The following is a 56844-nucleotide window of genomic DNA, read 5'->3' on the forward strand; positions in this document are numbered from 1 at the left end:
GCGCGACCGCGGTCAGTTCGCGGACCGGCCACAGCTCGCCGGTGACGTTCGACGCGCCGGTGACGCAGAACAGCTTCGGCCCGTCGGCCGCGCCGAGCAGCGCCTCCTCCAGCGCGGCCACCGCCTCGGTGTGCGAACGCGGGGCCCGCAGGTAACGCACCGTCAGGCCCTCGCGGCGCCAGGGCAGCAGCGACGCGTGGTGCTCGGTCTCGAACGCGAACACCTCGGTCCCGGCCGGCACCGCCCCGGCCAGCAGGTTCAGCGAGTCGGTGGTCGCCCGGGTGAACACCACCTGGTCGCCGTCCCGCAGGTCCAGGAACTCGGCGACGGTCCGCCGGCTCTGCTCGAACAGGTCGGTCGACAGCTGCGACAGGTACCCGGCGCCCCGGTGCACGGACCCGTAGTACGGCGCGTACGCCGCCACGTCCTCCCACACCCGGGCCAGCGCCGGCGCGCTCGCCGCGTAGTCCAGCGCCGCGTAGCCGACCTTCTCCCCCGACGCCAGCGGAACCTCGACGTCCTGGCCCAGCACGGCCAGCGGCTCACAGATTTCGGTGGTCACGGACATGGGTGCACTCCTCCACGGGACAAGGACCCCGGGGGTGCAAACGACCGGAAGTCCGCGCTTGCCGCGCGGACGGATCGCCACGCAGCCCGGTCCTCACCCAGGGCACCCCGCCACGGACGGAGGGTTGCCGGACAGCAAGCTGGGGCTTGTCGCTGCCACTCATGACCTGCGCAGCACGATACACGAGCGGCCCGTCGACTCAAGCCCCGTCCACTCCGTGGACTGCCCGCCCGACGCCCCGTCACTCCCGCGCCCGCGAACGGCAAGGTCCGCCCGGCGGGAGCAACTCCCCTCGCCGGGCGGACCTTTGACGCTCACTGGGTCGCTTCGGCCCACCGCTTCAGCAGCTCCCCCGCCGCCCCGGAGTCGATCGCCGCCGCCGTCCGCGCCATCCCCGCCGCGAGCTGCTCGCCGAGCGGCGCGTCCGTCAGCTCCAGCGCGACCAGCGCGGCGGCGCTGTTGAGCAGCACCGCGTCCCGCACCGGCCCGCGCTCGCCGTTCAGGACGCGCCGCGCGACGGCCGCGTTGAACTCCGCGTCCGCGCCCCGCAGCGCCTCGATCCCGACCAGCTCGATGCCGACCTCCCGCGGGTCGAACCGGGTCTCCGTCACCTCGCCGTCCCGGATCACCCAGACGTGGGACGTGGTGGTGATGGTCAGCTCGTCGAGCCCGTCGTCGCCCCGGAAGACCAGCCCCTGCCCGCCGCGCCGGGCGAGGACGCCGGCGATCAGCCCGGCCAGCCGGGTGTCGAAGCAGCCGACGGCGTGGGCGCCGACCTTGGCCGGGTTGGTGAGCGGGCCGAGGATGTTGAACACGGTGGGGACGGCGAGTTCGGCGCGGGCCTGCGCCGTGTACCGCATCGAGGGGTGGAACTTGGCGGCGAAGCAGAAGGTCAGCCCGACCTCCTCGGCCACCGCCGCGACCCGCTCGGCGGACAGGTCGAGATTGATGCCGAGCCGCCCGAGCACGTCCGAGGAGCCGGACGCCGAGGAGGAGGCCCGGTTGCCGTGCTTGACCACCTTCGCGCCGGCCGCCGCGGCGGCCACCGCCGACATGGTGGAGATGTTGACGGTCTTGGCCCGGTCGCCGCCGGTGCCGACGATGTCGACGGCCGGCCCGGGGATCTCCAGCGGCACGGCGTGCGCGTACATCGTCTCGACCAGGCCGGCGATCTCCTCGACCGTCTCGCCCTTGCCGCGCAGCGCGATCAGGAAGCCGGCCACCTGCACGGGGCTGGCCTCGCCGCTCATGATCCGGTCCATCGCCCAGGCGGTGTCCGCCTGGGCGAGGTCCTCGCCGCGGAGCAGGGCGCTCAGGACGTCGGGCCAGGTGCGGACCACCTGCGCGGGGTCGCTACCGCCGTTCGCAGAGTGCACGTTCACCATGGCCGTCTCCAGCTCTCGTCTTGTCGCAGAGGAATGGAGTCAGCCTATCGAGCGAGCGGGGACGGCCGCCCTGACTTGCCGTCCCCTTCTCTCCAGTTGAGACGCCGGGTGAGACGCGCGGCCGGCCGCACGGCCGGAGCGGCCGCCTCAGTGCGCGGCCGGCGCCCGCCGGGCGAGCCGGGCCCGCAGCAGCGTGGTCGCGGCGTCGGCGAGCGCGACCGGGTCGACGGGGTGGGAGATCGCGGCGTCGGCCCGGCTCCAGGCGGCCAGCCAGGAGTCCTGCGGGCGGCCGATCAGCACCAGCACCGGCGGGCAGCCGTAGATCTCGTCCTTCAGTTGCCGGGTGAGGCCGAGTCCGCCGGCGGGCACCGCCTCGCCGTCCAGGACGCACAGGTCGACGCCGCCCTTCTCCAGTGCCCGCAGCACCGCGGCGGAGGTGGCGCACTCCAGGTACTCCACCGCGGGGACGTCCCCGGCGGGGTGCCGGCCGAGGGCGAGGGTCACCTGCTCACGGGTGTTGCGGTCGTCGCTGTAGACGAGAACGGTGAGCGTCTCGTCGGAGTGCTGCGCCATGTCCCCTGCTTCCTGGTGCTCGTCCTCTTATATGTGTCCGCGCGGACCGCGACGGCGCGCGGGCCCCGACCGAACGGCCCAGTGTGACCCGGACCACGTCCTGGGACGGATGCTACTCCGGCGGGCCCGTCCTGAAGAGACCCCGACGCGATCTCGCTCAAGCCGCCGCGCCACGGGCTCACCCCCGCGGCCCACTTCCCTCACCCGATCCGAACAACCGTCAGAAAACGGGCGAGGTGCGAGGCGGGCATACCTCACGCACCGGACACTCCGAGGGAGACCCCCCGGCGTGAAGACGGAATAAGGGACCGACATAATGTCCGTCGTGGCGACAGCAACAGCAACAGAAACCGGACACGCGCACGGAGCGGTCAACAGGCCGAACCTGGTCAGCGTGGGAACCATTGTCTGGCTGAGCTCGGAGCTGATGTTCTTCGCGGCCCTGTTCGCGATGTACTTCACCCTCCGCTCGGTCAAGGGCGCCGAGTTCTGGCACGAGAAGGCCCATGCCCTCAACGTGCCCTTCTCCTCGGTCAACACCACGATCCTGGTGCTCTCCTCACTCACCTGCCAGCTCGGCGTGTTCGCCGCCGAGCGCGGTGACGTGAAGAAGCTGCGCTCCTGGTTCGTGATCACCTTCGTGATGGGCGCCATCTTCATCGGCGGCCAGATCTTCGAGTACACCGACCTGGTCAAGAAGGACGGCCTGTCGCTGTCCTCCGACCCGTACGGCACGGTGTTCTACCTGACCACCGGCTTCCACGGACTCCACGTGACGGGTGGTCTGATCGCCTTCCTGCTGGTCCTCGGCCGGACCTACGCGGCGCGGCGCTTCACCCACGAGCAGGCCACTGCGGCGATCGTGGTGTCGTACTACTGGCACTTCGTCGACGTTGTGTGGATCGGCCTGTTCGCGACCATCTACCTGATCAAGTAACAGCCGCCCCGCCCCTGACCCGGCGTCACCTCGACGCATGGGAGTCGGGGGCAGGCTGCTGCCGACCAGATCCTGACACCGGGGTTATTCCGTGAAAAAGCTCTCCGCACGACGGCGCCACCCACTGGCGGCGGTCGTCGTTCTACTTCTCGCCCTGGCGGCCACCGGGGGGCTGTACGCCGCTTTCGCGCCCGCCGAGAAGGCGCAGGCCGACAGCTCCTCGCAGTCGCTCGCCATCGACGAGGGCAAGAAGCTCTTCGCCGTCGGCTGCTCCTCCTGCCACGGCCTGAACGGCCAGGGCACTTCTGACGGTCCGTCGCTGGTCGGCGTCGGCTCTGCTGCTGTCGACTTCCAGGTCGGCACCGGCCGCATGCCGGCCCAGCAGCCGGGCGCGCAGGTGCCGCGCAAGAAGACCGTCTACTCCCAGTCCGAGATCGACCAGCTGGCCGCCTACGTGGCCTCGCTCGGCCCGGGCCCGGTCGTCCCGACCCCGGACCAGTACCAGCCGTCCGAGGACAAGCTCACCAACGCCGAGCAGGTCGCCAAGGGTGGCGAGCTGTTCCGCACCAACTGCGCCCAGTGCCACAACTTCGCCGGCAAGGGCGGCGCGCTGACCGACGGCAAGTACGCCCCGTCCCTCGAGGGCGTGGACGCCAAGCACATCTACGAGGCCATGCAGACCGGCCCGCAGAACATGCCGTCGTTCCCCGACACCACCATGCCGGAGGAGCAGAAGCGCGAGATCGTGGCCTTCGTCCGTAACACGAACGACGAGCCCAACCCCGGTGGTCTTGCGCTGGGCAGCCTCGGTCCGTTCACCGAGGGCCTGTTCAGCTGGATCTTCGGTCTCGGCACGCTGATCGCGATCGCGATCTGGGTCGCCGCCCACACCACCAAGGCCAAGAAGTCATGAGCCACGACATGTCAGAGAACCTGCCGGAGGCGCACGGCGCCTCCCACGGCACTGAGGTCGTCACCCACGACGACCCGTTCGCCGACCCGGGCCTGCCGGCCCACGAGCCGCGTCGGACCGACATCGACGAGCGGGCCGCCAAGCGGGCCGAGCGCCAGGTGTCGCTGATGTTCGTGGTGTCGATGCTGGCGACCGTCGGCTTCATCGCGTCCTACGCGTCGATCGACGCCGACAAGCTGGTCTACATCTTCCCGCTGGGCAAGGTCAGCGCCCTCAACTTCGCCCTGGGCATGACCCTCGGCGTGGCGCTGTTCTGCATCGGCGCGGGCGCGGTCCACTGGGCCCGCACCCTGATGTCGGACCACGAGCTGCCGGCCGAGCGTCACCCGATCGAGGCCTCGGACGAGGTCCGCAACGACGTCATCGAGCAGTTCAAGACCGGTGCCGCGGAGTCCGGCTTCGGCCGCCGCAAGATGATCCGCAACACCCTGATCGGCTCGATGGCCCTGGTGCCGCTGTCCGGTGTGGTGCTGCTGCGCGACCTGGGCCCGCTGCCCGAGGACAAGCTCATGCACACCGGCTGGGCCGAGGCCAAGCCGGCCGAGCCGATCCGCCTGGTCAACATGAACACCGACCAGCCGATGAAGCCCGAGGACATCATTCAGGGCTCGCTGACCTTCGCCAAGCCGCACGGCCTGGAGGAGTCGGACGAGGACTTCCAGCAGCAGATCGCCAAGGACGCCCTGATGCTCGTCCGGATCGCTCCGGAGGACATCAAGGACGCCAAGTCCCGGGACAAGGGCTTCGAGGGCATCCTCGCCTACTCGAAGATCTGCACCCACGTCGGCTGCCCGATCTCGCTGTACGAGCAGCAGACCCACCACGCGCTCTGCCCCTGCCACCAGTCGACCTTCGACCTGGCGGACGGCGCTCGCGTCATCTTCGGCCCGGCCGGCCACCCGCTGCCCCAGCTGAAGATCACCACCGATGAGCAGGGCTTCCTGGTCGCCACCGGCGACTTCGACGAGCCCGTCGGCCCGAGTTACTGGGAGCGCAAGCGATGAGCACCGCGAGCGGCACCAACAGCGGTGCCTCCAAGCCGGCCAGCACGCGCGCCAAGCCCGCCAACAAGGCCGAGGCGGCTGCGGACTGGGTCGACGGCCGGCTGGGGATCTACTCCCTGGCCAAGGCCAACCTGCGCAAGATCTTCCCGGACCACTGGTCCTTCATGCTCGGTGAGATCTGCCTCTACAGCTTCATCATCATCATCCTCACGGGTGTGTACCTGACGCTGTTCTTCAAGCCGAGCATGGCGGAGACCGTCTACCACGGCAGCTACCTGCCGCTGAACGGCATCCGCATGTCGGAGGCGTACGCCTCGACGGTGAACATCAGCTTCGAGGTCCGCGGCGGTCTGCTGATCCGTCAGATCCACCACTGGGCCGCGCTGGTCTTCGTCGCCGCGATGTTCGTGCACATGATGCGCGTCTTCTTCACCGGCGCGTTCCGCAAGCCGCGCGAGATCAACTGGCTGTTCGGCTTCCTGCTGCTGTGCCTGGGCTTCTTCGACGGCTTCTTCGGCTACTCGCTGCCGGACGACCTGCTGTCGGGTACCGGTATCCGCTTCATGGAGGGCGCGATCCTGGCGGTGCCGATCGTCGGCACCTACATCCAGATGTTCCTGTTCGGCGGCGAGTTCCCGGGCACCGACATCATCCCGCGCTTCTTCACCATCCACGTGCTGCTCATCCCGGGCATCATGCTGGGCCTGCTGGTCGCGCACCTGATCCTGGTCTTCTACCACAAGCACACCCAGTGGGCGGGCCCGGGCAAGACCGAGAAGAACGTCGTCGGCATGCCGCTGATGCCGGTCTACATGGCCAAGGCCGGTGGCTTCTTCTTCCTGGTGTTCGGCATCATCGCGGCGATGTCCGCGATCGCCACCATCAACCCGGTGTGGGCGTACGGCCCGTACCGTCCGGACCAGGTGTCCACCGACGCCCAGCCCGACTGGTACATGGGCTTCGCCGAAGGCCTGATCCGCTTCATGCCGGGCTGGGAGATCTCCGTCTGGGGCGGCCACACCCTGAACCTGGGCGTGTTCATCCCGCTGATGATCTTCCCGCTGGTCCTGGTCGCGATCGCGGTCTACCCGTTCATCGAGTCCTGGGTCACCGGCGACAAGCGCGAGCACCACATCCTGGACCGCCCGCGCAACGCCCCGGTCCGCACCGCGCTCGGCGCGGCCTGGATCTCGCTGTACCTGGTCCTGCTGGCCGGTGGTGGCAACGACCTGATCGCCACCCACCTGCACATGTCGATCAACACGATCACGTACTTCGTCCGGGTCGGCTTCTTCGTGGTGCCGGTCATCACCTTCTTCGTCACCAAGCGCTGGTGCCTCGGCCTGCAGCGCCGTGACAAGGACAAGGTGCTGCACGGCCGCGAGTCGGGCATCATCAAGCGCCTGCCGCACGGTGAGTTCGTCGAGGTCCACACCCCGCTGTCGCAGGCGGACCTGCACACCCTCACCTCGCACGAGCAGCCCGAGCCCCTGGAGCTGCCGGCCGAGACCGACGAGAACGGCGTGGCCCGCAAGGCCGGCGTGGTCGCCAAGACCCGGACGAAGCTCTCCGAGGGCTTCTACGGCGAGGGCAACCAGATCGCCAAGCCCACCTCCGAGGAGTACCTGGAGATCACCAGCGGCCACGGCCACCACTGATCCCTAGCTGTCACGCCACGTCAGAACCCCCATCGGCCCCGGCCGGTGGGGGTTCTGGCATATCTGTCCGGCACCGGCCTGACGCCCTGTTATGTTGGCCGGGTGCACGTGGCGATCGACCCCCACTCCTCCACGCCGCCCTACGAGCAGGTGCGCTCGCAGATCGCGGCCCAGGCCCGCACGGGTGAACTCCCGATCGGCCTGAAGCTCCCCACCGTCCGCGCGCTGGCCGAGCAACTCGGCCTGGCCGCCAACACGGTGGCCCGCGCCTACCGCGAACTCGAGGCGGACGGCGTGGTCGAGACCCGCGGCCGGGCCGGCACCACCATCGCCCCCACCGGCGACACCTCGCACCGCCTGGCCGCCGACGCCGCCACCGAGTACGCCGCCCGCACCGCCCGCCTCGGTCTGAGCCGCGACGAGGCCCTGGCCGCGGTCGTCACCGCCCTGGACGCGATCCACCGCTGACCGGGAGCGACCCGCTCGCCGCCGCGGAACCGCCGGCAGGCCGGACCGGAACGAACAGAACGACGGTGCGACCGGCTCCCCGCCGAGGGGAATCCGGTCGCACCGTCGTCGTGTCCGGCCGCCGTCCTCACACCGCCCGGTGCGTGACCTCGCCGTCCGACACCGTCAACAGCACCGGCACGTCGGCCAGTTCGGTGTCGGGCACGGTCAGCGGGTCCTGCCCGAGCACCGTCAGGTCCGCGCGGTGGCCGATCGCCGGCCGGCCGGCCCGGTCCTCCTCGCCCGCCACCCAGGCGGGGGCGAGGGTGTAGCCGGCCAGCGCCTGGAGCGGCGTCAGCGCCTGCCCGGGCAGGTGCGGCGGCTGCCGCAGGTCGCGGCCGGGCCGCCGGTGCCGGGCGCCGGCCATCACGCCCAGCGGTTCGAACGGCGCGATCGGCCAGTCCGAGCCGAGCACCACCCGGGCGCCGGCCGCGGCCAGGTCGCGGCAGCGGAAGGCCCGGTTGGCCCGTTCCTCGCCGAGCCGGCGGGACCAGTTGTCGGTGTGGTCGGCCCGGGTGTACTCGGTGCAGTGGGTGGGCTGCATCGAGGCGGCCACGCCCAGCGCGGCGAACCGGGCGACGGTGTCGTCGGGCACCGTCTCGATGTGCTCCACCCGGTGCCGCACGGCGCCCTTCCCGTGCGCGGCCACCGCCTCCTCCACCGCGTCCAGCACGTGCCGGACCGCCGCGTCCCCGATCGCGTGCGTCGCGGTCGGCACGCCGGCCCGGTGGAGCTCGCCGATCACCCGGGTGTACTCGGCGGGGTCGGGCCAGAAAGCGCCGGTCGACTCGCCGTGGCAGTCCGGGCGTTCCAGCCACGCGGTGCCGTTGTCGATGGTGCCGTCCATGAAGAGCTTCGCCCCGGCGATCCGCCAGCGCCGGCCGCCCTCGCCCTGGCGCCGGACCAGCTCGGCCAGGTCCGCCGGGCTCGTTCCGGGCTGCACCCAGGGGGCGATCCGCAGCCGCAGCGGGAGCTGTCCGCGCTCCTCGAGGGCCGCGTAGACGGCCAGGCTCTCGCCGTTGGCGTCCATCGCGTGGCCGCCGGTGAGGCCGGCCGCCGCCATCCGCCGGAGCACCTCGGCGGTGGCCCGGCAGAGCTCCTCGAAGTCCGGCCGGGGTGCGACCGCCTCGACCAGTTCGCAGGCGGCGTCCTCCAGCAGCAGGCCGGTCGGGCGGCCCGCCGGGTCGCAGACCACCTCGGCGGAGCCCTGCTCGAAGCGGCGCGGCCCGTCGATCCCGGCCAGTTCCAGCGCCCGGCGGCTGGCCAGCATGGAGTGCGCGTCGAACAGGTCGATCGCGGCGGGAACGCCGTCCAGCACCGGGCCGACGCTGTCGGCGGAGACCGGCCGGTCGCCGAAGACGTTCGGGTCCAGGCCCCAGCCGCGCAGCCACTGGCCGGCCGGCAGTTCCCGCACCGCTGCGGCCAGCACGGCCCGGACGCCCTCCAGGTCGGTGCACCGCGACAGGTCCACCCCGGCGGTGCGCTCGGCGCCCGAGACGGGGTGCAGGTGGCCGTCGGTCAGCCCGGGGACGACCACCGCGCCGCCGAGGTCGAGCACCTCGGCCCCCGCCCCCGCGTCCGCCTCGAAGCCGGCGATCCGCCCCGCGCGCAGGACGAGCGTGTCGTGCGGCAGGAAGGCCCCGCTGCCGGGGTCGAGCAGCCGGGCGTTGGTCAGGACGAGGTCGGGGTGCACGGGTGGCTCCTCAGCGGTGGTGCGGTCAGTGCGGGGCGCCCAGCGCTCCTGGCGGCAGGGCGAGTTCGCGTTCGGCGAGGGCGTACGCCATCCCGGTGATCGCCGCCGGTCGCCCGGTGCGGTCGGTGTTGGCGTGCGCCCCCAGGCCGTCCAGGACGACCAGGAGTTGGATCGCGGTGACGTGCGGGTCCGGGGTGCGGAACTCCCCGGACTCGACGCCGTCGCGCAGCAGTGCCGTCAGCCCGTCCCGCCAGAGCGCCTCCTGCTGGCCGACCCGTTCCCGCAGGGCGGGCCGGAACCGGCTGAGGTGGCGGGCGTTCAGCCACAGCCGGCTCAGCTCGTCGTAGCGCCGCCCCTCGGTGCGGCCGAGGAAGCGGGCCAGCCGCCGGACCGCCGGCAGGGCCGCGTCGGCCTCCGGCAGCAGTTCGGCCAGTTCGCCGCCGGCGGCGGTGCCGAAGGCCTCGGCGACCAGCTCCTCGGCGACCGGGAAGTAGTGGCTGATGAGGCCGGGACGGACGTCCAGCTCCTCGGCGACCCGCCGCATCGTGATGCACTCCAGGCCCTCGGCGAGGGCGATCCCGGCCGCGGCGGCCACGATCTCCGCCCGCCTGGCCTCGGGGTTCTTGCGCACCCGTTTCGGCTGAACGCTTGACGACATGCCTCGCACGCTATTGGATGTGCGACCAATAGACAAGCCGACTTCCGCACCGGCCGCTCCCGCACCGCCGACCGCACCGGCATCCGTACTCGAAACCTCGGAGGACTCCATGGAATCCACGATTCCAGACCCCCGCACGGAGCTCCCCACGCCCCCACCGGCGGCCGACCGGGCCGGACGGATCGAGGCCCACGGCATCGACCACATCCCCGACTCCGAACGCCACGGCCGCCCCCGGGACCTGTTCGCGGTCTGGGCCGCCCCCAACGTCAGCTACCTCAACCTGGTGGTCGGCGGCACGCTGGTGCTGATCGGGCTCGACCTGTGGCAGTCGCTGGCCGTCATCGTGGTCGGCAACCTGCTCTGGGCCGGCGTCGGCCTGCTCGCCGTCAGCGGCCCGGCCGCGGGCGCCCCCAGCGAGGTCATCATGCGGGCGATGTTCGGCGTCCGCGGCAACCGGGTGAACATCGCCGTCACCGGCTGGCTGGTGTCGGTCTGCTACCTCGCCCTCAACTGGGCCGCCGCCTCGCTCGCCGCCTTCGGCCTCGCCGAACGGGCCGGCCTCACCCCGGGCGCCCCGCTGAAGGTGCTGGTCATCGTGCTGATCGCGGCCGCCACCCTGGCCATCTCGGTGTACGGCCACGCCACCATCGTCCGCCTCTACGGGCCGTTCACCCTGGTGCTCACCGCGGTCTTCCTGCTGCTCACCGGCTACCTGCTGACCGGCGGCCACACCGACTGGCACTACCGTCCCGCCGACCCGCTGCACGGCACCGCCCTGGTCGCCGCCCTGGCCGGCGGCACCGCGCTGATCGCCTCCGCCCCGCTGTCCTACTCCACCAGCGCCGACTTCTCCCGCTACCTCCCCCGCACCACCTCGCCCCGCGCGGTGGCCGGCTGGACGGCGCTCGGCGCCTTCGTCCCCAGCGTCCTGTTCACCGCCCTCGGCAGCCTCGCCGCCACCACCCTCGACATGACGGACCCGCAGTCCGCCCTCACCGCCGTCCTGCCCGGCTGGTTCCGGCCACTCTTCCTGCTGGCCATCGTCCTCAGCGCGGTCGCCAACAACGCCATGACCGCCTACTCCTCCGGCCTCGCCCTGCAAGCCGTCGGCCTGCGCATCCGCCGCTCCCGCAGCGTCGCCCTGGACGGTGCGCTGGGCGTCGCGCTCACCCTGTACGCGCTGCTGGTCTCCAACTTCCTCGACACCGTCAACAACATGCTGGAGCTGATGGTCGCCCTCACCGGCCCGGTCATGGCCGTCTACGCCACCGACGTCCTCTGGCGCCGCAACCGCTACCACGGCCCCGCCCTGACCGACGAGACCCCCGGCTCCCCCCACTGGTACTTCCACGGCGTCAACCGGGCCGGCGCGGCCGCCCTCGTCCTCGGCACCGCGGCTGCCACGCTGTGCCTGTCCACCCAGCTCTTCACCGGCCCGCTCGCCCACCTCGCCGGGGACACCGACCTGTCCCTCCCCGCCGGCATGCTCACCGCCGCCGCGACGTACTGGCTCCTCATGCCCCGCCGCGGCACCGCCTGACCCTTCGGCGGGCCGACAGCGGAGGTCCGCCCGGGAGCAGCACGCTCCCGGGCGGACCTCGCCGTACGTCACCGGCCCGCGGCCCCCGCCGCCGGGGCCGACGCAGCCCCGACGCCGGAGCGCTCGCCCCGGCCGACGGGGCGGGCGTCGCGTTCACGCCCTCCGCGGGCGTCGCCGTGGTCACCGGCTTGCCGAGGGCGCTGTGCTTCACGTACTCGTCCCAGTCCACGTTCCAGTCGCCGAAGCCGTTGCCGAACGGCTCCATCTCGTGGCCCCGGCTGTTGACCACCTGCACGAGGTCGCCGACCCGGGTGTTGTCGAAGAACCACTTCGCGTTGTCGGTGCTCATGCCGGTGCAGCCGTGGCTGACGTTCTCCCGGCCCTGCGCCCAGGTCGACCAGGGCGCCGCGTGCACGTACTCACCGCTCCAGGTCACCCGGGTGGCCCACTGCACGTCCAGGTCGTAGGACTCGCTGCTGCCGTCGGGTATGCCGATGGTCTCGCCGCTCATCCGGACGCTGGCCTCCTGGCCCAGCACCACCTTGACACCGTTGCGGGTGTCGAAGCCCGGCTTGCCGGTGGTGACCGGGATGGTCCTGACCACCTCGCCGTTGCGCTTGTACGTCAGCTCGTCGCTGCCCGCGTCGATCACGGCCTCGATCCGGTCGCCGGTCCGCAGCGCGAGGCTCTGCTTCTCGCCCCCGTAGACGCCGTCGGCTATTCGCTCGCCCGGCAGCTCGTAGGCGAGCTTCACCGTGGTGTTGGCCGGCCAGTAGTCCTGCGGCCGGAAGTGCAGGTTCTGGTCGTCGATCCAGTACCAGGCGCCGGTGACGGCGGGCTGCGAGGTGACGGTCAGTCCGCGTTCGATCTGCTGGCGGGCCGCCGCGTCGGTGACCTTCTCGGAGAGCTTGACGGTGAGCGGCTGGCCGACGCCGTAGACGCCGCTGCCGGAGCTGTCGGGGCCGAGTTCGGCGTTGACGACGTGCTGCGCGGCGGCCGTGGTGAAGCTGGAGTCGATCTCGCCGCTGCCGCCCCTGCCGTCCTCCGCGGCGACCTTGACGGTGTATCCGGCGCCCGCCCGCAGCGGGTCGGTGGTCTGCCAGTGCTGCCCGTCCGCGGCCAGCTGTCCGGCGACGGGCTTTCCGTCGGGTCCGGTGACGGTGACGGCGCCGAGCTTGGTGGTGCCGTCCGTCGTGACGCTGAACGCCTTCGCCGGGTCGACCTTGTCGCCGGCGGCCGAGGTGTGGATCAGCGGGGCCACGTCGATCCGGTGGGGCGAGTTCTTCGACTCTCCGCCGCCGGAGCAGGCCGCGGCCGGTGTGATCACCAGCAGGGCGGCGAGCGCGGTCCGGGTACTGACTGTCCGAGAGCCCTTCAACGGAACCTCCCAGGGTTGGAACCTGCCTCGAAGCGTAGGAAGGCGTCACCCCTGGGGCACTCCGGGTAACCCGGGCGGGGGAATCCGCGGCAACGACGAGAGCCGGGCACCCCCCGGAGGGAGTACCCGGCTCGCCGTGCGGCTTGCGCGATCCGGAACCTTACTGGTTCTGGTTCTCGCCGCGGTAGAACTCGAAGACCCAGCCGTACAGGCCGATCAGCAGGACCGGGATCGACCAGAACAGCAGCCACCAGCCGAAGATGACGCCCAGGAAGGCCAGCGCGCCACCGATCGCCAGGGAGAGCGGCTGCCAGCTGTGCGGGGCGAAGAAGCCCAGCTCGCCGGCGTCGTCCGAGACCTCGGCCTCGGGGTTGTCGCCCGCACCGGTATCCACCCGCTTGGCGGTGAACGCCAGGTAGAAGCCGATGAAGGCGCACAGGCCGAAGGCCAGGAACAGCGCGGTGGTGCCCGCGGCCTCAAGGCCGTGGTCGGACTTGGTGGTCCACACGAAGTAGGTGATCGCGATGGCCAGCGTGAACACGGCCAGACCGGCGAAGATCTTTCCCTGTTCCTTCATCAGACGTCACCCTCCTTCTTGCCCTTGCCCAGGGACGGGCGGTCGTAGTGCGCGGGGGTCACACCCTCGAAGTGCTTCGCCGGCTCACCGTGGTTCTCCAGGTAGTCCAGCGCGGCGATCTCCGGGTGGTGCAGGTCGAACGCCGGGGATTCCGAACGGATGCGCGGCAGCGTGGTGAAGTTGTGCCGCGGCGGCGGGCAGGAGGTCGCCCACTCCAGCGAACGGCCGTAGCCCCACGGGTCGTCGACGTTGACCTTCTCGCCGTACTTCGCGGTCTTCCACACGTTGTAGAGGAACGGGAGCATCGACAGGCCGAGCAGGAACGAACCGATGGTCGACACCGTGTTCAGCGTGGTGAAGCCGTCGCCGGCCAGGTAGTCGGCGTAGCGGCGGGGCATGCCCTCCGCGCCGAGCCAGTGCTGGACCAGGAAGGTGGTGTGGAAGCCGAAGAACAGCGTCCAGAAGGTGATCTTGCCGAGGCGCTCGTCCAGCATCTTGCCCGTCATCTTCGGCCACCAGAAGTGGAAGCCGGCGAACATCGCGAAGACGACGGTGCCGAACACCACGTAGTGGAAGTGCGCGACGACGAAGTACGAGTCCGAGACGTGGAAGTCGATCGGCGGGGAGGCGAGCAGAACACCCGTCAGACCACCGAACAGGAAGGTGACCAGGAAGCCGATCGTCCAGAGCATCGGGGTCTCGAAGCTCAGCGAGCCCTTCCACATGGTGCCGACCCAGTTGAAGAACTTCACACCGGTCGGGACCGCGATCAGGAAGGTCATGAACGAGAAGAACGGCAGCAGTACCTGGCCGGTCACGTACATGTGGTGCGCCCACACCGTCACCGAGAGGCCGGCGATGGCGATGGTCGCGGCGATCAGGCCGGAGTAGCCGAACATCGGCTTGCGGCTGAACACCGGGATGATCTCGGAGACGATGCCGAAGAACGGCAGCGCGATGATGTAGACCTCGGGGTGACCGAAGAACCAGAACAGGTGCTGCCACAGCATGGCGCCACCGTTGGTCGGGTCGAAGACGTGGGCCCCGAACTTGCGGTCCGCCTCCAGGGCGAACAGCGCGGCGGCCAGCACCGGGAAGGCCAGCAGGATCAGCACGGCGGTCAGCAGGACGTTCCAGACGAAGATCGACATCCGGAACATCGTCATGCCGGGCGCGCGCATGCAGATGATCGTGGTGATGAAGTTGACCGCACCGAGGATGGTGCCGAAGCCCGAGAAGGCCAGACCCATGATCCACATGTCGGCGCCGATGCCCGGCGAGCGGACCGCGTCCGACAGCGGCGAGTAGGCGAACCAGCCGAAGTCGGCCGCACCCTGCGGGGTCAGGAAGCCCGCCACCGCGATGATCGAGCCGAACAGGTACAGCCAGTAGGCGAACATGTTCAGGCGCGGGAACGCGACGTCGGGGGCGCCGATCTGGAGCGGCATGATCCAGTTGGCGAAGCCCGCGAACAGCGGGGTGGCGAACATCAGCAGCATGATCGTGCCATGCATGGTGAACGCCTGGTTGAACTGCTCGTTCGACAGGATCTGCGTACCCGGCCGGGCGAGCTCGGCGCGCATGACCAGGGCGAGCACGCCGCCGATCAGGAAGAACGCGAACGAGGTCGCCAGGTACAGGGTGCCGATCGTCTTGTGGTCAGTGGTGGTGAGCCACTTGATGATCGCGTTGCCCGGCTTGCGCACACGAGGGGTCCCCGAGGTGACGGCCCCGGCTCCCCCACCGGCCGCGGCGGGCTCGTTGAGGATGGTCACTTCTCTTCACTACTTCCCGTGGGGAGGATGCCTGCGGGAACCGCGCCGGCCTGGCCCTTGTCGCGGAGTCCCTTCAGGTGCGCCTCGTACTCGTCGTGCGAGACGACCTTCACGTTGAAGAGCATCCGCGAGTGGTCGACGCCGCAGAGCTCGGCGCACTTGCCACGGAAGGTGCCGTACGCGGTCGGGGTCACCTCGAACTCGTTGACCACACCGGGCACGACGTCCATCTTCATCATGAAGTTGACGGGCCAGAAGTCGTGGATGACGTCGTTGGAGGTCAGCCGGAACTTCACCGACTCGTTGATCGGCAGGTAGAGGGTCGGAGCCTCCTTGGTGCTGCCGACCTCGTACGCCGCCGTGGTGCTCGACGGGTCGGGGATCTCGCTGTTCTCGTAGTTGAACGCCCAACTCCACTGGAAGCCCACCACGTTGATGGTGTGCTGGGGCTTCTCGGAGACCTTCGTCAGGGTGGCCTCGTCGCGCGCGACGAAGTAGAACAGCACCGAGACGATGACGAGGGGGACCGCGGTGTACAGCGCCTCGATGGGCACGTTGTACCGGGTCTGAGCGGGGATCTCCACCTTGGTGCGGCTGCGCCGGTGGAAGATCACGCTCCAGAGGATCAGACCCCACATCAATGCACCAACAACCAGAGCCGCGATCCACGAGCCCTGCCACATGTGAAGGACCAGCGGGCCTTCCTTGGTGACGGGACTGGGGAGGCCAAGCCTGGGCAGGTCGTTGGCCGAGCAGCCGGTGGCGGTCGCGATGACGAGGCCCAGTGCCAGCGCCTGAGGCAGCTTCCGCCGCATCGTGCGCCGCGGCGAGCGGTCGGAGCCGTTGGGACTCACGTAGCGCCTTCCCGAAGTCTCGCCCGCGAACGCACCACCCTCAGGAGTCCGTTGATCTGGTCTCCCCGGCGGCCCGGCCACGGGCACGGTTTGAATGCTTATGCGGGCCAAACGCTACTCCATCCTTATGCGGCACTCACGGGCAGCCCCCGCTAACGCGCCGCCCGGCTACCCGATCAGCCCCCGAGGGGTGAAGCACCCCGGAACAGCGGACGGAGTCGCAGGTCATGGCGGACTTCCGAGCCTCCCACGACCGAACGGGCGACCGCACTGCGACACGCGGGTGACGGACCGTCGGACGCTGCCGAGGCCGGGAGGAATCCCCCCGTAAGGGGCGTCGTCTACGGTGGCCCCGTGCCCTACTTCGACGCCGCCTCCACCGCTCCGCTGCACCCCGTCGCCCGCCAGGCGCTGCTCGCCGCCCTCGACGAGGGCTGGGCCGACCCCGCCCGGCTGCACCGCTCCGGCCGGCAGGCCCGGATGCTGCTCGACGCCGCCCGGGAGACCGTCGCCGAGGTGCTCGGGGCCCGCGCCGACGAGATCGTCTTCACCGCATCCGGCACCCAGGCCGTCCAGTTGGGCGTCCTCGGCGCGCTCCGCGGCAACCGCCGGCGCGGCGCCCACCTGCTGCACTCCGCGGTCGAGCACTCCGCCGTGCTGCACACCGCCGAGCGGTGGACCGCCGACGGCGGCGCCGCGGACGCCGTCCCGGTCGACCGTCACGGCCGGGTCGACGCCGCGGAGTTCGCCGCCGCGCTGCGGCCGGACACCGCGCTCGCCGTCCTCCAGTCCGCCAACCACGAGGTCGGCACCCTGCAGCCGGTCGCCGAGACCGCCGCCCTGATCGGGGACGTCCCGCTGCTGGTGGACGCCGCGCAGAGCGCCGGCCGGCTGCCGGTGCCGGGCGGCTGGTCGGTCCTGACGGCCAGTGCGCACAAGTGGGGCGGCCCGGCCGGCGTCGGCGTGCTGGCGGTCCGCAAGGGCGTCCGGTACGTCTCCCCGCTGCCCGCCGACGACCGGGAGAGCGGGCGGGTGCCGGGCTTCGTCAACGTCCCCGCGATCGTGGCCGCCGCCGCCTCGCTGCGGGCGGTCCGGGCCGAGGCCGAGACGGAGAACGCCCGGCTGCGCGAACTGGTCGAACTGATCCGGCGTCGGATCCCGCAGCTGGTCCCCGAGGTGGAGGTGGTCGGCCACCCGGAGCTCCGGCTCCCCCACCTGGTCACCTTTTCCTGCCTGTACGTGGACGGCGAGGTGCTGCTCGGCGAACTCGACAAGGCCGGCTTCGCCGTCAACTCCGGCTCCTCCTGCACCTCCAGCACGCTGACGCCGAGCCACGTGCTGGCCGCGATGGGCGTCCTCACCGAGGGCAACGTCCGTGTCTCGCTCCCGCCGGGCGCCGCCGCCGCGGACGTCGAGCGCTTCCTCGACGTGCTCCCCGGCGTGGTCGCCGCGATCCGCGGCCCGCTCGGCCTCGACCTCCCCGCCCCGGCCCCCACCGCCGACGCGCTCGTCCTCGACACCCTCGGCAAGCGCTGCCCGCTGCCGATCATCGAACTCGCCAGGCGCATCCCCGAGGTCGCCCCCGGCGGCCGCGTCGCCGTCCTCTCCGACGACGAGGCGGCCCGCCACGACATCCCCGCCTGGTGCGACATGTGCGGCCACACCTACGCGGGCGAAACCCCGGCCACCGCCTACGGCGCGGACCGCGGCACGGCGTACCTGGTGGTGAAAGGGCACCACTAGGGGCCCGGGGAACGGCGGGGCCGGGACTGCTGGCGGGCGACGGGGCGCAGAGGGTCGGGTCGTTCCGGGTTCCCATTCCGGCCCGAGCCCCACGCGCCCCGGCGGACTCAGAGCTTCTCGCGGATCTCCGCCGCCGCCGCCGCGCCGTACGCGGCCTCGAAGCGCTCCAGGAAGTGGCCGCCGCGCAGCTCGTACTCCTGGGTGCCGACGGTCTCGATGACCAGGGTGGCGAGCATGCAGCCGAGCTGGGCGGCGCGCTCCAGGCCGAGGCCCCAGGAGATGCCGGCCAGGAAGCCCGCGCGGAAGCCGTCGCCGACGCCGGTGGGGTCGGCCTTGCGCTCCTCCGCGGCGCAGCCGACCAGGATGTCGGGCTCGCCGTTGCGCTGGATGCGGACGCCCTTCGCGCCGAGGGTGGTGACGCGGGTGCCGACGCGGCCGAGGATCTCGTCCGAGGACCAGCCGGTCTTGGACTCGATCAGTGCGGCCTCGTACTCGTTGGTGAACAGGTAGGCCGCGCCGTCGACGATCTCGCGGATGTCCTCGCCCTCCAGACGGGCGAGCTGCTGGGAGGGGTCGGCGGCGAAGGCGTAGCCGCGGGTGCGGCACTCCTGGGTGTGCCGCACCATCGCGGCGGGGTCGTCGGCGCCGATCAGGACCAGGTCGAGGCCGCCGACCCGGTCGGCGATCGGCTTGAGCTCGATGTTGCGGGCCTCGGCCATCGCGCCGGTGTAGAAGGACGCGATCTGGTTGTGGTCCTGGTCGGTGGTGCACATGAAGCGGGCGGTGTGCCGGGTCTCGGAGATGTGCACGGACTCGGTGTCGACGCCGTGCCGGTCGAGCCAGCTGCGGTACTCGGTGAAGTCCGCGCCGGCCGCGCCGACCAGGACCGGGCGCAGGCCGAGCACGCCCATGCCGAAGGCGATGTTCGGGCCGACGCCGCCGCGGCGGATGTCGAGGGTGTCGACCAGGAAGGACAGCGACACCGTGTGCAGCTGTTCGGCGACCAGCTGCTCGGAGAAGCGTCCGGGGAAGGTCGTCAGGTGGTCGGTGGCGATCGAGCCGGCGACGGCGATGCGCACGGGGTTCTCCTCGGGCGGCCCGGCGGTGGCCGGAGCACGGACAACAACCCACCTAAGGTACCCGCCCGATCCGGTACTACCGATGAGTAGGCCTGTCGCGCGGGCCCGGACCGTCCTAGGGTCGCCGGTACGGGGCCGGACGCGGCCCCGTCCAGTCCGCGGCGACGTGGCCGCGGCGCGGCGATCGGAGCTGGGTACCGCATGGTGATTGATCACTCCCCCCGCCGTCTGCTGGGCGGCCTGCACGACGCCGACGCGGAGTCGCTGTCCGACCTGCTGGACTCCTCGCGCCGGCTGGGCCGGTTCTGGCCGGCCGCCGGACCGGGCCCGGTGGGGTCCGCGCCGGTGGCGCTGGGCGTCCGGGTGCCGGTGGAGGCGCGCCGGGTGGTGGCCGGCATGCCGGAGTTCGGCGAGTAGCGGGAACCGGTTTCCTCCCGAGCACGTCAAATCCGCGCGGTGCCGCTCCCGGCGGCACTGCGCGAACCCTCGGGAGGAACGCAGATCATGGACGACAGGACCGCAGCCGTCTCCGTCAGGCCCTCGTACGCGCGTCGGAGCGCCATGGCGTTCGCCGCCGCGTCCCTCGCCGCCGGGCTGTTGACCGCGTGCGGCAGTTCCGGCTCGACGGCCCCGGCCGGTCCGGGCTCCCCGAGCCCGACCGCCGCCGCCTCGGACGCGACCTCCGCCCCGGGCAGCGTGCCGCCGGGCTCGCCGACCGCCACCGCGGGCGCCTCGAGTCCGGCCGGGAGCAGCACGCCGAGCGCGGGCGAGCCGACCTCGCCGGGCATCGCGGTCGGCGAGCACCCGCCGACGGCGGTGAAGATCCCGGTGACGGGCTACCGGCAGGACAGTCCCACTCAGTTGACGGTGTTCTACGTCGCCGGGGTGTGCGACAAGTACGGGGTGCGGCTGGAGGACGCCACGCCGCCGACCGTGAAGCTGCGGATCGTGATCACCAAGACCGCCGAGCCGGGCAAGGCCTGTCCGCAGGTGATGAAGGAGCAGGAGGCGACGGTGACGCTGCCGCATCCGATGAACGGCGGCGGCGTGGTGGACACCGCGACCGGTGAGCAGGTGCCGCCGCAGTCCGGCGGGGTGGGCGCCGGCGGCCCGCGCTGACCCCGGAAAGCCCCGAGGGCGGTTCCCCCGCACGGGGGAACCGCCCTCTTCGTTCGCGCTGCTGAGAAGGCTTAGCTGAACGAGTCGCCGCAGGCGCAGGAGCCGGTGGCGTTCGGGTTGTCGATGGTGAAGCCCTGCTTCTCGATGGTGTCGACGAAGTCGACGGTGGCGCCGCCCAGGTAGGGGGCGCTCATCCGGTCGGTGACGACCTTGACGCCGTCGAAGTCCTTGACGACGTCGCCGTCGAGCGAACGCTCGTCGAAGAACAGCTGGTAGCGCAGGCCCGAGCAGCCGCCGGGCTGCACGGCGACGCGGAGCGACAGGTCCTCGCGGCCCTCCTGCTCCAGCAGGCCCTTGACCTTGGCCGCGGCGGCATCGGTGAGGAGGATGCCACTCTCGACGGTGGTCTTCTCGTCCTGGACGGTCATGCTTACTCCCGGTCGGTGACGACTGTGATCCGCCAGTGCCAACCGGCGGCCTCCCGGATTCATTTCCGGAAGGTGGTGCGTTCGGGGGACGTTTTTCGTCGCCCACTCCCCCACGTACCCCATGCTCGCACACCGGCCGCGCCGGGTCACCGCCCGCTCTTGCCCAAAGCGCTACCGCCCGCGCACCCGGCGCAGCAGGATGTGACGGTGATCATTCGTCAGCTGAGAGACACCGCGGAGGACGCCGAGGCGGTGAACCGGGTCTCCCGGGCGGCGTTCCGCGACCTGGACGGCCGGCCGCCGGCCGAGGGGCCGGAGCCGGAGGACGAGCACGCCCGGATCCGCCGGCTCGCGCGCTCGCGGCACCTGGCGGTGACGGATCCGCAGGGCTGCTGGATCGCCGAGCAGGACGGCGAGCCGCTGGGGGCGGCGCTGTCGCTGCGCCGCGAGGGCGTGTGGGTGCTGGCGCTGTTCGTGGTGCTGCCGTCGGCGCAGGGGCAGGGGGTGGGCCGGCTGCTGCTGGAGCGGGCCGCGGCGTACGGGCGGGGCTGCCTGCGCGGGCTGCTGTGCGCCTCACCGTCGGCGGCGGCGGCCCGCCGCTACCGGGCGGCGGGGTTCACGCTGCACCCGACGATGCGGCTGACCGGCCGGGTGGACCGGGAGCGGCTACTGGATCCGGGGGACGTTCCGGTGCACCGCGGCAACGCCTCGCACCTGCACCTGCTGGACTCGGTGGACCGGCGGCTGCGGGGCGCGGCGCACGGCCCGGACCACGGGTTCATGCTGGCGCACTTCGAGGAGCTGCTGGTCGCGGACACCCTGGCGGGCACCGGCTACTGCTACCGGGACGGCGGCACCGTCCAGCTGGTGGCGGCCACCTCGAAGCGGATCGCCGCCCGGCTGCTGCGGGAGGCGCTGGCCCGGGTGCCGGCGGACACCGACGCGGACGTGTCGTTCCTGACCGCCGAGCAGGAGTGGGCGGTGGACGTGGGCCTGGACCTGGGCCTGTCGCTGAGCACCCGGGGCTACCTCGGGGTGCGCGGGATGCGCCCGCCGGCCCCGTACGTGCCGAACGGCGGCTACCTGTAGCCGCCGTTCGGTCCCGCGGGTGCTCAGCGCATGGTGTCGAGGATCTCCTGGACCATCTCCATGGTGGTGCCGGGGTGCAGGAAGGCGAAGCGGGCGACGGTCTCGCCGTCCCAGCCGGTGGGGGTGACGAAGCCGATCTGGTCGGCGAGCAGTCGGCGGGACCAGCGGTAGTAGTCGTCGTGGGTCCAGCCGGTGCGGCGGAAGCAGACCGCGGTCAGCTGCGGGTCGTGGAGCAGTTCGAGGTGCTCGGTGTCGCGGATCAGCTGCGCGGTGTCCCGGGCGAGGCGCAGGCCGGTCTCGATGGCGTCGGTGTAGGCCTGGACGCCGTGCACGGCGAGCGAGAACCAGAGCGGCAGGCCGCGGGCGCGCCGGGTGAGGTGGTAGGCGTAGTCGGTGGGGTTCCACTCGTCGCCCTCGGTGTGCAGGACGTCCAGGTAGCCGGCGTCCTGGGTGTGCACGGCGCGGGCCAGCCGCGGGTCGCGGTAGAGCAGCGCGGCGCAGTCGAACGGGGCGAACAGCCACTTGTGCGGGTCGACGACGAAGGAGTCGGCGTGCTCGATGCCGTTGTAGCGCTCGCGCACCGAGGGGGCGAACAGTCCGGCGCCGCCGTAGGCGCCGTCCACGTGGAACCACATCTCGCGCTCGCGGGCGACCTCGGCGATGCCGGCGAGGTCGTCGATGATGCCTTCGTTGGTGGTGCCGGCGGTGCCGACCACGGCGATCACGGTCTCGGGGTGCGGGTCGGCGGCGAGGGCGGCGCGCAGCGCGGCGCCGGTGAGGCGGCGGTCGACGGCGGGGACGGGGAAGGCCTCGACGCCGATGATGTTGAAGGTGTTCTTGACCGAGGAGTGCACCTGGTCGGCGACGGCGATCCGCAGCCGGGCCTCCGGCCCGACGCCCAGCCGGCGGCGGGCGGTGTCGCGGGCGACCACCAGCGCGGACAGGTTGCCGGCCGAGCCGCCGGAGACGAAGGTGCCGCCGGCCTCGGCGGGCAGGCCGGCCCGGTCCGCTATCAGCCGCAGCACCTGGTTCTCGGCGGCGATCGCGCCGGCCGCCTCCAGCCAGGAGATGCCCTGCAGGGAGGCGCAGGAGACCACCATGTCGAACAGCAGCGCGGCCTTGGTGGGGGCGCACGGGATGAAGGACAGGTAGCGCGGGCTGTCGGCGGAGATGACGGCCCGGGACAGCTCGTGGTCGTACAGCTTGAGCACGTCGGCGGCGTCGTTGCCGTGCTCGTTGAGGAGTCCGGCGAGGACCTCCCGCAGGTGCGCCCCGTCGCCGGGGTGGTCGAGCGGGACGGGGTCGTACTGCAGCCGTTCGCGCATGTAGTCGAAGACCAGGTCGACCAGCTCGTTGTCCGGCTTGTGCATGCGGTCGGGCGCTGCGTACACGGGTGTCCTCTTCGCTGCGGTGCGGTGCGTGGGGGTCTTGATCAGCGTAGGCAGCGGGGCCGGGCGGGCGCGCGTCGGAACGGGGCCGGTCAGGGCCGGTTTCGAGCGTGTTCGGGGGGTGCGGCGCAGGAATCCTGCGTCAGATGAGCTGGGAGAGCACCACCGAGGACCGGCTGCGCTGGACGCCGGGCTCCTTGCGGATGCGTTCGATGACGGCTTCCAGGTGGCGGGTGTCGGCGGCCCGCAGGTGGACCAGGGCGTCGGGGTCGCCGGTGACCGTCCAGGCGGCGGCGACCTCGGGGAACTGGCGCAGCGAGGCGAGCAGTTCCTCGGGCGAGGTGCGGGGGCGGCAGTAGACCTCGACGAACGCCTCGGTGCCCCAGCCGAGCAGGGCGGGGTCGAGCACGACGGTGAAGCCGCGGACGACGCCGCGCGCCCGCAGCCGGTCGATCCGGCGGCGGACGGCGGTGGCGGACAGGTTGGTGAGCAGTCCGATCTCGGCGTAGGAGGCGCGGCCGTCGCGGCTGAGGTGGTCGAGCAGCAGGCGGTCGGTGTCGTCGAGGGCCGCCCGGCCGAGGTCGGGCGGCCGGTGGGTGCTCATGGCGGGGCTCCACGGGTGGTGCGGGTGAGGGTGTCGCGAGCCGCGGCCCCCGCACAGGGGCGGACTCTGCGGGGCCCATTCTCGCGGACGCCGGACGTGCGTTCAGTCCACCAGCAGGACGATCTTGCCGCGGGTGCGCCCTTCGGCGTTGAGGGCCTGGGCGGAGGCGGCCTGGCCGAGCGGGAAGGTGGAGGCGACCGGGACGGTGAGCAGTCCGTCCTCGGCGAGCCGGGCGACGGCGGCGAGGTCCTCGGGGTCGGGGCGGGTCCAGATGTAGTGGCCGCCGAACTCGGTGACCCGGTAGTCGACGGCGGAGGCGATCCGGGTGGGGTCCTTGGCCAGGGCGGTGGAGACGTCGAGGGCCTCGCCGCCGACCAGGTCGAGCACCGCGTCCACCCCGTCGGGGGCGAGGGCGCGGACGCGTTCGGCCAGGCCCTGGCCGTACTCGACGGGTTCGACGCCGAGGCCGCGCAGGTAGGTGTGGTTGTGCGGTCCGGCGGTGCCGATCACCCGGGCGCCGAGGGCGCCGGCGATCTGGACGGCGATCGAGCCGACGCCGCCGGCCGCGGCGTGGATCAGCACGCTCTCGCCGCGGCGCAGGTGCAGGGCGTTCACCAGGGCCTGCTGGGCGGTGAGCCCGGCGGTGGGCAGGCCGCCGGCCTCGGCCCAGGAGAGCGCGGCGGGTTTGCGGGCCAGGGTGCGGACGGGGGCGGCGACGAGTTCGGCGTAGGTGCCGTGCTCGATGACGTCCTTGCGGACGTAGCCGATCACCTCGTCGCCGGGCCGGAACTCGGTGACGGCGCCGCCGACGGCCTGCACCACGCCGGCCAGGTCGAAGCCCATGACCAGCGGGAAATGCACGTCGAGGATGCCGTCGAGGTGCCCCTCGCGGATCTTCCAGTCGACGGGGTTGACGCCGACCGCCCGGGTGCGGACGAGGACGGAGTCGGGGCCGACCTTGGGGTCCGGGAGCTCGGTGTACTCGACCACGTCGGGGCCGCCGTAGCGGTTGATCGCGATTGCCTTCATGCCCTCCAGCCAACCCGGGGCACGGCCGGTTCTCGCGCCGGAAGCATCCATCCTGGTGAGCGGTTCTCGTCACATCGACAGGATGGCCATCGTCAGGCTGACGACAACCGGTTATCATAGATAGCGTCAGATAGACGAGAAGGCTGGTCGGGAACGATCCGGCCGCATCAGGAGGGCAGCCGCCCGTGACCACCACCACCGAGACGTACGGCGTCGACCCCACTCCCTCGCCGCTCGCCCTGCTGCTGCTCGGCCGCGAGGCCGACCCGAACAGCGAGCGCGGCGTGGAGTGCCCCGGCGACCTGCCCGCCGCCTCCGACCCGGACCTGGTGGCGCGCGCCCGCGCCGCCAAGGAGAAGCTCGGCGACCGGGTCTTCATCCTGGGCCACCACTACCAGCGCGACGAGGTCATCGAGTTCGCCGACGTCACCGGCGACTCCTTCAAGCTGGCCCGCGACGCCGCGGCCCGCCCGGAGGCCGAGTACATCGTCTTCTGCGGCGTGCACTTCATGGCCGAGTCCGCCGACATCCTCACCTCCGAGCGCCAGCAGGTCGTCCTGCCGGACCTCGCCGCGGGCTGCTCGATGGCCGACATGGCCACCGCCGAGCAGGTCGCCGAGTGCTGGGACGTGCTGACCGACGCGGGCGTCGCGGACGTCACCGTGCCGGTGTCGTACATGAACTCCTCCGCCGACATCAAGGCCTTCACCGGCAAGCACGGCGGCACCATCTGCACCTCCTCCAACGCCAAGCGGGCGCTGGAGTGGGCCTTCGAGCAGGGCCAGAAGGTGCTGTTCCTGCCGGACCAGCACCTGGGCCGCAACACCGCGGTGCTGGAGATGGGCTTCGCGCTGGAGGACTGCGTCCTCTACAACCCGCACAAGCCGAACGGCGGCCTGACCGCCGAGCAGCTGCGGGACGCGAAGATGATCCTGTGGCGCGGCCACTGCTCGGTGCACGGCCGGTTCAACCTGGACTCGGTCAACGAGGTGCGCGAGCGGATCCCCGGCGTGAACGTGCTGGTGCACCCGGAGTGCCGCCACGAGGTGGTCACCGCCGCCGACCAGGTCGGCTCGACCGAGTACATCATCAAGGCGCTGGACGCCGCCGAGCCCGGCTCCAAGTGGGCCATCGGCACCGAGCTGAACCTGGTCCGCCGGCTCGCCAAGGCGCACCCGGACAAGGAGGTCGTCTTCCTCGACCGCACGGTGTGCTTCTGCTCCACCATGAACCGGATCGACCTGCCGCACCTGGTGTGGGCGCTGGAGTCGCTCGCCGAGGGCCGGGTCCCGAACGTGATCACGGTGGACGCCGAGACCGAGAAGTACGCCAAGGCCGCGCTCGACCGCATGCTGGCCCTGCCGTAACGATTCGCCGCCCGGCCGCGGGCACGCGAGAGGGCGGGCACCCCACGGGGTGCCCGCCCTCTCGTCACGAACGGCGCCCGAACTACTCCGGGATGCCCGGGATCAGGCCGTCGCCCTCGTCGCGCAGCAGCTCGCGGACCTGGTCCAGGGACGCCTCGGCGTCCGGCAGGATCAGGTCGGACGGCTCCAGCGACTCCGGCGGCAGCGGCGTGCCGACCTCCCGGACGGCCGACAGCAGGTTGCCGAGAGCCGCCTTGAAGGCCGCCTCGTCGCCCGCCTCGACGGCCTGGAGCAGATCGTCGTCCAGCTGGTTCAGCCGGTTCAGGTCGCCCTCGGCGACCTCGAACTGCCCCTCACCCAAGACCCGCATGATCATGCTGGTACGTCTCCCCTGCTCCCGGGCTTACTTCTGGTAGTTGATGGTGGGCGGCGGGGTGTCGTTCTTCCCCTGCTCGATCGCCTGCGGCTGGGAGGCGGGGGTGCCGCCGGTCAGCTCGGCCTTCATCCGGGCCAGCTCCAGCTCGACGTCGCTGCCGCCGGCCACCCGCTCCAGCTCGGCCTCGATGTCGTCCTTGCGGCCCAGGCCGCTGGCGTCGTCGAGCGCGCCGGAGGCCAGCAGCTCGTCGATCGCGCCCGCGCGGGCCTGCATCTGCGCGGTCTTGTCCTCGGCCCGCTGGATCGCCAGGCCCACGTCGCCCATCTCCTCCGAGATGCCGGAGAAGGACTCGGCGATCCGGGTCTGCGCCTGGGCGGCGGTGTAGGTGGCCTTGATGGTCTCCTTCTTGGTGCGGAAGGCGTCCACCTTGGCCTGGAGGCGCTGGGAGGCGAGCGTGAGCTTCTCCTCCTCGGCCTGCAGGGCCTGGTACTGCGTCTCCAGGTCGGTGATCTGGGACTGCAGGTTGGCCTTGCGGCTGAGCGCCTCGCGCGCCAGGTCCTCGCGGCCGAGCGACAGCGCCTTGCGGCCCTGGTCCTCGTACTTCGAGGACTGCTGCTGCAGCTGGGTCAGCTGGAGCTCCAGGCGCTTGCGGGAGGTGGCCACGTCGGCGACGCCCCTGCGCACCTTCTGCAGCAGTTCCAGCTGCTTCTGGTAGGAGTAGTCGAGCGTTTCGCGCGGGTCCTCCGCCCGGTCCAAGGCCTTGTTCGCCTTGGAGCGGAAGATCAGCCCCATACGCTTCATGATTCCGTCGCTCATGGGCCTCGATAGCCCCCTTCTTCGGGCCTGGGTTTGCGTCTCGTGACAGGTCGAGTGTATGCGCGACGGGCTCCCCGGCGCAGTCCACCGGCCAGCAACAATGCTGCTACAGCGGGCGGCCGTTCGGCATCGTCCTCACGATCGATATCGGTTCGCGTCCGGGGCCGGGCCGGAAAGCGGCCGGTCAACCCGTACGCTGGGAGTGTGTTTCGACGCCGCTCTGATGAATCCGCTGCCGCCTCCACCGTCACCATGACGAAGGAGGACGAGAAGCTGCCCCGCGACCCGCAGGCCCCCAAGGGCCGGCCCACGCCCAAGCGCAGTGAGGCCGAGGCCAACCGGAAGACCCGGGTCTCCGTCCCCAAGGACCGCAAGGAGGCCGCCAAGCAGGCCCGCGAGCGGATGCGGGTCGAGCGCGAGAAGCAGCGCACCGCGCTGCTGGAGGGCGACGAGCGCGCCCTGCCGGCGCGCGACAAGGGCCCGGTGCGCCGCTACGTCCGCGACTTCATCGACTCCCGCTGGGCCGCGGCCGAGTTCTTCCTGCCGTACGCCGTCGTGGTGCTGGTGCTCTCCATCACCAAGATCGGCTACCTGCAGCTGCTGTCCACGCTGCTGTTCATGGTCTTCTTCGTGGTCGTCATCCTCGACTTCGTCCGGATCGGCTTCACGCTGCGCAAGGGCCTCGCCGAGCGCTTCCCGAACGAGAACACCCGCGGCGCCGTGATGTACGGCCTGATGCGCACCCTGCAGATGCGCCGGCTGCGGCTGCCCAAGCCGATGGTCAAGCGGGGCGAGCGGCCCTGACCGCGGAAGCCGTTCCGCCGTACTGGGCCCCGCCGGCGCAGCAGCCGGTCGGGGCCTTCGGCACGCCGGGCATCCCCGCCCAGTACGGGACCGGGGCGCCGCGCGGCCGGCACGGCCGGCTGCCGGCCCGTGGCGGGCCGTACCACAGCGGGGCCGGCGAGTGGCTGGAGCGGCACGGCGGGCTGCACAACCTGGTCCGCCAGGAACTGGTGACCCGTCAGCTCGCCGAGCAGCTCACCCGCGGCACCGCGCTGCGGGTGCTGGACGTCGGCTGCGCCGAGGGCACCCAGGCGCTGCGGCTGGCCCGCGCCGGGCACTTCGTCACCGGCATCGACCCGGACCCGAACATCCTCGCCGTCGCGCACCAGGCGCTGGCCGCCGAGCCGCCCGAGGTCCGCGAGCGGGTCCAACTGCTCACCGGCGACGGCCACCAGGTCGGCCGCTGGTTCGGGCCGCGCAGCTTCGACCTGGTGCTCTGCCACGGCACCCTGATGTACCTGCCCGACCCGGACCCGATGCTCGCCTCGGTGGCCCGCATCCTGGCGCCCGGCGGGCTGCTCTCGCTGCTGGTCCGCAACGGCGACGCGCTGGCCATGCGGGCCGGGCTGACCGGCGACTGGCGGGCCTGCCAGGAAGCCTTCGACACCACCCGCTACACCAACCGCCTCGGCCTGCCCGCCCGCGCCGACCGGCTCGCCGAACTCTCCACCACGCTCGCCGAGTTCGCCGTCCCGGTGCGCCGCTGGTACGGGGTGCGGGTGTTCACCGACACCATGCCGGACGAGGCCGCCCCGGTGGACGGCCGCCAGCTCGGCCAGCTGCTGGACGCCGAGGAACGGGCCGGCAAGCAGGACCCGTACCGGCACGTCGCGGCGCTGCTGCACGTGGTCGGGATGAAGTGATTGTGACGGGGGCCTGACGGCCGGTCAGCCCTCGTGCAGGCTCATCGGGTAGATGTCGCGGCCGTCCTCGACCAGCACCACGCGGTCGACGCCGTCGTCCAGCAGCGTCTTCCACTCCTCGCCGATCCAGGACTCGGCGTCGCCCTGGCTGGAGAACTCCTCGGCGCCGCCGTCCTGGGCCACCACGGCGCCGTCGCTCTTCTCGTACCGCCAGGTCCACACCATGCCGGGCTCCTCCGGGTCAACGCTGCTGAAGGGTTGCGACAGTAGCGTGCCCACCTGGGATGCGGGCATGCGCCGTCCGGCAGGATGATCGCATGGCCCTCCCCCGCACCCTGCTGCTCGGCGGCGCCCGCTCGGGCAAGTCCACCCGCGCCGAGCAGCTGCTCGCCGACCGTCCCGACGTCCTGTACGTCGCCACCTCCGGCACCCGCGACGGCGACGCCGACTGGGCGCACCGCGTCGACCTGCACCGGGCCCGGCGGCCCGCCGGCTGGCGCACCGCGGAGACCTGCGAACTGGAGGCCGTGCTGGCCGACGACTCCGACCCCGCGCCGGTGCTGATCGACTGCCTGGCGCTGTGGCTGACCGCCGTCATGGACGAGCACCGGGCCTGGGACGACGAGCGGTGGGCGGACGGCGGACGGGAGGCCGTCGAGGCGCGCTGCGCGGCACTGGCCGCCGCCTGGGCCGGCACCCGGCGGACGGCCGTCGCGGTCAGCAACGAGGTGGGCATGGGCGTGGTCCCCGCCACCGCCTCCGGACGGCGCTTCCGGGACACCCTCGGGCGGCTCAACATGGCCGTCGCCGAGGCCTCCGAACAGGTGCTGCTGGTGGTCGCCGGACAGGTGCTGACCATCAAAGCGAGGGCCGTGTAGATTGCCGAGCGATGGACACCACCGTGGATCTCGACACTTTCTCCTCGCTCGTCGAACGGCCTGACGAGAGTGCGCGCCGCGGCGCCGAGGAGCGCTGGCAGCAGTTGGCCGTGCCGCGCGGCGGCCTGGGCCGGCTCCAGGAGCTGGCGGCCTGGCTGGCGTCCGCGCAGGGCGAGGCGCCGACCCGCCCGCTGGGCACCAGCCGGGTCCTGCTGTTCGCCGCCGACCACGGCGTCGCCTCGCTCGGCATCTCCGCGCTCGACGCCCGCGGCGGCACCGCCGAGCGGGTCCGCGCGGTGCTCGACGGCACCGCCCCGGTCTCGGTGCTGGCCCGCCGCTACGGCGCGGACGTCCGGGTGGTCGACATCGCCGTGGACGCCGACCCGGCCGAGTTCCCCGAAGAAGTCGTCCGCCACCGCGTCCGGCGCGGCTCCGGCCGGATCGACGTCGAGAACGCGCTGACCCCGGACGAGGCCGCGCGGGCCTTCCGGGCCGGCATGGCCGTCGCCGACGAGGAGGCCGACGCCGGGACCGACCTGGTCCTGCTCGGCGACCTCGGCGTGGGCTCCACCACCGTCGCCGCCGTGCTGATCGGTGCCCTCTGCGGCACCGACGCCGCCGCCGTCACCGGCCGCGGCTCCGGCATCGACGACCGGGTGTGGATGACCAAGTGCGCCACGGTCCGCGACGCGCTGCGCCGGGCCCGCCCGGTGCTCGGCGACCAGCTCGCGCTGCTCGCCGCGACCGGCGGCGCGGACTTCGCGGCGATCACCGGCTTCCTGCTGCAGGCCGCCGTCCGCAAGCTCCCGGTCGTCCTCGACGGCGTGGTCTCCGCGGCGAGCGCGCTGGTCGCGCAGCGGATCGCGTTCCGCGCCCCCGAGTGGTGGCGGGCCGCCGCGCTGACCGGTGAGCCGGCGCAGGCCAAGGCCTACGACCGCCTCACCCTGACGCCCCTGCAGGACACCGCCGTCACCATGGGCGAGGGCGTCTCCGCAGTGCTCGCCCTCCCGCTGCTCCAGGCCGCCGGCGACACCCTCGCCGAACCGGCCGCCGTCCCCACCGCGAAGCCGCTGCCGCCGCGGGCCCCGGCCAAGCTGCCGACGGCGGCGGAGCTGCTCGGGCGCTACTGAGGCCCCGGCCGGTGAGCAACGAGAGCACCGCCGCGTCCCCGGTCTCGCACGGCCTGCGGTTCGCCTTCGGCACCTTGACGGTGTTTCGGGTCCGGGTGCACCGCTGGGACCGGGCCGCGGGCGGCGCCGCGATGGCGCTGGCGCCCGTGGTCGGCCTCGTGGTCGGAGCGCTGGCCGGCGCCGTCGGCGCGCTGGTCGCGTGGCGGGGCGGGGCGCTGCTGGGTGCCGTCGCGGTGGTGGCCGTCGGCGCGGTGGCGACCCGCGGGCTGCACCTGGACGGGGTGGCCGACGTCGCGGACGGGCTGGGCAGCGGCAAGCCCGCCGAGGACGCCCTGCGGATCATGAAGCAGTCGGACATCGGGCCGTTCGGCGTGCTGACGCTGCTGCTGCTGATGCTGGCTCAGGTCGCTGCGCTGGCCGGGCAGTTCGGGGCCTCGCCGTGGCGCGGGGCGCTCGCCGCCGGCGTCGCGGCGACCGCGGGCCGCACCGCGCTGCTGTGGGGGTGCCTGCGCCCGGTGCCGGCCGCCCGGCCCGGCGGGCTGGGGGCGATGGTCGCGGGCACCGTCCGCCCGGCGACGGCGGTGCTGGTGACGCTGCTGGTGGCCGCCGCTGCGGCGGCGCTGCGCTGGCAGTGCGGGGTGGCGGTGCTGCTCGGGGTGGCGCTCGCGGGGGGCCTGCTGCGGCGGTGCGTGCGGCGCTTCGGCGGGGTGACGGGGGACGTGCTGGGGGCGCTGGTGGAGACCTCGGCGACCGGGACGCTGGTGGCGCTCGCGCTGGCATGACGGCGCGTCCGTCCGGGAACTCACGCACCGTCACAACTCGCGGCGGTTCGTGCACGGGGGCAGGCGGGGCGGCGAGATCCCAGTATGCGGACTACCATGCGGTGAGCACCCTGGCCCCATGCCCCGTTTTGCCGCGAGGTCTGCCTGGGTTTTGCCGGTCGGCAATGGAGCCGGCGCCGGCTGTGGACCGCGAAAGAACAGGACGCATTTGTCGTGACTGCACTGTCTGTGAGCACCTCCTCCGCCGCGAGCCTGCGTGCGGATGCCCTGGTGATCGGTGTCGCGAAGGGCCCCAAGGGCCTGGTCGTGGCGGCCGGCGCCGAGGCGGTCGTCGAGGCGTTCGAGGGCAAGCTGGCCGAGGTCCTCACCACCCTGGGCGCCACCGGTGCCGAGGGTGAGGCGGTCAAGCTTCCCGCGCCGGCCGGGCTGAAGGCTCCGCTGGTGCTGGCCGTCGGCCTCGGCGAGGCCGTCGACGGCGCGTACGACGCCGAGGCCCTGCGGAAGGCCGCCGGTGTGGCCGCCCGCACGCTGGCCGGTTCGAAGAAGGCCGCGCTGGCGCTGCCGGTCGTCTCCGCCGAGGACGTCGAGGCGGTCGCGCTGGGCGGCCTGCTCGGCTCGTACTCCTTCGGCACCTACAAGGGCGAGGTCGCCAAGGCCCCGGTCGTCGAGCTGGTCGTGCTGACCGACCGCAAGGGCTCGAAGGACGCCAAGGCCGCCGTGGAGCGCGCCGCGGCGATCGGCGAGGAGATGAACCGGGCCCGCGACCTGATCAACACCGCCCCGAACGACCTGAACCCGAAGTCCTTCGCCGCGATCGCCCAGGCGGCCGGCAAGGAGCACGGCCTCAAGGTCGAGGTGCTGGACGAGAAGGCGCTGGCCAAGGGCGGCTTCGGCGGCATCCTCGGCGTCGGCGTCGGCTCGGCCAACCCGCCGCGGCTGGTGAAGGTGGCGTACACCCACCCGAAGGCGAAGGCCACGCTGGCGTTCGTCGGCAAGGGCATCACCTACGACTCGGGCGGCATCTCGCTGAAGCCGGCCGGTCACAACGAGACCATGAAGTGCGACATGTCGGGCGCCGCCGCGGTGTTCGCCGCCGTGGTCGCCGCCAAGCGCCTGGGCCTGCAGGTCAACGTGACGGCGTGGCTGGCGCTGGCGGAGAACATGCCGTCCGGCTCGGCGACCCGCCCCGGCGACGTGCTGCGGATGTACGGCGGCAAGACCGTCGAGGTGCTCAACACCGACGCCGAGGGCCGCCTGGTGCTGGCCGACGCGATCGTCCGGGCCGGCGAGGAGCAGCCCGACGTGATCGTCGACGTGGCGACCCTGACCGGCGCGATGGTGCTGGCGCTGGGCAACCGCACCTTCGGCGTGATGGCCAACGACGACGCGCTGCGCACCAAGCTGCACGAGACCGCGAGCGCGGTGGGCGAGGCCTCCTGGCCGATGCCGCTGCCGGCCGACCTGCGCAAGGGCATGGTCGAGTCGACCGTCGCGGACCTGGCGAACATGGGCGAGCGGATGGGCGGCGGCCTGGTGGCCGGCCTGTTCCTCCAGGAGTTCGTCGCCGAGGGCATCGACTGGGCGCACCTCGACATCGCCGGCCCGGCGTTCAACGAGGGCGGCCCGTCCGGCTACACCCCGAAGGGCGGCACCGCGAGCGCGGTGCGCACCCTGGTCCGCTTCGCGGAGGACACCGCCGCGGGCAAGTGACCCGATGACGTGAGGGGCCCGACACCAACGGTGTCGGGCCCCTCACGCATTACCAGCCGGTAGTGACCGGTGCCAATTCGAGGATCTGTTCGCCTCCGGCGAAACTTGATTCCGCAGTGCGGAACCAGGCTGGCGAAGACCCCCGTACGGAGTACCGCCGAACGCCGATTTCCCGGCCGTGAGCTGGGACGATACCTCCAGGACCGGGTCACCCCACCGCTCCGCGGACCGCACCGGGGTCCGGCCGGGGCACCCTCCGACGCCACCCGCCGCCAACAAGTGCAAAGATGTATTTCCGGCACGACTGGGCGCCCTTACAAGGGCACTCACCCACCGGACCGCGACCGGCCCGGCGATCCGCACCTTTTGCATGGAGGACGTGACGTGGCGAACGACGCCAGCACCGTTTTCGACGTAGTCATTCTCGGAGGCGGAAGCGGCGGCTACGCCGCGGCCCTCCGCGGCGCTCAGCTGGGTCTGAGCGTCGCGCTGATCGAGAAGGGTGAGCTGGGCGGCACCTGCCTGCACCGCGGCTGCATCCCGACCAAGGCGCTGCTGCACGCCGCCGAGGTCGCCGACGAGACCCGCGAAGCCGCCGAGTTCGGCGTTCTCGCCAGCTTCCAGGGCATCGACATCAAGGGCGTCCACAAGTACAAGGACGACGTCGTCTCGGGCCTGTACAAGGGCCTGCAGGGCCTGGTCGCCTCGCGCAAGGTCACCTTCATCCAGGGCGAGGGCCGGCTGTCCTCGCAGACCTCGGTGGACGTCAACGGCCAGCGCATCGAGGGCCGCCACATCGTCCTCGCCACCGGCTCCGTCCCGCGCTCGATCCCGGGCCTGGAGATCGACGGCAACCGGGTCATCTCCTCCGACCACGCGCTGAAGCTCGACTACATCCCGAAGTCGGCGATCATCCTCGGCGGCGGCGTCATCGGCTGCGAGTTCGCCTCGGTCTGGAAGTCCTTCGGCGTCGACGTCACCATCGTCGAGGGCCTGCCGCACCTGGTGCCGCTGGAGGACGAGAACTCCTCCAAGCTGCTGGAGCGCGCCTTCCGCAAGCGCGGCATCAAGTTCGAGCTGAAGTCCCGCTTCTCCGGCGTGGAGTACACCGCCGACGGCGTCCGGGTCTCCACCGAGAACGGCAAGTCCATCGAGGCCGACGTGCTGCTCGTCGCCATCGGCCGCGGCCCGGTCTCGGCCGGCCTGGGCTACGAGGAGCAGGGCGTCGCGATGGACCGCGGCTACGTCCTGGTCGACGAGTACCTGCGCACCAACGTGCCGACCATCTCCGCCGTCGGCGACCTGGTCCCGACCCTGCAGCTGGCCCACGTCGGCTTCGCCGAGGGCATGCTGGTGGCCGAGCGGATCGCCGGCCAGAAGGTCGTCCCGATCGACTACGACGGCATCCCGCGGGTGACGTACTCCAACCCGGAGGTCGCCTCCGTCGGCCTGACCGAGGCCAAGGCCGTCGAGCAGTACGGCAAGGACAAGATCGTCACCCTGAAGTACAACCTCGCCGGCAACGGCAAGAGCAAGATCCTCAAGACCGCCGGCGAGATCAAGCTGGTCCAGGTCAAGGACGGCGCCGTCGTGGGTGTCCACATGGTCGGCGCCCGCATGGGCGAGCAGGTCGGCGAGGCCCAGCTGATCTACAACTGGGAGGCCCTGCCCGCCGAGGTCGCGCAGCTGATCCACGCGCACCCGAGCCAGTCCGAGGCCCTCGGCGAGGCCCACCTCGCGCTGGCCGGCAAGCCGCTGCACGCGCACGACTGATCGCGCCCCCGTCCCCCTTCATTCCTGAACGCAAGACTTGATAGGAGTCGCTGGAACCATGGCGGTCTCAGTAACACTGCCCGCGCTGGGCGAGAGCGTGACCGAAGGCACCGTCACCCGCTGGCTGAAGGCCGAGGGTGAGCGCGTGGAGATGGACGAGCCCCTGCTCGAGGTCTCCACCGACAAGGTCGACACCGAGATCCCGGCGCCGGCCTCCGGCATCCTGGCCTCGATCAAGGTCGGCGAGGACGAGACCGTCGAGGTGGGCGCCGAGCTGGCGATCATCGACGACGGCTCCGGCGCCCCCGCCGCCGCCCCGGCGCCCGCCGCCGAGGCCGCTCCGGCTCCGGCCGCCGAGGCTCCGGCCGCGCCGGTGGCCGAGGCCCCGCCGCCCCCGCCGAGGCCCGGCTGCCGCTCCGGCCGCCGCCGCCCCGTCCGCCGACGCCACCCCCGTGGTGCTGCCGGCGCTGGGCGAGTCGGTCACCGAGGGCACCGTCACCCGCTGGCTGAAGGCCGAGGGTGACACCGTCGCCGTCGACGAGCCGCTGCTCGAGGTCTCCACCGACAAGGTCGACACCGAGATCCCCTCCCCCGTGGCGGGCACCCTGGTGAAGATCCTGGTCGGCGAGGACGAGACCGCCGAGGTCGGCGCCCAGCTCGCGCTGATCGGTGCCGCGGGCGCGGCCGCCGCCGCTCCGGCCCGGCTGCCGCTCCGGCTGCCCCGGCCGCTCCGGCCCGGCGCCCGCCGCCGCTCCGGCTCCGGCCGCTGCCCCGGCCCCGCGCCGGCCGCTCCTGCCGCCCCGGCCGCTGCCCCGGCTCCGGTTGCCGCCGCCCCGGCCGCTCCGGCCCCGGTCGCCGCTCCCGCTCCGGTTGCCGCCGCGCCGGCCGCTGCCGCTCCGGCCGCGGACGCCGGTGACGCCTACGTCACCCCGCTGGTGCGCAAGCTCGCCGCCGAGCACGGTGTCGCGCTGTCCGCCGTCGCCGGTACCGGTGTCGGTGGCCGCATCCGCAAGCAGGACGTGATCGCCGCCGCCGAGGCCGCGAAGGCCGCGCCGGCTCCGGCCGCCGCCCCCGCTGCCGCCGCCCCGGCGAAGGCCGCCGCCGCTCCTTCCGAGCTGCGTGGCCAGACCGTCAAGATGACCCGCATGCGCAAGGTCATCGGCGACAACATGCTGAAGGCCCTGCACGAGCAGGCCCAGCTGACCAGCGTGGTCGAGGTGGACGTCACCAAGATCATGTCGCTGCGCGCGAAGGCGAAGGACTCCTTCCTGGCCCGCGAGGGCGTGAAGCTGTCCCCGATGCCGTTCTTCGTGAAGGCCGCGGCCCAGGCGCTGAAGGCCCACGCGGTCATCAACGCCCGGATCAACGAGGCCGAGGGCACCATCACCTACTTCGACACCGAGAACATCGGTATCGCGGTGGACTCCGAGAAGGGTCTGATGACCCCGGTCATCAAGGGTGCGGGCGACCTGAACATCGCCGGCATCTCGAAGAAGACCGCGGAGCTGGCCTCGAAGGTCCGCGGCAACAAGATCACCCCGGACGAGCTGTCCGGTGCGACCTTCACCATCTCCAACACCGGTTCGCGCGGTGCGCTGTTCGACACCGTCATCGTCCCGCCGAACCAGGTCGCGATCCTGGGCATCGGCGCGACGGTGAAGCGCCCCGTGGTGATCGAGGCCGACGGCGGCACCGCCATCGGCATCCGCGACATGACCTACCTGTCGCTCTCCTACGACCACCGCCTGGTGGACGGCGCGGACGCCGCCCGCTACCTGGTCGCGGTCAAGGAGATCCTGGAGGCCGGCGAGTTCGAGGTCGAGCTCGGCCTGTAAGGCGCCCCGGTTCCGTCCGCGAGCCCCGCACCGTCCCCGGACGGCGCGGGGCTCGCGCGCGTCCGGGCACTTGTCGGGCTGTGCCGTCGGCGGTGCGATCGGGTGCGGGCGCGGTGCGGATTGTGGATGCTTGAGCGGTGATGGACGAGACGGCATTCTGGCAGCTGATCGACGACTCCCGGGACGCGGCCGGGGGTGATCCGGACGAGCAGGCGCAGGCCTTGGTGGAACGGCTGATGGGGCTGACCCCCGACGACGTGCTGGACTTCGCCCGGCAGTTCGAGGCGCGGTTCCAGCGGGCCTACACGGTGGAGCTGTGGGGCGCCGCGTACCTGCTGCTCGGCGGGGCCTCCGAGGACAGCTTCGACTACTTCCGCTGCTGGCTGATCGGCCAGGGCCGGGAGGTCTTCGAGGGCGGGGTGCACGACCCGGACGAACTCGCCGAGCTGCTCCCCGACTTCGACGAGGAGGAGGACGGCGACGCCGAGGAGCTCGGCTACGCCGCCGACGAGGCGTACGAGCGGCTGACCGGCCTGCCGCTGCCGGACCTGGGGGTCCGTCAGCCGCCGGTGGCGCAGGGCGCGCCGTTCGACTTCGCGGACAAGACGGTGATGGCGGCCCGCTACCCCCGGCTGTGGGAGCTGTACGGGGACTGACGGGCCGTCGGAGGCCGTCGGCGCCTGCTGCTCGGCCTGCTGCCCGGTCTGCTGCCTGCTGCTCGGTGCCTGCTGCGGGCGTCAGGAGGCCTGGCGGATGCCGTGCATGATCCGGTCGAGCACGGCGGGCTGCGGGGCCTTGGGGTCGTCGTCCACGCCGCCGTGCAGGATCACGTAGCCGCCGCCGCTCGCCGGGACGGCCGCCACCACCACGTAGCCGGCCGGGCCCTCGGCCTGCGGGTGGACGTACCAGCGGATCGCCCAGCCGGACGCGCCCGCGACGTCGAGGGTGCCGGAGCTCTGCTCGTCGTGGTCCTTCAGGTCGCCGAAGACGCTGGGGGCGTAGGCGGCGATCTCGTGCTCGGCGGCGGTCCGCGCGTCCGGGGCGTCGACCGGATCGGCGGCGACGGCGAACTGGCCGCGCACGCACAGCGAGCTGGACTGGCTGCACGCGTACTGGCCGGAGATCTCCAGCACGGACGCCTGGTCGGTGGCGGGCTCGGCCGTCCAGCCCTCGGGCAGCGGCACGCCCCAGCCGTGCGTCCGGTCGGCGATGGTCAGGGACGGGTCGATGCTGCCGTCCGGCGTCGGGGAACTGCTCCGGGACGGGCCCGGGCTGGACGTGGCGATGGTGAGCGACGGCGACGGGTCGGGCTTCTTCGCGGCCTCGGGCTGCAGCGCCCACACGGCGACGGCGACCGCGCCGATCACCACCGCGACCACGGCGCCGGTCGCCCCGAGCACCAGGCCGCGACCGCCGCCCCCGTTCGGCGGTGACGGCGGGGCGGTGCTCGGGCCGGCGCTCCAGGACTCGGCCGTGGTGGCCGGGCCGGTGCTCCAGGACTGGGTGACGGCGTCGTTCAGCCGGTTCGCCGGGCGGTGGGAGTCCGTCCAGGCGCTGCCGTCCCACCAGCGTTCCTGTCCGGTGCCGGGGACGGGGTACCAACCGGGCGGCGTCGGATTGCTCACGCCGGTACCGTACCGCCCTGCCCCTGCGCCCGGGAGCGCCGGGTCGGTCACGAATCGGGCAGCGCCGCAGGGCAGTTGACGGACCGAGAGGATCGTCGGTCAGTCCAGGGCCCGGCCCATCCACACGTCGTCGACGTAGGCGTCCTCCAGCAGGAAGTGTCCGGGCAGCACACCGAGCACCTCGAACCCGTTGCGCTCGTACAGCCGCCGGGCGGGAGCGTTGTGGCCGAGCACCCGCAGCGTCAGCCGGCGGGCGCCGGCCGCGCGGGCGGCGTCGCAGGCGGCGGCGAGCAGGGCGTCGCCGACGCCCCGGCCACGGGCCTGCGGGAGCAGCGCCAGGCCCTGGATCTGCCGGACATGGGCGTTCGACGCCAGCGGGATCTCCTGCACCTGGCGGATGTAGCCGACCACCTCGCCGTCGAGCTCGGCGACCAGGTACTGATCGGGCCGGTGCTGCGGATCGAAGACGGGCGCATCGGCCGCCCCCTTCGGAGCGACTTCGCTCAGCGGTGACCAGACGGCATGGTCGACGGCGCGAATCGCCTGCTCGTCCAGCTCCTGCGCGGGTCGGATGATCGGATCGGTCGATGGCATGGCCGCCATGGTAGGCGCACCCCATCCGTTCGTGCCGGGAATTGTCTCCGCGCCAAGGGGCAGGCGGAACGCGAGCGCCCTGCGCGGGCGGCGTCGGAACGGAAGGCGGACGGGGTGGACGACGGAGAACGAGAAGCGCCGCAGCGCACGGGCGCACCGGACTGCTGCGGGCAACGGACGCGGCGGCAGGCACCACGGCTCCCGGCAGGTCGGGCGATCGGCAGACGGATCAGCTGGTCGGCGGAGAACGAGCAACGCCGGGCCGGAGAACGGACACGGCGCACGCAGCACCGGGACCGCCCGGAGCGGCCGGACGGCGTCGGAGCGGACGGTGGACCGGGCGGACGGCGGGGAACGAGAAGCGCCACAGGCCGCGGGCGCACCGGGGACGAGCCCGGGCCGCTGCGGCCGACGAACGCGGCGGCTCCCGGCGGGCCGGGCGATCGGCAGACGGATCAGGTGGTCGGCGGAGAACGAGCGACGCCGGGCCGGACCTCGTGGACAGGCCCGACTGTTGCCAGCGGGCGAACAGCGGCGGGCCGCAGGCCGTGCGTGCGGGCGGGTACCGGGAAGCTGCGGGCGGGTCGGGTGATCGGCCGAGGGCCGGGTCGGGGGCGCGCGGCGCGGGACCGGGCTCGGTGTGCCGGTGGTCGGGGCTGCGCTGAGGTGGCGTCAACTCTGGACAGACCGGGGCGGTGTGCGGGTCGTAGCCGTCGGCGGGGTCGTGAGGGCTGGGAGGATGGGCGGTATGCGTATCGCGGTGACAGGTTCCACGGGGTTGATCGGGTCCGCGCTGGTGGACTCCTTGGTGGGGGACGGGCACGAGGTGCTGCGGCTGGTGCGGCGGCGGTCGCGGACCGGGCCGCAGGCGGACGGGACGGTCGGGGTGGGGTGGAACCCGCTGCTGATGCAGATCGACGGCGCCGCGCTGGAGGGTGTGGACGCGGTGGTGCACCTGGCCGGGGCGGGCGTCGGGGACCGGCGGTGGTCGGACGCCTACCGGCGGGAGATCCGGGACAGCCGGGTGCTCGGCACCGAGACGCTGGCCGCCGCGCTGTCCCGGCTGAAGACGCCGCCGGAGGTGCTGGTGAGCGCGTCGGCGGTCGGCTGGTACGGGCAGACCGGCGACCAGGTGATCGACGAGCGGGCGCCCAGCGGCAGCGACTTCCTGTCCGTGGTGTGCCAGGAGTGGGAGGGGCCGCGCAGCCCGCCGCGGACGCCGGGATCCGGGTGGTGCACCCGCGCACCGGGCTGGTGTTCGATCCGCGGGGCGGTGCGGGGGCCCGGCTGCTGCCGCCGTTCAAGCTCGGGCTGGGCGGCCGGCTCGGCAGCGGCCGTCAGTACTGGAGCCTGATCTCACTGGCCGACGAGGTCGCCGCGCTCCGTTTCCTGGTGGAGCACCGGGAGTTGAGCGGTCCGGTCAACGTGACCGGGCCCGCGCCGGTCACCAACGCCGAGCTGACCACCGAGCTGTCCGGGCAGTTGGGGCGGCCCGCGGTGTTCGCGGTGCCGGAGTGGGCGTTGCGCGCGGTGCTCGGGGAGATGGCCGTCGAGGTGGTGGGCAGTCACCGGGTGGTGCCGAGGGCCCTGTTGGACGCGGGGTTCGAGTTCGGTGACCCGGACTTGGCGTCGATTGTGTCGGCGGCGTTGGGGCGGCGTTCTTCCTGACGCCTCCGCAATGGGCTCCTGACGGCACGTCAGGGGGGCGCACGGGTGCATGGGGACGGCGCGTGGGGTGTGAACGGTGACAGTGTGCGCCCGTTCCTGCTCTGCGCGCCAGGTTTGACGCACGGTGGGTGACCGAACCGAATCGACGTGTTCCCGCTTCCGGTCCGATCACCCGATTGGGTATCCGGCGCTTGTCTGGGTAGCCGGGTGACTGGGCATCACACCGACGGACCACGTTGTCCTGTCCCCCGCGGCCCGCCCCGGCACCCACCCGCACGCTCGCGGGCACCGCCGCGCGCGGCGGCCGCGGAGGGCTCCGCCAGGGAGGGAGCACCCACTCGTGCCCGCACATGACTTCATCAGCCGTGTCCACGCCACCGACCCCGACGCGATCGTGGTCGGCGCAGGCGTCGCCGGGCTGGCCACCGCTGCCGCACTGACCGCCCGGGGCCTGCACGTCCAGGTCCTGGAGGCCACCGAGCGCGTCGGCGGCCGCACCGCCACCCGGGAACTCGACGGCTTCCGCCTCGACCTCGGCGGCCACCTGCTCAACACCGCCCATCCCGAACTCGGCCGCAGCCTCGACCTGGACCGGCTGGAGCTCCGCCCGCTCGCCCCGGGCGTCCTGGTGCACAGCAGCGGCCGCACCTACCGGGCCGGCGACCCGCACCTCACCCCCGCCCGGCAGGCAGCCACCCGCAGCCCGCTCGGCACCCCGCTGGACCGGGCCCGGCTGGCCGCCATGCTGTCCCGCCTCGCCGCCACCCCCACCGCCAAGCTGGCGGCCCGTCAGGAGACCACCGCGGCCCGGGCGCTGGCCGACCGCGGCCTGCCCGCCCGCACCGTGGACGGCTTCCTGCGTCCGCTGCTCGCCGCGCTGCTGTCCGACCCGGCGCTGGGCACCTCCAGCCGGGTCGCCGACCTGGTGCTGCGGGCCTACGCCCAGGGGCGGCTGTGCCTCCCGGCGGCGGGGATCGGCGCCGTCCCCGCCCAGCTGGCGGCCGCACTGCCCGAGGGGACGGTGCGGTTCGGCGTGGAGGTCACCTCGGTCGGCGCGGACGGCGTGGAGACCGCCGCGCACGGCCGGATCCGGGCCCGCGCGGTGGTCGTCGCCACCGACGCGGCGACCGCCGGCGCGCTGCTCCCGGGGCTGCGGCAGCCCGGGTTCCACCCCGTCACCACCTACTACCACGCGGCCAACCGCTCCCCGCTGGGCGAGCCGATGCTGCTGCTGGACGCCGAACGCTCCGGCATCTCGCACTCGCTGGTGCTCAGCGACGCCGACCCGTCCTACGCCCCCGACGGCCGCGCGCTGATCGCCACCACCGTGCTCGGCCGCCGCGCCTTCGACTCCGGCGGCCCGGCCGGCGACGAGCCGGCGGTCCGCCGCCGGCTGGCCGAGCTGTACGGCGTCTCCACCGCCGCCTGGGAGTTCCTGACGGTCCGCCACGTCCCGGACGCGGTGGTCTCGATGCCTCCGCCGCACCACTTCCGCCGCTCCGTCCGCCTGCTGGCCGGCCTCTACGTCTGCGGCGACCACCGCGACACCGGCACCCTCAACGGCGCCCTCGCCTCGGCCCGCCGGGCCGCGGGCGCGGTGCTGCGCGACCTGGGGGTGCGGACGGACCCGGGGGTCGTCGAGGCAGCGGCGTAGCGGGCGGGGGCCCGGGGAACGGCAGTTCGGCCCGCCGTTCCCCGGGCCCCGCTTGTCGCCTCCCCCGGTCAGATCACCCCCGCCTGCCGGGTGGCCTCCTCGAAGGCGCGGGCGGCGGGGGTGGTGCGGTAGGGGGCGAGGCGGCGGTGGAAGTCGCGGAGGTACTCGACGGTGCGGGCGGAGCGCATCTCGCCGGCGGCGCGGAGCGAGTCGGTGGCCATCGAGCAGGACTCGTCGACGTCGCCCATGCCGAGCCGGGCCGAGGCGAGGACCAGGCGGCACAGGATGCGGCTGCGGGCGTAGGCGGGGGCGCGCAGCCGCAGCGACTTCTCGGCGTGCTGGGCGGCGGGCCGCCACTGCTGGAGGTCGCGGTAGCAGTGGGCGAACTCGTCGGCGAGCTGGGCGTCGTCGAAGTAGCGGGCCCAGGACGGGACTTCGTCGCCGCTGCGGGCGGTGGCCAGGGCCCGTTCGCAGCGCACCAGGGCGGTGGTGCAGGCCCGCACGTCGCCCGCGAGGGCGTGGCCGCGGGCCTCGGCGGCGTGCATCAGGGCCTGGACGACGGGCGCGGCGGTGGTGCCGACGCCCTGCTGGGCGACCCGGGCGAGCTGGATGGCCTCCCGGGCGTGCCCGAGGTGGACGGCCTGCTGGCTCATGGTGGTGAGCACGAAGCCGCCGAGGATCCGGTCGCCGGCCGCCTGGGACAGCCGCAGCGACTGGACGAAGTAGCGCTGGGCGAGGCCGTGCGCGGCGATGTCGAAGGAGGTCCAGCCGGCCAGCCTGGTCAGGTCGGCGACGGCGCCGAACAGGGCGCGGCCGATCTGTTCGCCGTAGCGGCCGCGGAGCATCGGCTCGGCCTCGCTCTCCAGGTAGCGGACCAGCGCCTGCCGGGCGTGGCCGCCGCCGTAGGCGTGGTCGAGGGCGCGGAACAGGTCGCCGACGGCGCGGATCGCGGCGATGTCGCCGCGGCCGACCCGGACCGGGGCCGGCTCTCCCGGGCGTCCGCGGCGGCGGGTTCGGGGCGCCGCCGGCCGGGCGGCGGGGGCCTGCTGGGGGACCCGGGCGGTGCCGCTCTGCGGGGGTGTGCGCAGCTCCTCGGGGGTGAGGGTGGTGCCGTCGCGGGCGACCCGCTCGTCGGTGCGGCCGATCAGCCAGTCGCGGCTGGGGACGACGAGTCCGGCGGGCGTGAAGGCGATCTTGCGGAGTTCGGCGTAGGGGCCGTTGTCCTTGCGCCACATGGAGGCGACGATGTCGACGGCCTCCTGCGGGGTCTCGGCGAACTCCAGTCCGGCGTAGACCGGGGCGCAGGCGTCCAGGCCGACGTCCTGGGCGGTGAGCCGGCGGCCGAGCCGGCGGGTGAAGACCTCGGCGATGAGGGCCGGGGTGGCGCCGCGCGGCTGCTGGCCGCGCAGCCAGCGGGTCACCGAGGTCTTGTCGTAGCGCAGGTCGAGGCCGTGTTCCAGGCCGAGTTGGTCGACCCGCCGGGCGAGGCCGGCGTGCGAGAAGCCGGACTCTTCGATGAGCGCGGCGAGTTGCGGGTTCTGGGCGCGCCCGGCGGACGGGGTGTCGGCCGGCTCGGCGGCGCGCGGAGGGGTCTCGGCCGCTCCGGTCGGGCGCGGGTCGAGCGGGTCGAGCGGTCGGTACGCCGGGCTGTCGATTACGGGCCGTTGGGGCATAGCAGTCCACACCTCTCAGGCGCCGTTCCGGCCCCTCCTGCCCGGGACAGCGCCCCCTGATCGGGAATCGGCGCGAATGTAGCGAGCATTGGGGCGCTATGGGTGGATTCGGCCCGCCCATCCTCCGAACGGGTGAAGCAGCCCCGCCCGTTGTGAGGAAGCACGGGCGCCGCGTGTTTGAGTTCGGGGGCCGCTGCCCGCGTTCCGGGCGCATGGTTGGCGACACCACGAAGGGCGGGGATGCTGTGGTGTCCGCCCACATCGTTGCGAGGGCCGCGGATTCCTACCGTTCTCGGCCATGGACACCACTTCTGACCCGCTCCCCCAGCCCTCGCTGCACGGCCGCACCGCGCTGGTCACCGGCGCCGCCTCCGGCATCGGCAGGGCCTGCGCGGAGGCGTTCGCCGCGGCCGGCGCTCGCGTGTACGTCGTCGACCTGGCCGCCGCGCCCGCCGAGGAGCTGGCGGAGCGGATCGGCGGGGTCGCGCACGTGGCCGACCTGTCCGACCCGGACGCGGTGGACGCGCTGCCCGCCGACGCGGACATCGTGGTCAACAACGCCGGCCTGCAGCACGTCGCGCCGGTGCACGAGTTCCCGATGGAGCGGTTCACGCTGATCCAGCGGGTCATGGTGGAGGCCCCGTTCCGGATCCTGCGCCGCACCCTGCCGCACATGTACGAGCGCGAGTGGGGCCGGGTGGTCAACATCTCCTCGGTGCACGGCCTGCGCGCCAGCGCCTTCAAGTCGGCGTACGTGACGGCCAAGCACGCGCTGGAGGGCCTGAGCAAGACCGTCGCGCTGGAGGGTGCCCCGTACGGGGTGACCAGCAACTGCATCAACCCGGCGTACGTGCGCACTGCGCTGGTGGAGAAGCAGATCGCCGCGCAGGCGCTGGCGCACGGCATCCACGAGGACGAGGTGGTGGAGCAGATCATGCTCGACCGCACCGCCGTGAAGCGGCTGATCGAGCCGGCCGAGGTGGCGCAGCTGGCGGTCTGGCTGTGCACCCCGAGCGCCTCCTACATCACCGGCGCGAGCCTGCCGGTGGACGGCGGCTGGACCGCGCACTGAGTCCGGCCGCAGCGGGCCGATAGGGTCCTGACCTTCCCTCACCCCCCACTTCCGCAAAGGGAATCCCAGATGGCTGCCTCTCCCGACGTCGCGAGACCCGCCTCCCTGCCCAGGGTGGTCGCCGCCTCGCTGATCGGCACCACCATCGAGTGGTACGACTACTTCCTGTACGGATCGGCGGCGGCGCTGGTCTTCGGGCACGTGTTCTTCCCGAAGTCGGATCCGCTGACGGGCACCCTGCTGTCCTTCCTCACCTACGCGATCGGGTTCGCCGCCCGGCCGCTGGGCGCGCTGGTGTTCGGGCACTTCGGCGACCGGATCGGCCGCAAGAAGCTACTGGTGCTGTCGCTGCTGCTGATGGGCGGGGCGACCACCCTGATCGGCTGCCTGCCGACGCACAACCAGGTCGGCGTGGCGGCGCCGGTCATGCTGACGGCGCTCCGGCTGGTGCAGGGCTTCGCGCTGGGCGGCGAGTGGGGCGGCGCGGTGCTGCTGGTCTCCGAGCACGGCGACCGGCGGCGGCGCGGCTTCTGGGCGTCCTGGCCGCAGGGCGGCGCGCCGGCGGGCAACCTGCTGGCGGCCGGCGTGCTCTCGCTGATGACGGCCGTGCAGTCGGACGCGGCGTTCCTGGCCTGGGGCTGGCGGGTGCCGTTCCTGCTGTCCGCGGTGCTGGTGATGGTCGGGCTGTGGATCCGGCTGGCGGTGGACGAGTCGCCGCTGTTCAAGGCGGCGCTGGCGGCGGCCGAGCAGCGGACGGAGCCGCAGAAGCCGCCGCTGGTGGCGGTGCTGCGCGACCACTGGCGGGACGTGCTGGTGGCGATGGGCGCCCGCATGGCGGAGAACATCTCGTACTACGTGATGACCACCTTCGTGCTGGCGTACGCCGTCGGCCAGGCCCACCTGCCCAAGCAGACCGCGCTGAACGCCGTGCTGATCGGCTCGGCGATCCAGTTCGCGCTGATCCCGCTGTTCGGGGCGCTCTCCGACCGGGTGGGCCGCAAGCCGGTGTACCTGGTCGGCGCGGTCGGCGTCGGCATCTGGTCGTTCGTGTTCTTCGGCATGGTCGACACCAAGGACTTCGCCTCCCTGGTCACCGCCGTCACCGTCGGCCTGGTCTTCCACAGCATGATGTACGCCCCGCAGGCCGCGTTCTTCTCCGAGCTGTTCGCCACCCGCACCCGCTACTCCGGGGCCTCCATCGGCGCCCAGTTCTCCTCCGTCGCCGCGGGCGCGCCCGCCCCGCTGATCGCCACCGCGCTGCTCAAGGACTACGGCAGCGCCACCCCGATCGCCGTGTACGTGGCGATCGCCGCCGCGATCACCGTCCTCGCCGTGCTGTGCGGCCGGGAGACCCGCGGCGCCGACCTCGCCGAGGCGGACGACGCTCGGGTGGACTCCGTGAAGGCCGATACGACGGTCTGAGCACTTCCGACAAAATCAGGGCCGCGTCACCGGGCAACCCGCCCGGCGGCGCGGCCCCGGCCCGTTCCTGCGACGGGCCGCGGGCGAACGGGGCCACGGGGGGCACGAGTGACAGGGAAGACCGAATGGACCGCCACACCACCGCCGCACCGGCGCTGCGCAGACTCCTCGACCTGCTGGCGACCGGCGCCGCCACCGAGGACTTCGCCGAAGTCCTCGCCGACGCCCGCCGGCAGGGCGCACCCGCCCAGGTCCTGACCGAGATCGACGACGCCACCTGGCAGGCCCTGCGCGTGCACCGGACGATGCGTCAGCACCGCCGCCGCGAGGCCGAGCTGACGGCGCTGTTCGACACCGCCGGCGACCTCGCCGCCTCCCGCGACCTCGACGCCGTGCTGCAGGCCATCGTCCGCCGCGCCCGGATGCTGCTCGGCACCGACACCGCGTACCTCACGCTCCCCGACGAGCAGGCCGGCGACACCTACATGCGGGTCACCGACGGCTCCGTCTCGCCGCTCTTCCAGACCCTCCGGCTCAGCCTGGGCGACGGCCTCGGCGGCCTGGTCGCCCAGACCGCCCGGCCCTACGCCTCCCACGACTACCGGGTCGACGAGCGCTTCCGGCACACCGGCCAGATCGACGCCGGCGTGCTCGACGAGGGCCTGGTCGCCATCATCGGCGTCCCGCTGCTGCTCGGCGGCACCGTGATCGGCGTGCTGTTCGCCGCCGACCGCACCCCGCGCGCCTTCTCCCCCGACGAGGTCGCCCTGCTCTGCACCCTCGCCGCGCACGCCGCGATCGCCCTGGACACCGCCAAGTCGCTCGCCGACACCCGCGCGGCGCTCGCCGAACTCGCCACCGCCAACGCCGTCATCCGCGCCCACGCGGGCTCCGTCCAGCGCGCCGAGCAGGCCCACGACCGGCTCACCGACCTGGTGCTGCGCGGCGCGGAGGTCTCCGACGTGGCCGCCGAGGTCGCCGCGCTGCTCGACGGCGAGGCCTCCGTCCACGACGCCGAGGGCACCCCGCTCACCGGTCCGGGCGGCGCGCCCGACGGCCTGGCGGACGCCGTCGCCTCCTCCCGGACCGGCGGCCACGCGGTCCGGCACGGCGCGGACTGGGTGTGCGCCGTCCTCGCCGGCCAGGAACTGCTGGGTTCGCTGGTGCTGCACGGCAGACCCGAGCTGGACGACGCCGACCGCCGGGTGTTCGAACGCGCCAGCGTGGTCACCGCGCTGCTGCTCCTGCTGCGGCGCTCGGTCGCCGAGACCGAGAACCGGGTCCGCGGCGAGCTCCTCGCCGACCTGCTCACCGCCCCCGACCGCGACCCGTCCGGCCTCACCGCGCGCGGCCGCCGCCTGGGCGTCGACCTCGGCCGCCCGCACCTGGTGCTGGTCGCCGTCGCCGCCGAGAGCTCCGCCCGGGAGCGGCTGGCCGGCGCCGCCGCCCGCTACCTGTTCGGCTCCCGCGGCATCAGCGCCGAGTTCGGCGACGGCGTGGTGCTGCTCGTCCCGCACGACGGCACCGGCGACGGCGCGGTCGCCGCGACCGCCGCGGAACGCCTCGCCCGACTCGTCGGGGCGCCCGTCACCGTGGGCACCGGCCGCGCCGCGAGCGGGCCGGTCGCGCTGGCCGCCGCCTACGCGGAGGGCGTGCGCTGCGTCCGGGCGCTGCGCGTCCTCGGCCGCGAGGGCGACGGCGCGTGCGCGGCCGACCTCGGCTTCCTCGGCGTCCTGCTCGGCGACGGCCACGACGTCGAGGGCTTCGTCCGCGCCACGCTGGGGCCGCTGCTGGACTACGACGCCAAGCGCGGCACCGAGCTCGTCCGCACCCTGCGCGCCTACTTCGACTGCGGCGGCAGCCTGACCAGGGCCAAGGACCTGCTGCACGTCCACGTGAACACGGTGGTGCAGCGGCTCGACCGGGTCGAGGTGCTGCTCGGACGGGACTGGAACCAGCCGGAGCGGGCGCTGGAGCTTCAACTCGCTTTGCGGCTGCTGCTGTTGGCCGGTGACTAGCAGGGGCGGAGCTCCCCGCGCCCGGGTTTCCGCACCCTCGGCGTACAGTGGCGAGGTTGGGCTGAACCGGCCGGCAGGGAGTCTGTGGTGAGCGAGAACGTGCGGTTCGTGCGGATGGGGATAGGCGAGCGGACCGTCCCCTACCAGGAGGCGTGGGCGGAGCAGCAGCGGCTGCACGCGCTGCGGGTGGCGGACGAGATCCCCGACACCGTGCTGCTGCTGGAGCACGACCCGGTGTACACGATGGGCAAGCGCACCAACCCGGAGGACCTGCCGCTGGACGGCACCCCGGTGGTGGAGGTGAACCGCGGCGGCGAGATCACCTGGCACGGCCCCGGCCAGCTGGTCGGCTACCCGATCGTGAAGCTGCCGGACCCGATCGACGTGGTGGCGTACGTGCGCCGGCTGGAGGAGGCGCTGATCCGGGCGTGCTCCGAGTTCGGCGTGGAGACCACCCGGGTCGAGGGCCGCAGCGGGGTGTGGAAGCTCGGCGCGGAGATCCCGGGCGCGGTGGTCGACCCCTCCCAGGTGGTGGAGATCGGCAAGCTGACGCTGCGGATGGGCCTGCCGCTGGGCATCGACCCGCGGCTCGCGGGCCCGGAGTACGCCCCGTCCAACGCGGGCCAGCGCGGCGACGACCGCAAGCTCGCCGCGATCGGCGTGCGGGTGGCCCGCGGCGTGACCATGCACGGCTTCGCGCTGAACTGCGACCCGGACATGACCTACTTCGACAAGATCGTCCCGTGCGGCATCCGCGACGCCGGGGTGGCCTCGCTGAGCGGCGAGCTGGCCCGTCCGTTCGCCGTCCCGGACGCGGTGGCCACGGTGGAGCGGAAGCTGGCCGAGGTGTTCGCCGAACTGCCCGAGCCGGCCGTCGCGGTCTGATCCCCGCGGGGCCCGGAATCGCTGCGCCGCGCCCCGCGTTGCCTTCCGAACGAAGGCCCGGGGCCGGGAGCAGGCCACCGAAGCAACGGCGTACCCTTTGGGGTACCCCGTCTAGTTCTAGGAGTCGCACGTGTCCGCTGTCGCACCCGACGGCAGGAAGCTTCTCCGCCTGGAGGTCCGCAACAGCGAGACCCCCATCGAGCGGAAGCCCGAGTGGATCAAGACCAGGGCGAAGATGGGGCCGGAGTACAACGCCCTGCACTCCCTGGTGAAGAAGGAGGGGCTGCACACGGTCTGCCAGGAGGCGGGCTGCCCCAACATCTTCGAGTGCTGGGAGGACCGCGAGGCGACCTTCCTCATCGGCGGCGACCAGTGCACCCGCCGCTGCGACTTCTGCCAGATCGACACCGGCAAGCCCGCCGAGTTCGACCGGGACGAGCCGCGCCGGGTCGCCGAGTCCATCGTCACGATGGACCTGAACTACGCCACCATCACCGGCGTCGCCCGCGACGACCTGGAGGACGGCGGCGCGTGGCTGTACGCGGAGACCGTCCGCCAGGTGCACGCGATGACGGCCGCCCGCGAGGCCGGCCGGACCGGCGTCGAGCTGCTGATCCCGGACTTCAACGCCGTCCCGGAGCAGCTCGCCGAGGTCTTCTCCTCCCGCCCCGAGGTGCTCGCGCACAACGTGGAGACGGTGCCGCGGATCTTCAAGCGGATCCGTCCGGCCTTCCGGTACGAGCGTTCGCTGGACGTCATCACCCAGGCCCGGGCGGCCGGGCTGGTCACCAAGTCGAACCTGATCCTCGGCATGGGCGAGACCCGCGAGGAGGTCAGCGAGGCCCTGTCCGACCTGGTCGACGCCGGCTGCGAGCTGATCACCATCACCCAGTACCTGCGGCCCTCGCTGCGCCACCACCCGGTGGAGCGCTGGGTGAAGCCGCAGGAGTTCGTCGAGCTCCAGGAGGAGGCCGAGGAGCTGGGCTTCGCCGGTGTGATGTCCGGCCCGCTGGTGCGCTCCTCGTACCGGGCCGGCCGGCTGTACCGGCAGGCGCTGGAGCGCCGCGAGCAGGCGGCGGTCTGAGCCGCCGGTGAGTGCCGTGCACGGAGGGCGGGCCCGTTCGGGTCCGCCCTCCGGCGCGTCCGGGCCGCCCCGCCGCGGCCGGGTCCGCCCGCCGGCGCGTCCGGGGCTGTCCGGGCTAACCGCCGACGTTTCACGTGGCATTGACGGCCGGGTCACCGTACGGTAACGGGCGTCCGGGACGCTGGAGCGGTCCCCGGGTCGAGGAGTTGGTGACGTCATGCGTACCGGACTCAGGACCGCCCTGCGGCGGGCCGAACAGGTGTTGCTGATCCGCGGCGCGCGCCGCAACGCGTGGGCGGCGGTGTGCGAGAACCGGCGGCTTGCGGACGAGCGCGAGCGCCCCGTACGGGTGCCCGAGCGCAGCGCCTGAGACACGGTCGGTGTCCGCGCCGGGATCCGGGAAAGTCCAGGGTCACGGAACCGGCACCGCCTTGGATGATCGCCACCGCCGCCACGTACCATGAGCGGTATGGCGAGGCAAAAATCCGATACTCCTGGGCGGCTCGCACAGATCCGCCAGGCATATGTCATGACCAAGCAGGTCGACTCCAAGATCGGCCTGATCATCGCCGGCGTCGGCCTGCTGACCTTCGGCGTGTTCCTCGCCATCGGCTTCGCCCTGGACCACCCGGTCTACCTGGGCATTCTCGGTTTCGTGGTGGCAGTGCTGGCGGTCGCGATCGTGTTCGGCCGTCGTGCCGAGCGGGCCGCGTTCGGGCAGATGGAGGGCCAGCCGGGCGCGGTCGCCGCGGTGCTGGGCAACATCCGTCGCGGTTGGAGCGCCAACCAGACCCCGGTCGCGGTCACCCGCAGCCAGGACGCGGTCTACCGTGCGGTCGGCCGGGCCGGCATCGCGCTGATCGGCGAGGGCAACCCGAACCGGGTGCGTCCGCTGCTGGCGTCCGAGAAGAAGAAGATGTCCCGCGTCGTCGGCGACATCCCGGTGCACGACATCATGGTCGGCAACGGCGAGGGCGAGATCCCGCTCAAGAAGCTGCAGATCCACCTGATGCGGCTGCCGCGGGCGATCACCGCCGCCCAGGTCACCGAGACCAACGACCGGCTGCGGGCGCTCGGCGACCTGCTGTCGAAGGCCCCGATCCCCAAGGGCCCGATGCCGAAGGGCGCCCGGATGCCCAAGGGCGGCGCGCGCTAGGCGCCCACTCCCCCGTAGGACACCACGGCCCCGCTCGCGAGATTCCTCTCCGCGAGCGGGGCCGTTCGACGTTCCGGGAGCGTTCCGGGTGCGCTGCCGTTCCGGAGGTGCTCCCGGGGTCGTTCCCGGCGGTGCTTCCGGGTCAGATCCGGACCTCGACGGTGCCGACGGCCTTGTCGTGCAGGCCGCGGGTGTCGCGGTCCCAGACGGCGGCCGGGATGACCAGGCAGAGCAGCAGGGTGCGCAGCAGCACCTGCGGGATGGTGGCGCGGCGGCCGTCGAGGCGGACCACCCGCAGGCCGAACAGGCGCTTGCCGATGGTGGTGCCGGTGGTGGCCAGGAACAGCACGGTGACCGCGTAGCACAGCGGGGTGGTCCACAGGTTGGCCGCGCCCTGGTCGCCGCCCGAGATCAGGCCGTAGGCGACCAGGCTGACCAGCCAGCCGTCCACGAACAGGGCGCCGATCCGGCGGCCGGGCCGGCGATCGAGCCGGGGCCGGCGGGCGGCAGGCCGAGGCGCTCGCCGCGGTGGCCGAAGTCGGCGCCCATCTTCTCGGCGGCCGCCTTCGGGCCGTCGATCCACGATCCGAGTGCTTCTCTGGTGTCCACGGATCCACCCTAACCGGGCTTACCGCCGCGGCCGGTGCCGGGCCCGCGGCGGGGCGCGCCCGGCCGGAATCCCGTCGGGGTGAACCGGGGTTCGGCCGACTGCCAGGAGTGGTCTGAACCATTCTGGGTAGACGTCATCTGTGGGGCCGTCGATTTGCCCCGGACCGTACCGCTTTGCCGCCCGCCCGAATGGCCTGGTTAACATGTGGGAAACAGTCGAGTCACGATCAGGAAACGGGTCATTCCTATCGTGAGCCCCCTGCACGGGGGCTCCCGTCGTCCCTGACGGAGGCTCAGACCCGCACGCCGAGGAGGAGTACGGATGTTCACCAACGCCGACGAGGTGAAGCAGTACATCGCGGACAACGACATCAAGTTCGTCGACGTCCGGTTCTGCGACCTGCCGGGCGTGTTGCAGCACCTCGCCGTTCCGGCCGACACCTTCGACCCGAACGAGACGCTGATGTTCGACGGCTCCTCGATCCGCGGCTTCCAGGCCATCCACGAGTCCGACATGGCGCTCGTCCCGGACCTCGCCACCGCCCGGCTGGACCCGTTCCGCACCGAGAAGCACCTCAACATCAACTTCTTCATCCAGGACCCGATCACCGGCGAGGCCTACAGCCGCGACCCGCGGAACGTGGCCCGCAAGGCCGAGGCGTACCTCGCCTCCTCCGGCATCGCGGACACCGCCTACTTCGGGCCCGAGGCCGAGTTCTACGTCTTCGACTCGGTGCGCTTCGAGACCAGCGCCAACGCGTCCTACTACCACATCGACTCGGTCGCGGGCGCCTGGAACACCGGCTCCGCGGAGGGCGACGTCCGCGGCTACAAGGTCAAGTACAAGGGCGGCTACTTCCCCGTCCCCCCGGTCGACCACTTCGCCGACCTGCGCGCCGAGATGTCCCTCGAACTCGGCCGCGCCGGGCTGACCGTGGAGCGCCAGCACCACGAGGTCGGCACCGCCGGGCAGGCCGAGATCAACTACAGGTTCAACACCCTGCTGCACGCCGCGGACGACCTGATGCTGTTCAAATACATCATCAAGAACGTCGCCTGGCGGGCCGGCAAGACCGCGACCTTCATGCCCAAGCCGATCTTCGGCGACAACGGTTCCGGCATGCACGTCCACCAGTCGCTGTGGACGAACGGCACCCCGCTGTTCTACGACGAGCAGGGCTACGCGGGCCTGTCCGACACCGCCCGCTACTACATCGGCGGCATCCTCAAGCACGCCCCGTCGCTGCTCGCCTTCACCAACCCGTCGGTGAACTCCTACCACCGGCTGGTCCCCGGCTTCGAGGCGCCGGTCAACCTGGTCTACTCGCAGCGCAACCGCTCCGCCGCGATCCGGATCCCGATCACCGGCTCCAACGCCAAGGCCAAGCGCATCGAGTTCCGCGCCCCCGACCCGGCCTCCAACCCGTACCTGGCCTTCTCCGCCATGCTGATGGCCGGCCTCGACGGCATCAAGAACAAGATCGAGCCCGCCGAGCCCGTCGACAAGGACCTCTACGAGCTCGCCCCCGACGAGCACGCCGCCGTCCCCCAGGTCCCCGCCTCGCTCGGCGCCGTCCTCGACGCCCTCGAAGCCGACCACGAGTACCTCCTGGCCGGCGGCGTCTTCACCACCGACCTGATCGAGACCTGGATCGACTACAAGCGCACCCAGGAGATCGCCCCCATCGCCCTCCGCCCGCACCCGCACGAGTTCGAGCTGTACTACGACCTGTAGGAGGGCCGTGCGGTGCCGGGCGGGTGTCCGGCACCGCACGTCGAGGGCGTTGCGGGTGGGTCAGCAGGTGAGGACCGGGGATGCCCAGTCGGCGTGGTCGCTGTTGTTGCCGTCGCCGCCGTCGGTGACGACGAGGTGGAGTTCGTTGGCGCCGGTGAGGTCGGCGGTGAGGTGCTTGGCGCCGGCGGCGGCGTTCAGTACGCCGCTGTCGGCGGCCTTGGTGCCGTCCTTCCAGATCTGGAAGGCGACGGTGCCGCGGCCCATGGCCTCGGCGTCGACGCCGACGTCGGTGGTCAGCGAGGTGCAGGCGCCGCCGAGGTAGTAGACGATCTCGCTGGGCGCGTTGGTGCCCAGGCCCTTGGCGTAGGTCGCCCCGTTGATGGTGATGGTGTGTCCGTCGCCGGACTGGTTGTCGCCGTTGCTGGTGTCCTTCTCGACCTGGCCCCAGCCGTTGCTGGCGGAGGTCCAGGTGAGGTCGGAGAGCTGGTGGGCGCCGGCGGCGGGGCCGTTGCCGCAGGCGATCCGGGCGTCGGCCCAGTCGGCGTGGTCCCAGCTGGTGCCGTCGCCGCCGTCGGTGACCACCAGGCGCAGGGTGGCGGCGCCGGTGAGGTCGACGGCGAGTTTCTTCGCCGGGTCCTTGCCGGTGAGCCTTCCGCTGTCGGCGGCGAGGGTTCCGTCCTTGAAGATCCGGAACACGGCGGAGCCGTTGCCGGAGGTCTCGTCGTCGATGCCGACGGCGGTCACCAGGTTCTTGCAGGCGCCGCCGAGGTTGAAGGTGAGGTCGCTGGCGGCGTTGGTGCCGATGCCCTTGGCGTAGGTGGTGCCGCGGATGGACAGGGTGTGGCCGTCACCGGCGGCCCAGTCGCCGTTGCTGCGGTCGCGCTCGACCGGGCCCCAGCCGTTGAGCTGGGCGAGGAACGGCAGGTCGCTGAGCTGGCTCATGCCGGTGGGCGGCGGGACGGGCGTGCTCGGGGTGACCCGGAACATCGCGGTGCCGTGGCCGGGGACGGTGGCGCTGATCGTCCCGGTGCTGATGCCGGTCTTCTTCGACCACAGGTCCTTGACCGTGTACGAGGGCGCGCCGCCGATGCCGACGGCCTGCACGGTGGTGGTGAGGGTGGCTTCGTAGGAGCCCTCGTTGGTGAGGGTGACCGCGCGGCCGCCGTCGGCCAGCGGCTTCGACATGACGACCAGGCCGTTGTCGCTGGAGACCACCGAGCCCTGCTTGCCCAGCGGGTCCTGGTCGACGGCGATGACGTCGGCGTTGGTGAGGATGTCGAGCGTCTCCTGCTGGGCGGTGCGCAGGTCTGCGCCGATCAGCAGGGGTGCGGCCATCTCGGCCCAGAGGCTGAAGTGGGTGCGGTACTCGGTGCCGGTCATGCCGCCGTTGCCGACCTCCAGCATGTCCGGGTCGTTGAAGGCGCCGGGCTTGGCGTACGCGGAGAGTCCCTGGTTGGCGTGCGCGATGGAGATCATGCTCTGCCAGGTGTCGCTGATGTCGCCGGTGGTGCGCCAGGAGTTGCCGACCGGAGGCGCCCAGTTCCACGGGCCGGTGGAGCCCCATTCGCAGATGCTGTAGAGGATCGGCCGGCCGGTCTTCTTCAGCGCGTCGCCCATCGCCTTGTAGCGGGTCTGCGCGTCGACGCCCATGTTGTTGCAGTTGTCGTACTTGAGGTAGTCGACGCCCCAGGAGGCCCACAGGTCGGCGTCCTGCTGTTCGTGGCCGAGGCCGCCGGGGAAGCCCTTGACGTCGCAGGTGTGGATGCCGGCGCTGGAGTAGAGGCCGAACTTCAGGCCCTTGCCGTGGACGTAGTCCGCGAGCGCCTTGATGCCGTGCGGGAACCGGACCGGGTCGGGCACCAGGTTGCCGGACAGGTCCCGGACGGGCAGGGCCCAGCAGTCGTCGAGGTTGACGTACTGGTAGCCGGCCGCTTTGAGGCCCTTGCTGACGAACAGGTCGGCGATGCCCTTGACCAGGTCCTCGTTGAACTGGGATCCGCACCAGGTGGTGTTCCAGTTGTTGAAGCCCATCTGGGGGGTCAGGTTGAGGCCGTTGTCGAGTGCCAGCGCCGGTGGTGCGGTGGCGAGTTGGGCGCCGACGACGAGTGCGCCGCCGCCGGCCAGCAGGGTGAGGGACGTCAGCGCGGCTCCGAGGCGGCGGGACAGTTGTGCGCGTAAGGGCTGCAAGGTTCCTCCCGGGGAACGAGACGTGCGGAACTCGACCGCACGGACAGTGGATCGGGGCGGAGCCGTCGCGCGGTCCGCGCCACGCCGCGGCGTGGGCCGGACGGAGCGGGGCTCCTCGGCGGAGGGTGCGGCACCCTCCGGGCTCGGTGGGTCCGCCGGTTCAGGACAGCAGGCTCCAGGACTGGCCGGCGGCCGATCCGTCGGGCCGGTCGAGGACGACGGCGGACGCGGGCGCGGACTGCGGGGCGTCCAGTGCGAGGCCGGTGGCGACGTTGGTGATGGTCAGCGCGCCGGTGGCGGTGTTCTGGACGACGCGCCACTTCTGGTGGGGACTGTCGGGGTCGTAGCGGTTGAGGACCCAGGCCGCGCCGCCGGGCGCGGCCGGCCCGGTGAGGGTGCCGTGCACCTGGGTGTCGGTGAAGCAGTCGTCGGTGATGTGCACCGTGCCGTCGGCGTTGGCGTCGAAGCGCCACCGCTCCGAGGTGTGCCAGTCCCACCAGGTGTTGATGTCGGTGGTCGAGCCGTCG

50 protein-coding genes, 4 pseudogenes and 1 riboswitch (2 of these 55 cut by a window edge) are annotated in these 56844 nt (G+C 72.5%); of the genes and pseudogenes, 31 read left to right on the forward strand and 23 right to left on the reverse strand.

The window, feature by feature from the left end; translation table 11 throughout:
- The 3 genes from KCH_RS10440 to KCH_RS10450 form a co-directional block, all read right to left on the reverse strand.
- Positions 1-568, reverse strand: the beginning of a protein-coding gene (locus KCH_RS10440) for an aminotransferase class V-fold PLP-dependent enzyme (RefSeq protein WP_035861804.1). It extends 809 nt beyond the left edge of the window; only the first 568 of its 1377 coding nucleotides appear in the window; its start codon is at positions 566-568; its stop codon lies off the left edge, out of view.
- A 49-nt stretch (positions 569-617) separates the two neighbouring features.
- Positions 618-735, reverse strand: a riboswitch (SAM riboswitch).
- Positions 736-882: 147 nt separating this feature from the next.
- The gene (trpD, locus tag KCH_RS10445; protein ID WP_035861808.1) at positions 883-1953 is read right to left on the reverse strand and encodes an anthranilate phosphoribosyltransferase; all 1071 of its coding nucleotides are present in this window, start codon (positions 1951-1953) and stop codon (positions 883-885) included.
- A 147-nt stretch (positions 1954-2100) separates the two neighbouring features.
- Positions 2101-2526, reverse strand: a complete 426-nt coding sequence (locus KCH_RS10450) for a response regulator (protein ID WP_035861810.1) — start codon at positions 2524-2526, stop codon at positions 2101-2103.
- A 316-nt stretch (positions 2527-2842) separates the two neighbouring features.
- Between KCH_RS10450 and ctaE the strand changes: the two genes are divergently transcribed.
- The 5 genes from ctaE to KCH_RS10475 all read left to right on the forward strand — a co-directional run bounded on the left by ctaE (position 2843) and on the right by KCH_RS10475 (position 7566).
- The gene (gene ctaE, locus KCH_RS10455; protein WP_035861812.1) at positions 2843-3463 is read left to right on the forward strand and encodes an aa3-type cytochrome oxidase subunit III; all 621 of its coding nucleotides are present in this window, start codon (positions 2843-2845) and stop codon (positions 3461-3463) included.
- A 91-nt stretch (positions 3464-3554) separates the two neighbouring features.
- Complete coding sequence (gene qcrC, locus KCH_RS10460; protein WP_035861813.1) at positions 3555-4376, forward strand: cytochrome bc1 complex diheme cytochrome c subunit; 822 nt, start codon at positions 3555-3557, stop codon at positions 4374-4376.
- An 8-nt stretch (positions 4377-4384) separates the two neighbouring features.
- On the forward strand, positions 4385-5440 hold the full coding sequence (qcrA, locus tag KCH_RS10465; protein ID WP_244305272.1) for a cytochrome bc1 complex Rieske iron-sulfur subunit: 1056 nt from the start codon (positions 4385-4387) through the stop codon (positions 5438-5440).
- The gene (gene qcrB, locus KCH_RS10470) at positions 5437-7098 is read left to right on the forward strand and encodes a cytochrome bc1 complex cytochrome b subunit (protein ID WP_035861819.1); all 1662 of its coding nucleotides are present in this window, start codon (positions 5437-5439) and stop codon (positions 7096-7098) included. The genes qcrA and qcrB overlap by 4 nt, the downstream gene beginning before the upstream one ends.
- A gap of 102 nt (positions 7099-7200) precedes the next feature.
- Positions 7201-7566: a GntR family transcriptional regulator gene (locus KCH_RS10475; RefSeq protein ID WP_035861820.1), complete on the forward strand. Its 366-nt coding sequence runs from the start codon at positions 7201-7203 to the stop codon at positions 7564-7566.
- Between the two features lie 127 nt (positions 7567-7693).
- Here the strand turns inward: KCH_RS10475 and KCH_RS10480 are convergent, their stop codons facing one another.
- Entirely contained in the window at positions 7694-9298 is a 1605-nt protein-coding gene (locus KCH_RS10480) for an amidohydrolase (RefSeq protein ID WP_035861826.1), read from the reverse strand.
- A gap of 25 nt (positions 9299-9323) precedes the next feature.
- Entirely contained in the window at positions 9324-9956 is a 633-nt protein-coding gene (locus KCH_RS10485; RefSeq protein WP_035861828.1) for a TetR/AcrR family transcriptional regulator, read from the reverse strand.
- Positions 9957-10065: 109 nt separating this feature from the next.
- Here KCH_RS10485 and KCH_RS10490 point away from each other — a divergent pair, with 109 nt between their 5' ends.
- The gene (locus KCH_RS10490) at positions 10066-11499 is read left to right on the forward strand and encodes a purine-cytosine permease family protein (RefSeq protein ID WP_035861830.1); all 1434 of its coding nucleotides are present in this window, start codon (positions 10066-10068) and stop codon (positions 11497-11499) included.
- Here KCH_RS10490 and KCH_RS10495 read toward each other — a convergent pair.
- From KCH_RS10495 to ctaC, 4 genes are all read right to left on the reverse strand, one after another.
- The gene (locus tag KCH_RS10495; RefSeq protein WP_244305273.1) at positions 11474-12877 is read right to left on the reverse strand and encodes a L,D-transpeptidase; all 1404 of its coding nucleotides are present in this window, start codon (positions 12875-12877) and stop codon (positions 11474-11476) included. The genes KCH_RS10490 and KCH_RS10495 overlap by 26 nt on opposite strands.
- 160 nt (positions 12878-13037) lie before the next feature.
- Positions 13038-13454: a cytochrome c oxidase subunit 4 gene (locus tag KCH_RS10500; RefSeq protein WP_035861832.1), complete on the reverse strand. Its 417-nt coding sequence runs from the start codon at positions 13452-13454 to the stop codon at positions 13038-13040.
- Positions 13454-15229 carry an aa3-type cytochrome oxidase subunit I gene (gene ctaD, locus KCH_RS10505; RefSeq protein ID WP_035861834.1) on the reverse strand — a complete coding sequence of 592 codons (1776 nt, stop codon included), beginning with the start codon at positions 15227-15229 and terminating at the stop codon, positions 13454-13456. Before ctaD ends, KCH_RS10500 begins: the two co-directional genes overlap by 1 nt.
- The gene (gene ctaC, locus KCH_RS10510) at positions 15226-16083 is read right to left on the reverse strand and encodes an aa3-type cytochrome oxidase subunit II (RefSeq protein WP_084223437.1); all 858 of its coding nucleotides are present in this window, start codon (positions 16081-16083) and stop codon (positions 15226-15228) included. The genes ctaD and ctaC overlap by 4 nt, the downstream gene beginning before the upstream one ends.
- Before the next feature lie 354 nt (positions 16084-16437).
- Here ctaC and KCH_RS10515 point away from each other — a divergent pair, with 354 nt between their 5' ends.
- Positions 16438-17826: a cysteine desulfurase/sulfurtransferase TusA family protein gene (locus KCH_RS10515; protein ID WP_035861837.1), complete on the forward strand. Its 1389-nt coding sequence runs from the start codon at positions 16438-16440 to the stop codon at positions 17824-17826.
- Between the two features lie 107 nt (positions 17827-17933).
- Here KCH_RS10515 and KCH_RS10520 read toward each other — a convergent pair whose 3' ends face one another.
- Positions 17934-18905, reverse strand: a complete 972-nt coding sequence (locus tag KCH_RS10520; protein WP_035861838.1) for a carbohydrate kinase family protein — start codon at positions 18903-18905, stop codon at positions 17934-17936.
- Positions 18906-19106: 201 nt separating this feature from the next.
- On the opposite strand from KCH_RS10520, the gene KCH_RS10525 reads away from it, so the two are divergent.
- Complete coding sequence (locus KCH_RS10525; protein ID WP_035861841.1) at positions 19107-19322, forward strand: hypothetical protein; 216 nt, start codon at positions 19107-19109, stop codon at positions 19320-19322.
- Between the two features lie 87 nt (positions 19323-19409).
- On the forward strand, positions 19410-20024 hold the full coding sequence (locus KCH_RS10530) for a hypothetical protein (RefSeq protein ID WP_157031981.1): 615 nt from the start codon (positions 19410-19412) through the stop codon (positions 20022-20024).
- A 71-nt stretch (positions 20025-20095) separates the two neighbouring features.
- Here KCH_RS10530 and erpA read toward each other — a convergent pair whose 3' ends face one another.
- Positions 20096-20452, reverse strand: coding sequence for an iron-sulfur cluster insertion protein ErpA (erpA, locus tag KCH_RS10535; RefSeq protein ID WP_035861846.1), 357 nt, complete (start codon positions 20450-20452; stop codon positions 20096-20098).
- Positions 20453-20659: 207 nt separating this feature from the next.
- On the opposite strand from erpA, the gene KCH_RS10540 reads away from it, so the two are divergent.
- Positions 20660-21541: a GNAT family N-acetyltransferase gene (locus KCH_RS10540; protein WP_035871467.1), complete on the forward strand. Its 882-nt coding sequence runs from the start codon at positions 20660-20662 to the stop codon at positions 21539-21541.
- A 23-nt stretch (positions 21542-21564) separates the two neighbouring features.
- Here KCH_RS10540 and KCH_RS10545 read toward each other — a convergent pair whose 3' ends face one another.
- The 3 genes from KCH_RS10545 to KCH_RS10555 form a co-directional block, all read right to left on the reverse strand.
- Positions 21565-22932 carry a pyridoxal phosphate-dependent decarboxylase family protein gene (locus KCH_RS10545; protein WP_157031982.1) on the reverse strand — a complete coding sequence of 456 codons (1368 nt, stop codon included), beginning with the start codon at positions 22930-22932 and terminating at the stop codon, positions 21565-21567.
- A 139-nt stretch (positions 22933-23071) separates the two neighbouring features.
- Positions 23072-23533: an Lrp/AsnC family transcriptional regulator gene (locus KCH_RS10550; protein WP_051652943.1), complete on the reverse strand. Its 462-nt coding sequence runs from the start codon at positions 23531-23533 to the stop codon at positions 23072-23074.
- Positions 23534-23635: 102 nt separating this feature from the next.
- Positions 23636-24562 (reverse strand): NADP-dependent oxidoreductase, encoded by a 927-nt coding sequence (locus tag KCH_RS10555; protein ID WP_035861849.1) that lies wholly within the window; start codon positions 24560-24562, stop codon positions 23636-23638.
- Between the two features lie 185 nt (positions 24563-24747).
- Here KCH_RS10555 and nadA point away from each other — a divergent pair, with 185 nt between their 5' ends.
- On the forward strand, positions 24748-25929 hold the full coding sequence (gene nadA, locus KCH_RS10560) for a quinolinate synthase NadA (protein WP_035861851.1): 1182 nt from the start codon (positions 24748-24750) through the stop codon (positions 25927-25929).
- Between the two features lie 82 nt (positions 25930-26011).
- On the opposite strand, the gene pspAA is transcribed toward nadA, so the two are convergent.
- On the reverse strand, positions 26012-26305 hold the full coding sequence (gene pspAA, locus KCH_RS10565; protein ID WP_035861854.1) for a PspA-associated protein PspAA: 294 nt from the start codon (positions 26303-26305) through the stop codon (positions 26012-26014).
- A 27-nt stretch (positions 26306-26332) separates the two neighbouring features.
- On the reverse strand, positions 26333-27106 hold the full coding sequence (locus KCH_RS10570) for a PspA/IM30 family protein (protein ID WP_035861856.1): 774 nt from the start codon (positions 27104-27106) through the stop codon (positions 26333-26335).
- A gap of 267 nt (positions 27107-27373) precedes the next feature.
- Between KCH_RS10570 and KCH_RS10575 the strand changes: the two genes are divergently transcribed.
- Complete coding sequence (locus KCH_RS10575) at positions 27374-27925, forward strand: DUF3043 domain-containing protein (RefSeq protein ID WP_035861859.1); 552 nt, start codon at positions 27374-27376, stop codon at positions 27923-27925.
- A 209-nt stretch (positions 27926-28134) separates the two neighbouring features.
- Positions 28135-28827 (forward strand): class I SAM-dependent methyltransferase, encoded by a 693-nt coding sequence (locus KCH_RS10580; RefSeq protein ID WP_244305276.1) that lies wholly within the window; start codon positions 28135-28137, stop codon positions 28825-28827.
- A gap of 24 nt (positions 28828-28851) precedes the next feature.
- Here the strand turns inward: KCH_RS10580 and KCH_RS10585 are convergent, their stop codons facing one another.
- Positions 28852-29052, reverse strand: a complete 201-nt coding sequence (locus KCH_RS10585) for a hypothetical protein (protein WP_035861863.1) — start codon at positions 29050-29052, stop codon at positions 28852-28854.
- 104 nt (positions 29053-29156) lie between these two features.
- On the opposite strand from KCH_RS10585, the pseudogene cobU reads away from it, so the two are divergent.
- The 8 genes and pseudogenes from cobU to KCH_RS10620 all read left to right on the forward strand — a co-directional run.
- Positions 29157-29705: pseudogene (gene cobU, locus KCH_RS10590) on the forward strand (bifunctional adenosylcobinamide kinase/adenosylcobinamide-phosphate guanylyltransferase); the annotation flags it as partial.
- 11 nt (positions 29706-29716) lie between these two features.
- Positions 29717-30835: a nicotinate-nucleotide--dimethylbenzimidazole phosphoribosyltransferase gene (locus KCH_RS10595; protein WP_035861865.1), complete on the forward strand. Its 1119-nt coding sequence runs from the start codon at positions 29717-29719 to the stop codon at positions 30833-30835.
- Between the two features lie 11 nt (positions 30836-30846).
- A complete protein-coding gene (locus KCH_RS10600; protein ID WP_051652945.1) occupies positions 30847-31617 on the forward strand; it encodes an adenosylcobinamide-GDP ribazoletransferase in 771 nt (256 codons plus the stop codon).
- A 213-nt stretch (positions 31618-31830) separates the two neighbouring features.
- Positions 31831-33327 carry a leucyl aminopeptidase gene (locus KCH_RS10605; protein WP_035861870.1) on the forward strand — a complete coding sequence of 499 codons (1497 nt, stop codon included), beginning with the start codon at positions 31831-31833 and terminating at the stop codon, positions 33325-33327.
- Between the two features lie 384 nt (positions 33328-33711).
- On the forward strand, positions 33712-35100 hold the full coding sequence (lpdA, locus tag KCH_RS10610; RefSeq protein ID WP_035861873.1) for a dihydrolipoyl dehydrogenase: 1389 nt from the start codon (positions 33712-33714) through the stop codon (positions 35098-35100).
- 58 nt (positions 35101-35158) lie between these two features.
- Positions 35159-35623 carry a biotin/lipoyl-containing protein gene (locus KCH_RS47145; protein WP_425268754.1) on the forward strand — a complete coding sequence of 155 codons (465 nt, stop codon included), beginning with the start codon at positions 35159-35161 and terminating at the stop codon, positions 35621-35623.
- Positions 35538-36935 (forward strand): annotated as a pseudogene (gene sucB, locus KCH_RS10615) (2-oxoglutarate dehydrogenase, E2 component, dihydrolipoamide succinyltransferase); the annotation flags it as partial. The gene KCH_RS47145 and the pseudogene sucB, both read left to right, overlap by 86 nt.
- 140 nt (positions 36936-37075) lie before the next feature.
- Positions 37076-37591, forward strand: coding sequence for a DUF4240 domain-containing protein (locus KCH_RS10620; RefSeq protein ID WP_035861875.1), 516 nt, complete (start codon positions 37076-37078; stop codon positions 37589-37591).
- 81 nt (positions 37592-37672) lie between these two features.
- Here the strand turns inward: KCH_RS10620 and KCH_RS10625 are convergent, their stop codons facing one another.
- Complete coding sequence (locus KCH_RS10625; RefSeq protein ID WP_035861878.1) at positions 37673-38560, reverse strand: DUF2510 domain-containing protein; 888 nt, start codon at positions 38558-38560, stop codon at positions 37673-37675.
- A gap of 99 nt (positions 38561-38659) precedes the next feature.
- Positions 38660-39163: a GNAT family N-acetyltransferase gene (locus KCH_RS10630; RefSeq protein WP_035861881.1), complete on the reverse strand. Its 504-nt coding sequence runs from the start codon at positions 39161-39163 to the stop codon at positions 38660-38662.
- Between the two features lie 739 nt (positions 39164-39902).
- Here KCH_RS10630 and KCH_RS10635 point away from each other — a divergent pair.
- Both KCH_RS10635 and KCH_RS10640 read left to right on the forward strand, forming a co-directional pair.
- Positions 39903-40822, forward strand: a pseudogene (locus KCH_RS10635) (TIGR01777 family oxidoreductase).
- Positions 40823-41162: 340 nt separating this feature from the next.
- On the forward strand, positions 41163-42476 hold the full coding sequence (locus tag KCH_RS10640; RefSeq protein WP_051652946.1) for an NAD(P)/FAD-dependent oxidoreductase: 1314 nt from the start codon (positions 41163-41165) through the stop codon (positions 42474-42476).
- A gap of 68 nt (positions 42477-42544) precedes the next feature.
- Here the strand turns inward: KCH_RS10640 and KCH_RS10645 are convergent, their stop codons facing one another.
- A complete protein-coding gene (locus tag KCH_RS10645; protein WP_035861884.1) occupies positions 42545-44149 on the reverse strand; it encodes an NsdA family TPR-like regulatory protein in 1605 nt (534 codons plus the stop codon).
- 298 nt (positions 44150-44447) lie between these two features.
- Between KCH_RS10645 and KCH_RS10650 the strand changes: the two genes are divergently transcribed.
- From KCH_RS10650 to KCH_RS10675, 7 genes are all read left to right on the forward strand, one after another.
- A complete protein-coding gene (locus KCH_RS10650) occupies positions 44448-45221 on the forward strand; it encodes a 3-hydroxybutyrate dehydrogenase (protein ID WP_035861886.1) in 774 nt (257 codons plus the stop codon).
- A gap of 69 nt (positions 45222-45290) precedes the next feature.
- Positions 45291-46643: an MFS transporter gene (locus tag KCH_RS10655; protein ID WP_051652947.1), complete on the forward strand. Its 1353-nt coding sequence runs from the start codon at positions 45291-45293 to the stop codon at positions 46641-46643.
- Between the two features lie 125 nt (positions 46644-46768).
- Positions 46769-48661 (forward strand): helix-turn-helix domain-containing protein, encoded by a 1893-nt coding sequence (locus tag KCH_RS10660; RefSeq protein ID WP_035861889.1) that lies wholly within the window; start codon positions 46769-46771, stop codon positions 48659-48661.
- A gap of 114 nt (positions 48662-48775) precedes the next feature.
- Positions 48776-49546 (forward strand): lipoyl(octanoyl) transferase LipB, encoded by a 771-nt coding sequence (lipB, locus tag KCH_RS10665; protein WP_035871482.1) that lies wholly within the window; start codon positions 48776-48778, stop codon positions 49544-49546.
- A gap of 130 nt (positions 49547-49676) precedes the next feature.
- Positions 49677-50630, forward strand: coding sequence for a lipoyl synthase (gene lipA / locus KCH_RS10670; RefSeq protein WP_035861892.1), 954 nt, complete (start codon positions 49677-49679; stop codon positions 50628-50630).
- A gap of 217 nt (positions 50631-50847) precedes the next feature.
- Entirely contained in the window at positions 50848-51000 is a 153-nt protein-coding gene (locus tag KCH_RS42435; RefSeq protein WP_167574028.1) for a hypothetical protein, read from the forward strand.
- Between the two features lie 99 nt (positions 51001-51099).
- Positions 51100-51786, forward strand: a complete 687-nt coding sequence (locus KCH_RS10675) for a DUF4191 domain-containing protein (protein ID WP_035861895.1) — start codon at positions 51100-51102, stop codon at positions 51784-51786.
- A 142-nt stretch (positions 51787-51928) separates the two neighbouring features.
- On the opposite strand, the pseudogene KCH_RS10680 reads toward KCH_RS10675, so the two are convergent.
- Positions 51929-52395, reverse strand: a pseudogene (locus KCH_RS10680) (RDD family protein).
- Between the two features lie 322 nt (positions 52396-52717).
- Here KCH_RS10680 and glnA point away from each other — a divergent pair.
- On the forward strand, positions 52718-54130 hold the full coding sequence (glnA, locus tag KCH_RS10685; RefSeq protein ID WP_035861896.1) for a type I glutamate--ammonia ligase: 1413 nt from the start codon (positions 52718-52720) through the stop codon (positions 54128-54130).
- A gap of 60 nt (positions 54131-54190) precedes the next feature.
- Here the strand turns inward: glnA and KCH_RS10690 are convergent, their stop codons facing one another.
- Together KCH_RS10690 and KCH_RS10695 are read right to left on the reverse strand one after the other, a co-directional pair.
- The gene (locus KCH_RS10690; RefSeq protein WP_063750269.1) at positions 54191-56161 is read right to left on the reverse strand and encodes an NPCBM/NEW2 domain-containing protein; all 1971 of its coding nucleotides are present in this window, start codon (positions 56159-56161) and stop codon (positions 54191-54193) included.
- Between the two features lie 316 nt (positions 56162-56477).
- A protein-coding gene (locus KCH_RS10695) for an alpha-galactosidase (protein WP_035861899.1) crosses the window boundary here: on the reverse strand, positions 56478-56844 show its end. It continues 1712 nt past the right edge of the window; 367 of the gene's 2079 nt are visible here — the last part of the coding sequence; its start codon lies beyond the right edge, outside the window; its stop codon occupies positions 56478-56480.

Origin of the sequence: Kitasatospora cheerisanensis KCTC 2395 (assembly GCF_000696185.1) — a bacterium.
In the GTDB taxonomy this organism is placed as follows: domain Bacteria; phylum Actinomycetota; class Actinomycetes; order Streptomycetales; family Streptomycetaceae; genus Kitasatospora; species Kitasatospora cheerisanensis.

Coding starts and splice junctions, on each gene's coding strand:
- trpD (WP_035861808.1), bottom strand. CDS start 1,953: ATGGTGAACGTGCACTCTGCGAACGGCGGTAGCGACCCCGCGCAGGTG.
- KCH_RS10450 (WP_035861810.1), bottom strand. CDS start 2,526: ATGGCGCAGCACTCCGACGAGACGCTCACCGTTCTCGTCTACAGCGAC.
- ctaE (WP_035861812.1), top strand. CDS start 2,843: ATGTCCGTCGTGGCGACAGCAACAGCAACAGAAACCGGACACGCGCAC.
- qcrA (WP_244305272.1), top strand. CDS start 4,385: ATGTCAGAGAACCTGCCGGAGGCGCACGGCGCCTCCCACGGCACTGAG.
- qcrB (WP_035861819.1), top strand. CDS start 5,437: ATGAGCACCGCGAGCGGCACCAACAGCGGTGCCTCCAAGCCGGCCAGC.
- KCH_RS10485 (WP_035861828.1), bottom strand. CDS start 9,956: ATGTCGTCAAGCGTTCAGCCGAAACGGGTGCGCAAGAACCCCGAGGCC.
- KCH_RS10490 (WP_035861830.1), top strand. CDS start 10,066: ATGGAATCCACGATTCCAGACCCCCGCACGGAGCTCCCCACGCCCCCA.
- KCH_RS10500 (WP_035861832.1), bottom strand. CDS start 13,454: ATGAAGGAACAGGGAAAGATCTTCGCCGGTCTGGCCGTGTTCACGCTG.
- KCH_RS10525 (WP_035861841.1), top strand. CDS start 19,107: ATGGTGATTGATCACTCCCCCCGCCGTCTGCTGGGCGGCCTGCACGAC.
- KCH_RS10530 (WP_157031981.1), top strand. CDS start 19,410: ATGGACGACAGGACCGCAGCCGTCTCCGTCAGGCCCTCGTACGCGCGT.
- erpA (WP_035861846.1), bottom strand. CDS start 20,452: ATGACCGTCCAGGACGAGAAGACCACCGTCGAGAGTGGCATCCTCCTC.
- KCH_RS10550 (WP_051652943.1), bottom strand. CDS start 23,533: ATGAGCACCCACCGGCCGCCCGACCTCGGCCGGGCGGCCCTCGACGAC.
- KCH_RS10555 (WP_035861849.1), bottom strand. CDS start 24,562: ATGAAGGCAATCGCGATCAACCGCTACGGCGGCCCCGACGTGGTCGAG.
- pspAA (WP_035861854.1), bottom strand. CDS start 26,305: ATGATCATGCGGGTCTTGGGTGAGGGGCAGTTCGAGGTCGCCGAGGGC.
- KCH_RS10570 (WP_035861856.1), bottom strand. CDS start 27,106: ATGAAGCGTATGGGGCTGATCTTCCGCTCCAAGGCGAACAAGGCCTTG.
- KCH_RS10575 (WP_035861859.1), top strand. CDS start 27,374: ATGACGAAGGAGGACGAGAAGCTGCCCCGCGACCCGCAGGCCCCCAAG.
- KCH_RS10585 (WP_035861863.1), bottom strand. CDS start 29,052: ATGGTGTGGACCTGGCGGTACGAGAAGAGCGACGGCGCCGTGGTGGCC.
- KCH_RS10595 (WP_035861865.1), top strand. CDS start 29,717: ATGGACACCACCGTGGATCTCGACACTTTCTCCTCGCTCGTCGAACGG.
- KCH_RS47145 (WP_425268754.1), top strand. CDS start 35,159: ATGGCGGTCTCAGTAACACTGCCCGCGCTGGGCGAGAGCGTGACCGAA.
- KCH_RS10620 (WP_035861875.1), top strand. CDS start 37,076: ATGGACGAGACGGCATTCTGGCAGCTGATCGACGACTCCCGGGACGCG.
- KCH_RS10630 (WP_035861881.1), bottom strand. CDS start 39,163: ATGGCGGCCATGCCATCGACCGATCCGATCATCCGACCCGCGCAGGAG.
- KCH_RS10645 (WP_035861884.1), bottom strand. CDS start 44,149: ATGCCCCAACGGCCCGTAATCGACAGCCCGGCGTACCGACCGCTCGAC.
- KCH_RS10650 (WP_035861886.1), top strand. CDS start 44,448: ATGGACACCACTTCTGACCCGCTCCCCCAGCCCTCGCTGCACGGCCGC.
- KCH_RS10655 (WP_051652947.1), top strand. CDS start 45,291: ATGGCTGCCTCTCCCGACGTCGCGAGACCCGCCTCCCTGCCCAGGGTG.
- KCH_RS10660 (WP_035861889.1), top strand. CDS start 46,769: ATGGACCGCCACACCACCGCCGCACCGGCGCTGCGCAGACTCCTCGAC.
- lipB (WP_035871482.1), top strand. CDS start 48,776: ATGGGGATAGGCGAGCGGACCGTCCCCTACCAGGAGGCGTGGGCGGAG.
- KCH_RS42435 (WP_167574028.1), top strand. CDS start 50,848: ATGCGTACCGGACTCAGGACCGCCCTGCGGCGGGCCGAACAGGTGTTG.
- KCH_RS10675 (WP_035861895.1), top strand. CDS start 51,100: ATGGCGAGGCAAAAATCCGATACTCCTGGGCGGCTCGCACAGATCCGC.
- glnA (WP_035861896.1), top strand. CDS start 52,718: ATGTTCACCAACGCCGACGAGGTGAAGCAGTACATCGCGGACAACGAC.
- KCH_RS10690 (WP_063750269.1), bottom strand. CDS start 56,161: ATGGGCTTCAACAACTGGAACACCACCTGGTGCGGATCCCAGTTCAAC.